A 56,946-nucleotide genomic window follows, 5' to 3' on the forward strand; every position below is an offset into this window, starting at 1 on the left:
ATGTGTATAAGAGACAGGACCCGGTGATGCTGGACCTGCTGCGCTGGCACGGCGCCGAAGAGGTCGAGCACAAGGCCGTCGCGTTCGACACCATGAAGCACCTGCGCGCCGGGTACTGGCGCCAGGTGCGCACCCAGTTGCTGATCACGCCGGCGCTGCTGTGGCTGTTCGTCCGCGGCGTGCGGTTCATGTACTCGGTCGACCCGTATCTGCCGCCGGGCACCAAACCGCGCTGGCGCGACTACTTCAGCGCGGCGCGGCGGGGCCTGGTGCCCGGGCCCTTCCAGTTCCTGCGGGTCATCGGCGCCTACTACACGCCGAGTTTCCACCCGTCCAAACTGGGTGGGGTGGGGCGCGCGGTCGACTACCTGGCCCGATCACCGGCAGCCCGCGCCGCGCACTGAGCATCGGAGAGTACGCACGAATGACCCAGTCCACCAACGTAATCGCCTCCGACGGCGTGTCCTTGGCCGTCCACGCCCACTCGGAGCTCGATCGGGGGCGCCCGACGATCCTGGCGATCCACGGCTACCCGGATAACCACCACGTGTGGGACGGCGTTGCCGACGCGCTCGGCGACCGCTACAACTTCGTGGCCGTCGACGTGCGGGGCGCCGGTGAATCGTCGCGGCCGAGGCGCCGCGCGGGATACCGCCTGCCGCAACTGGTTTCGGATATCGGCGCGGTGATCGACAGCCTCGGGGTGGACCAGGTTCACCTGATAGCGCACGACTGGGGGTCGATCCAGGCCTGGGCGGCGGTCACCGATGACGCGGTGATGGGCAGGGTCGCCTCGTTCACGTCGATCTCGGGGCCGCACCTGAACTATGCGGGCAAGTTCCTGCGGTCCGCCCGCACGCCCCGCGGCGTGTTCGACGTGCTCAAGCAGGCGTTGGCGTCGTCGTACATCTGGTTCTTCCTGTGCCCGGGGGTGCCCGAGGTGGCGATCTGGACCCGGGCCAGCGTCACGGTTTTCGCCGGGGTCGAACTCATCGGCCGGCCACGTCGGACCGACCGACGGCGCGCGGCGACCACCCGGTCGACCCGCGACTACGTCAACGGGCTGAACCTGTACCGCGCCAACATGCCAGGGCCGTTCCTGGCGCCCGGGAAGCAGCTGCCGCAGACCAAGGTCCCCGTGCAGGTGTTGGTGGCGCGCATGGACTATTTCGTCTCGCCGCCCCTGCAGCGGTTCACCGGCTCGATACCGCCCCACGGTCGGGTCGTCGACATCGAGGGTGGCCACTGGGTGGTGTCCTCGCACCCCGACGTCATCGCCGGGCTCACGGCCGAGTGGGTCGACCAGAACACCGTTGGCGTAGGACAGTAGCCGTGGCACAGGCGATTTGGAACAGCCGACCCGCCGACCTGTACGGTCGGCCCAGGCGCGATCGCCTCTACACTGCGCTGTGGGGGGTGGGCACCCTCTTCGGCGGCTTGGCCTCGGCCTCGCGGTGGAGCCCGTCGCGGGTGCTGCCGGTGCGGCGGACCACCACCGCGGTGGTCACCAAGCGTGAAGTCCTCACGCCCGACGTGGTCGCCCTGACGCTCGCCGACCCGCAAGGCGGGTTGCTGCCGTCCTGGACCCCGGGCGCGCACATCGACGTCCGGCTGGCTTCGGGCCGCCGCCGCCAGTACTCACTGTGCGGTTCGCCGGGACGGCGCACCGACTACCGCATCGCGGTGCGCCGGATCGCCGACGGCGGTGGCGGCTCGATCGAAATGCACGACACCTTCGCCGTCGGCGACGCGATCGAGTTCGAGGGCCCCCGCAACGCGTTCTATCTCGTCACCGACGAGCGCGAGGTGCTGTTCGTGATCGGCGGCATCGGTGTGACACCGATCCTGCCCATGATTCGACTCGCCCAGCAGCACGGAATCGATTGGCGCGCCGTGTATGCCGGGCGGAGCCGGGAGTACATGCCGCTGCTCGACGAGCTGCTGGCGGTGGCGCCCGAGCGGGTCACGGTGTGGGCCGACGATGAGCGCGGCCGCATCCCCGCCGCGTCGGAACTGCTCGCCGGCGCGGGTCCGACGACGGCCGTCTACGTGTGCGGCCCGACCGCCATGCTCGAGTCGGTGCGCGTGCTGCGCGACCAACACGCCGACGCGCCACTGCATTACGAACGGTTCGGGCCGCCGCCCGTCGTCGACGGTGTCCCGTTCGAGCTCGAACTCGCCCGTTCGCGGCGGGTGCTCGCCGTCCCGGCGAACCGGTCGGCGCTGGACGTGATGCGCGACGGCGACCCGACGACGGCGTACTCGTGCCAGCAAGGATTCTGCGGCACCTGCAAGGTGAAAGTGCTTGCCGGGGAGGTGGATCGGCGTGGCCGCGCCACGGAGGGCGACGGCGAGATGCTGGTCTGCGTGTCGCGGGCCAAGGGCGATCGCCTGGTGATCGACGCCTGATCAAGCCGGGTAGGCGTGCACGAGCGCGCTGTTGAGTTTTGGCACGGCGTGGGTTAGCTCGTGTTCGGCGTCGTGAGCGATGCGGTGGGCATCCTCGAGGCTGGTGCGGGGATCGATGTCGAGTTCCACGTCGGCGTGCAGCTGGTGACCTATCCAGCGCATCCGGACGCTTCGCACACTGCGGACACCGGGCCGAGCGGCAAGGCACGCTTCGGCGATATCGACGAGCGCGGGGTCCACCGCGTCCATGAGCCGGCGGAAGATGTCGCGCACCGCGCGGTACAGCACCGCCACGATCGCCACCGTGATGATCATGCCGACGACCGGGTCCGCGATCGGGTAGCCGAGAGCAACACCGATCGCCCCGAAAAGCACTGCCAACGAGGTGAATCCGTCGGTTCGCGCGTGGAGGCCGTCGGCGACGAGGGCGGCCGAGCCGATGCGGCGGCCGATCCGAATCCGGTAGCTGGCCACGCCCTCGTTACCCAGGAAGCCGATCACGCCGGCCGCGGCAACCCAGCCGACGTGCTCGACGGCAACGGGGTGCATGAGCCGCAGGACCGCTTCGTAGCCGGCCACGATCGCCGACAGGGCGATCATGGTGATGACGAACAGGCCGGCGATGTCCTCGGCGCGCCCGTAGCCGTAGGTGTAGCGGCGGGTCGGCGCGCGTCGGCCCAGCGAGAACGCGATCGAGAGCGGCACCGCGGTCAGCGCGTCCGAGAAATTGTGAATGGTGTCGGCGGCCAGGGCGATGGATCCGGAAAGGATGGCGATCACCACTTGCATGGCGGCGGTCGCGCCCAGGCCAGCGAGCCCGATCTTGACGGCCCGGATGCCGGCGGCGCTGGATTTCAGCGCAGTGTCGACGCTGTCGGCGGCGTCGTGGCTGTGCGGGACGAGGGCGTGCGTGAGGATGCCGCGAAGTCCGTGGGCATGCCCGTGACCGTGGTCGCCGTCCGCGCTCATCCGCGTGTTGCCCGCTTATCTGCATGCATACGCAGATAATAAGCCACCTGGGCGGCTCAGGACCAGGGACCGGGGAAGCGGCCGTCCTGGTCCTGCACCATCACGATGTCCTTGCAGTCGCCGTTCAGGGCGGCGGCGTTCTCGCCCCGGCACACCAGCGTCCAGCCCGATATCCGCGCGAAGGGCCGGACGGACCAGGTGGTCGCGATCGGCTCGGTGGCGGGCAGGGCGAGGACCGCAAACGTGTTGCCGGCGTTGGTGATGTACAGGTGGTCTTCGAAGAACGCGATCTTGGCCACCGACATCTTCTTCGCCTCATCGTGTGTCTTCAAAAAGTCCCACTGCTGGCTGCGCAGGTTCCACACCCCGAAGCCGAATGAGGTGCCCTCCGAATCGTGGCCGTCGACAAACAATTTCCCGCCGGACAACGTCGCGGACAGCCCGCCGCCGGGAATGCGGTCGGAGTCGCCGACTTTGATGACGGCCTTGGCGTTCAGGTCGTAGAACATGGTCGAGAGCGCCGCGGGGTTGGCGGGATCCGAATGGGTGATCTTCACGAGTTTGTCGGGCCCATCGGACAATTCGGCGTCCACGCTGCGAATGTCGTTGTCCTGGAGGATCGGCTCCCCGCTGGGCCGGCGCAGTTCGGCGCCCGACGTCTTGGCCGGATCGGAGTTGCGTTGGAACGCCAGGACGTCCTGCCAGGCGCGCCCGGATTGGGGGTCGTTCCAGGGCATCGACAGGTCGGTGGGGGACAGGATCACCGTCCGCGGCGGCGACGTGGGGGCGCGGCCGTCGGTGAAGGCGTTGATCCACGCGACGCCCGCCGCGGTCGAGGACAGGCCCCAGTCCTTGGCCGCGCTGAGCTTCAGGTCGGGGGTGGGCGGCTGCAGTTCCTTGGTCGCCAGCGGTTGGCCGGCCTTGAAGTCGTAGGCATATGCGGTCGCCTTGGTGACTTCGGGTTGTTGCGCCTGCGCGGGTTTGACGGTCGTGACGAGGTAGACGACCTTCATGTCGTCGGCCGTGCCGGTCAGCGCGCAGATGGCGCCGGTGAGATTTTCGCCGGCGGGAACGGCCGGGACCGGCGGCGCGACGTATTGCCCGGTCTTGGTGTCGAAGATCTTGGGGCGGATGTCGTCGAGCGCGGATTTGCCGCCCGAATACTTGTCGGGGCAGCCGAAGTAGGCCGTGCCGCCATAGGTCTTCCAGTCCTTTTCCAGCGGACCCGTGATCGGCGCCGGCGACGGAACGGCGGTCGGCTTCGGCTTGGCCGACGAGGTGGTGGGGGTCGCCGCGGGCGGGGCCGCGGTCGCCGAGCAGGACGCGATGGCCAGGCAGGCGGCCGGCGCCACGAGGGCAAGCCCGTATTTGGGCATGGTTCGCCCAGTTGACGCCCGCATCGAAAACCCCCGTTAAGTTCGTGTAACCAAGGAGCGTAAAGCCGCCTCCGCACGCCCGCGACTTAAGGCGGCCTGCGTCACATGGGCGCCGGCTAGCGGTCGAATTCGATGGGCAGGCTCGTCGGGCCGCTCAGGCTCACCATCGGCTTCCACGGCACCGGTCCGGCCGTGCGCGGGTTGAGCAGGCGGCCGGCGATGACGTTCAGCGCCTCGGCGATCTCGCGGCGGGCCAGGTTGGCGCCCAGGCAGTAGTGCACCCCGCCGCCGAAGGTCAGGATGGGCGGCGCCCCCTCGCGGGTGATGTCGACGCGGTCGGGGTCGTCGTAGACCGCCGGGTCGCGGTTGGCCGCGGCGGTGTTGACCAGGACCATCGTTCCGGCCGGGAACAGGTAGCCGTCCAGCTCGGCGTCCCGCACCACCAGGCGAATGGTGCCGCACGCGATCGGGGAGTGCCGCATGGTCTCCTCGACCGCCCGCATCGCCAGCTCGGGGTGCTCCTTGAGCAGGCCCCATTGCTCGTGGTGCTCGCAGAGGACGTGCACCGACGCGGCCACCTGGTTGCGGGTGGTGTCGGTACCCGCCAGCAGGAGGCCGCCCGCGAGCATCCGCAATTCGGCGGTGTTCAGGCGGTCGCCGTCATCCTCCGCGCGAATCAGGTCGGAGAGCAGGTCGTCGGTCAGGCTGTGCCGCCGCCGCGCGACCATGTCGTCGACGTAGTCGTCGAGCTCGCCCCACGCGCGCATTACGACCGGCTCGACCTCGCGGATGTCGACGCTGAAGCTGAAGGCCTTGAAGACGTCGTCCGCCCACAGCGAGAACTGCCGCCAGTCCTCGCGCGGGGCGCCGAGCAGCGCGCAGATGATCGGGACGGGATAGGGCCGGGCGAGGTCGGTGACGACGTCGCAGCGGCCCGCGTCGATGACCGTGTCGATCAGCCCGTTCATCACCTCGACCATGGTGTCGTGCAGGCGCAGGGTCGCGCGGGGCGTGAACGCCTTGGACGTCAGGCTACGCAGGCGATGGTGCTCGTCGCCCTCCAGGCACAGCAGGCTGTTGATCACCTTGTCCCACAGCGGGCCCGACGTGACGCCCTGGGCGAGCAGATTGATCCCGGGCGGGATCTGGAAGCGAGCGTCGCGCAGCACCGAGCGGACCAGGTGATAGGAGAGGACTTCCGGGCCGTGCGGTCCGATGGCGACCGGCGCCTGCCGCTGCGCCGCCTGCAGGCGCGGATAGACCTCGGCGGGCGATTCCTCGGCACCGTACGCCAACGTGGGCAGGTCGGCATCGAAAACACTGGTAGGAGCGGTACCGACGGTCATGGCGGTCTCCTAGCGACAACTTTCACACAATGTATGGCCGCCCTGGGGGAGTGTCAACGACATTGGGGTTCAAACCCGCCAGCCGCCATACGAAAAGGACGCTATGTGTGGCCAGCGTGGCGGCGGCTAGCCGCGTCGCCTGCCGCGGACCAGCTGGCCGCCGATCAGGGCGACCGCGAACGCGCCGCCGGTCACTCCCGAAATGAGCAGGGGCAGTTGGCCGTTCGAACCCCACAGGAAGCCCGCCCACAACCCGGCCGCCAGCACGGCCAGCCCGACGCCGCCCTGGAACACCCCCTGCGCGCTGGCCTGATGATCCTCGTCGACCAGCCCCGAGATCCAGGCCTTCCCGACGCCGTCGGTGCAGCCGGTGAACATTCCGTAGGCGCCGATCAGCAGCCACGCCGTCACCGCGTCGGTGGTCAGCCCCAGCCCCACGTAGCCGATCGCGAAGAAGGTCAGCCCGACGCCGAACAACGCCGGCCTGCCGATGCGGTCGGCCAGCGAGCCGGCCGGGTAACTGGCCAACGCGTACACCGCGTTGTATCCGACGTAGGCCAGGATCACCCCCACCACCGAGAAGCCGATCTCGTTGAGCCGCAACAACAACAGGGCGTCAGGAAAGTTCACCACGCTGAAGGCGACCAGCAGCGCCGTCACCCGCCAGTACGGTCGCGGCAGCGAGCGCACCCCGGCCCACATGGACTCGCGCTTTTCTCGCGGGGCGCGCCGGCCGCGCTCGCGCACGAGGAAGACCAACGCCACGGACAGGACGGCGGGCACGATGGCGACATACAGCAACGGCGGGATCCGGTGGTCCAGCAGCTCGTAGCCCGCCAACCCGAGCAGCGGGCCCACCACCGCGCCGAAGGTGTCCATCGCGCGGTGGAAGCCGAACACCCGGCCGCGCAGGGCGTCGGGCACGTCGGCGACCAGCAGCGCGTCGCGTGGGGCACCGCGCACGCCCTTGCCGAGCCGATCGACGACGCGGCCCGCCAGCACGCCCGGCCACGCCCCGGCGACGGCGACGATGACCTTGCCGAGCGCCGCCATCCCGTAACCGGCGGCGATCAGCGGGCGCCGCGCGAACCGGTCCCCGAGCGGGCCCGCCGCCAGTTTCGTCAGTGACGCCGCGCCCTCGGCCGCGCCCTCGACGGCTCCCACCACGGACGGTGGCGCGCCCAGCACAGCCGTCAGGTAGATCGGCAGCAGCGGGTACAGCAGCTCGCTGGCGGCGTCCTGCAGGAACGAGACCCCGGAGAGCACCGCGACGTTGCGGGTGAGCCAGCGGGGCCTCGCGTCGGTTTCACCCTTGCGCACGAAGCCGCACCATCCGCGTCGTCGACGTCTCGTCCAGCTCGACGACATCGGACCGCGACCGCAGGAAATCACTGAACGAGCGGAACCCCAAAGACCTTTCGCTGAACGACGGGTCCATCCGCTTCATCTGTGCCTTCACCGCGGAGTTGTGCAGCCAATCGACGTCGTCCTTGTCCAGGCCGATCTGCAGCGCGCGGGTCAGCAGCGCCGTGGCGGCGGCCTGCGGATCGGGCGGCTCCGGTTCCTCCGGCTGCGCCGCCTTGGCCTTTCCGGTCCGCCGTTTCGCCGGCTTCGCCTCGGCTTCCGCGGGCTCGGGTTCCAAGGCAGGAACCCCGGGCAGCGAGTCGTAGATGACGAACTCGTCGCAGGCGGCCGCGAGCGCCCGGCTGGACGCGCCGGCCACCCCGATGCCCACCACGTACCGCCCGAGGCGCTTGCAGCGCTGCGCCAGCGGGATGTAGTCGGAGTCGCCGGCCACGATCACCACGTGGGTCAGGTCGGGCAGCCGGAACATGTCCTCGACCGCGTCCACCGCCAGCCGGATATCCGCACCGTTCTTGCCGTAGGCCGCCGCGGGGAACAGCTGCACCAGGTCGACCGCGCGGGCCACCAGCTGCCCGCGATACCCGGCGTTGATGTCCGCCGACCAGTCCGCGTAGGCCCGGGTGAGCACCAGCGTCCCGAACGACGACGCGAAGTCGAGGATCGCCGCGACGTCGACCGTGGCCCGGTCCAGTCGCTCGGCGTACTGCTCGAGCCCCTTGGCCTTATCGCGCTGGAACGAGTTGCGGCCGTGCACCTGGTCATATCGCGAGATCACGATGTTGTCGAAGTCGAGGTAGACGGCCACGCGGGCCGCAACCGGTTCGGTCATGGGCTAAATCATCGCTGAGGCGTCCGGCACTGCGGCGCCCGGAAGCGGTTTCCGTCACGATTCGGCCGTAATCGGTGCCGGAGTGGGTATCCCCGGGGCCATGAACGAGTTGAAGTATCTGGAGCTGCACGGCGATCGCGTCGCGTACCGCGACGAGGGCGACGGCGAGGCGCTCCTGCTCATCCACGGCATGGCCGGTAGCTCGGAGACCTGGCGGTCGGTGATTCCGCCGCTGTCGAAGAAGTTCCGCGTGATCGCGCCCGACCTGCTCGGGCACGGCGAGTCGGCGAAACCCCGCACGGACTATTCGCTGGGGGCATTCGCGGTCTGGCTTCGCGACCTGCTCGACGAGCTCGGCGTGAGCCAGGCCACCCTGGTGGGCCAATCGCTGGGCGGCGGGGTCGCGATGCAGTTCGTCTATCAGCACCCCGACTACGCCAAGCGGTTGATCCTGATCAGCAGCGGCGGCCTGGGTCCCGACGTGGGATGGGTGCTGCGGCTGCTTTCGGCGCCCGGCGCCGAGCTGGTGTTGCCGATCATCGCGCCGAAGCCCGTGCTGTCCATCGGCAACCGGCTGCGGTCCTGGATGAAGAGCGCCGGCATCCAGTCGCCGCGCGGGGCCGAGCTGTGGAGCGCCTACTCGTCGCTGTCCGACGGCGACACCCGGCAGTCGTTCCTGCGGACGCTGCGGTCGGTGGTCGACTACCGCGGCCAGGCGGTCAGCGCGCTCAGCCGGCTGCGGCTGCGGGAGAACCTGCCGGTCATGGCGATCTGGGGCGAGCGCGACGGCATCATCCCCGTCGATCACGCGTACGCCGCGCACGAGGCCCGCACCGACGCCAGGCTCGAAATCCTGCCCGACGTCGGGCATTTCGCGCAGGTCGAGGCGCCGACCCAGGTCGTGGAGCTGATCGAGGACTTCATCGCGAACGGTGAGCGCCACGAGAGCGACAGCGAGCGGCTACCGCTGTGACCTACGCGCCGCGGTAATCCACCTGCCAGTGCTTGATGCCGTTGATGAACGACGACCGCAACCGCTCCGGCTGTGCGAGCGGGGTCAGGTCGGGTACGAGATCGGCGAGCGCGTTGAACATCAGATCGATCGTCATGCGCGCCAGGTTGGCGCCGATGCAGTAGTGCGCCCCGGTGCCGCCGAAGCCGACGTGGGGGTTCGGGCTGCGCAGGACGTTGAACGAGTACGGGTCGTCGAAGACCTCTTCGTCGAAGTTGGCCGAGCGGTAGAACAGCACCACCCGCTGGCCCTTCGCGATCCGGACGCCGCCGAGCTCGGTGTCCCGGCGCGCGGTGCGCTGAAAGGCCGTGATCGGTGTCGCCCAAAGGATGATCTCGTCCGCCGCGGTCTTGGGCCGCTGAGCCCTGAAAAACTCCCACTGCGCCGGGTAGTCGGTGAAGGCCATCATGCCCTGGGTGATCGAGTTGCGGGTCGTCTCGTTTCCGGCGACGGCCAGCGTGACCACGAACATGCCGAACTCCGCCTCCGACAGGTGCTGGCCCTCGGCGTCGGCCCGAACCAGCGTGGTGACGATGTCGTCGCCGGGGTTCTCCCGCTTGCGGGCCGCCAACTGCATTGCGTACCACATCAATTCGCCGGCGGAGGTCAGCGCGTCGTTTCCGGCGAACTCCGGGTCGTCGCTGCCGATCATGTTGTTGGTCCAGTCGAACAGCTTGTCGTAATCCTCCTGCGGCACCCCCAGCAGCCCGCAGATCGCCTGCAGCGGTAGCTCGCAGGCCACCTGGCGGACGAAGTCCCCCGAGCCCGCCGCCGCGGCCTCGGTCACGATGCGGCGCGCCCGCTCGGAAAGCCCGGCCCGCAGCCGCTCGACCGCGCGGGGCGTGAAGGCCCGCGAGACGATCTTGCGCAACCGGCTGTGTTCGGGGTCGTCCATCATGATCATCGACGCCCGCCCCGCCTCGATCTGCCCGTCCGCCAGGTCTTCTCGGTACCGCGGGACGATCGACTTGGTGGCCGAGGAGAAGACGTCGCTGCGCAGCGAGACATCGCGGACGTCGCGGTGCTTGGTCACCACCCAGTAGCCGCCGTCGCCGAACCCGCCCGCGCCGGGCGCCTGCTCGTTCCACCAGATCGGTTCCGTCGCGCGCAGTTCGGCGAACTCCCGCACCGGGAGGCGGTGGGCATAGATGTCGGGGTCGGTGAAGTCGAAGCCGGGCGGGAGGTTCGGCGTGGCCATCGGCTTCCTCCTCGGACGCGCTTGGGATCGGTAGCAAACCCGACGTGGCTTACTGCCAGCACCATAAAGCCGAGCAATGAAGAAAAGAAGGCTCCATGAAAATCACGGCGATAGTGGCGGCGGGCCTCGCGGCCGGCGCGCTGGCAACGGCCGCTTGCGCGCAGGCCGAGATCGCGGCGGCGCCCGTCGCGACCCACTCCTATCCGTTGGCCCCGCCGGCCGACCCGGAAGCGGAAGTCGCGGAGCTGCAGCAGCAGGTGTCCGACCTGCACGACAACTGGGACAACCTCACCCCGGCGCAACGCCAGCAGCGGCTGACGCAGCTGCAGCAGCAGGCCACCAGGGTGTCCAATGACACGCAGAACCTGCCGCCGGAGCAGCGGCCCGGCGTGGAAATGCGGCTGCTGCAGACCATGTTCGAGCTGTTCGACCTGGTGCGAAAGGCCCAGGGGCCAAACCAACCTTGCTACTTCCCGGCCTGCCTGCCCGGTCTTTAGCCCGTCTCGATTCGGCTGGGCGGCGCCGCGGTTTCGCGCCCACCGAGGTTGGTGGCCGCGGTCACCACCGCCCGCTCGATCTGGCGTAGCGCATGCACAGCGGTGAGCAACCGCCGGGTATCGGGCCCCTCGCGCTGCCGCGCCAGGGTCTCGGCGGCGTCGAGGTCGTCGGCCGCGGACACGATGGTCGGTGCGCGGCCGGTGCCGATGGCGGCGGCCAGCGCGTCGATGTTGCGCCGAGTCTGTGCCGCCGCGGCCGTGAACGCCTGAGCAACGGGTTCCGAGGCCACCGGACCCCGGTACTGCTCGCTGCTGCGCGCCAGGCTGCGGCCGTAGCGGTCGCATGCGGCGAAGATGCGCAGCGCCCGGCGAATGCTGCGCCGGCCCGCGAGGCCGGCGACCCCGGCCAGCAACGGTTTGGCGGTGACCCGGAACTGCTGCAGGTCCCGGTCCAGCTGGCGCGCCCGCTCCGACGGGCTGACGCCCTCGTCGTCGCCGAACATCGTCGCGGCGGAGGCGTCGATCAGCGCCGACAGGCTGGCCAGGAACGTGCGGGTGTCGTCGCGGATCGCGGCGCGGGTGTGCGTCGGCAGCACGACGATGGCCACGGTGGCCCCGATGACCGCACCGAGCGCGGTCTCTTCGATCCGCAACATCAATACGCCGAACGAGAATTGGCCGAGCAGGCCGTACAGCAACGCCAGCATGGTGGTGATCCAGAAGGTCATCAGGCTGTAGGTGACCGTCATGAAATAGAACGCGCAGAACAGGCAGACGAAGATCCCGGCCAGCGCGGCCGTCTTGTCGCCGGCCAGCAGCGAGGCCACCAGCACGCCGCAGGGCACGCCCAGCAACGTGCCGAGCAGGCGTTGCCAGCCCTTGGTCAGGGTCTCGCCCCACGAGTTGGTGCCGGCGAAGATGACGAACGCGGCGATCACCGCCCAATACCAGCGGGCCGGCGACACCAGCTCGCCGGCGACGATGGCCAGCGACGCGGCGACGGCGACCTGGATGGCCTGCCGGGTGGTCGGCCGCAGGCCCTCGGGCGGCGCCTCCTCGGCGGGCCCGTCGGTCGCGTCCGTGCCGTCGGACGCCGGCGGCCGCTCGCTTTCCGTGCCGTCCGGGGTGCCGGTGGCGGCGTGGTCGACGATGGCCCGGACGTCGGCGGTCGCGGTGGCGGCGTTGATTATCGCCAGGGCGAGGCGGCGCACCGCGGCGCCGCCGGAATCGTCGTCGTTCTGCGCGTCCAGCAGCCGCCGCGCCTGGTCGGCGGCGCGCCGAAGGCCGTCGGGTTCGGGCAGGCGGATCGCCCGCGCCAGCCCTGACAGCGCGCCGACGAGCGCGGCCCGGGTCGGGGCGGGGATGGCGGTCGGGGTCTGTGCGGCGAGGGCCGCGGCGCGCCGGCCGGCCGTGGCCACCCACTCGATGGCCAGCTCCGCGTCGAGCAGCCAGGGGGCCAACTGTTCGGCCGTGACGCCCGGCCACAGCATGGCCGGGTCGGCCTTGTCCTCGATCTGGCTCTGCACCATCAGCGCGGTCTCGTTGAGCCGCAGCGTGCGGGCCCGCATGCGGCGCCGGCGCCGTTCATCGAGGCGGCCCGTGCGCACGGCCTCGGCGGTGGTGTCGACGACGATCGCCATCCGCGCCCGTAATGCCCGGATGGTCGCCCGCAGCACGCGCTCGGGCCGGTCGGGCATGACGTAGGTGGTCATCACGAACGTGCACACCGTGCCCACCGCGACCGCCCCGATCATCCACGGCAGCTCCGAGACGCTCGCCCGCAGGTACAGCGTGAAGAAGTAGGACATGAACGCGACCATGCCCAGTGCGCGGCCGCGCGCGCCGAAGCGGCGAATGTAGGCGGCGGTGAAGACGACGACCACGAACACCGCGTCACTGATCACCGGGTGGGGCGCGAGCGCCGCGGCGGCGGTGATGGACACGGCGGCGGGCACGGGCAGCAGCGCCATGGTGATCCGCTGCTGGCGCGGGTCCGGTTCGTTGACCGATCGCGACGCGACCATGGTGATGACGACGCCGAGCAGGGCGACCGTCAGTGGCTGTCCCGTCGCCCGGGTCAGGAGGTAGAGGGCCAGCAGCGAGCAGCCGAGCGCGGCCGTCGTTCGCGTCGCCATGCGCAGCCGCAGCAGACCGGGATCGGAGCCGATCAGCCAGTTGCGGGCTTGCTCGTAGAGCACGGGCCTCCCTTCCCAACCTGCCGAACGCGTCATGGTTACCCGAAGTTCGACACCGGCTAGTCTTCGACATCGTGACAGCGCCGACGCGGGCCAAGCTGGCCGACGGCCGTGACCTGCTGTTCTTCGCGCTGCCCGGGCACCGCCCGACGCCCGTCGAAGATCGCAGGCCCCTGCCCGCGCGCGACGGGCAGCGTACCGAGTTGCGGTTCGACCGAACGACGGGGCAGTGGGTGATCGTCGCCGCGCTGCGGCAGGACCGCACCTACAAGCCGCCCCCGGACCAGTGCCCGCTGTGCCCGGGACCGACGGGATTGACCAGCGAGGTGCCCGCCCCGGACTACGACGTCGTCGTGTTCGAGAACCGGTTCCCCAGCCTGTCCGGCACCGGCGCGGCGCTCGCGCCCCCCGGTGACGGTTTCGTGTCCGTCCCGGGTCAGGGCCGCAGCGAGGTGATCTGCTTCTCCAGCGACCACACCGGATCCTTCGCCGGGCTGGCACCGGCGCATGGCCGGCTGGTCGTCGAGGCGTGGCGGCACCGCACCGGCGAGCTGATGACCACGCCGGGCGTCGAGCAGGTGTTCTGCTTCGAGAACCGCGGCGAGGAGATCGGCGTCACGCTGACCCATCCGCACGGCCAGATCTACGGCTACCCCTATCTGACCCCGCGCACCGCCGCCATGCTCGGGCAGGCCCGCGAACACCGAAACCGCCACGGCACCAACCTTTTCGGCGACCTGCTGGCCGGCGAAGTCGCCGACGGCGGCCGCATCGTCGCGCGCGACGACCTGTTCACCGCGTTCGTGCCGTTCGCCGCGCGCTGGCCCGTCGAGGTGCACATCTACCCGAACAGGTTCGTGCGCAACGTCACCGAACTCGACGGCGACGAGCTGGACGCCTTCGCGCGCGTCTACCTCGACGTGCTGCGGCGATTCGACCGGATGTATTCGGCACCGCTGCCCTACATTTCGGCGTTGCACCAGTACGCCGACACCGACGCCCAGGCCGACGGCTACTTCCACGTCGAGCTGATGTCGATCCGGCGCAGTGCCACCAAGCTCAAGTACCTGGCGGCCTCCGAGTCCGCCATGGACGCGTTCATCAGCGACGTCACGCCCGAAAGCGTGGCCGGGCGACTGCGGGAACTGGGTTGACCGTCTCCTACGCCGCGCCAGGGCGGATCAACCTGATCGGCGAGCACACCGACTACAACCTGGGCTTCGCGCTGCCGATCGCCCTGCCGCAGCGCACGGTGGTGTCGTTCACCCCCGGCGGCGGCGACGCGATCAGCGTGGCCAGCGACCGCGCCGAGGGCCCGGTGCGCATTCCGCTGGACACCGCCCCCGGCGGCGTGACCGGCTGGGCCGCCTACGTGGCCGGGGTGATCTGGGCGCTGCGCGGGGCGGGCCACCCGGTGCCCGGCGGCGCGATGCGGATCACCAGCGACGTGGCCATGGGGTCGGGTTTGTCGTCGTCGGCCGCGCTGGAGTGCGCGGCGCTGGGCGCGCTCGCGGCGGCCGCCGGCGTGCGCATCGAGGCCAAAGACCAGGCGCGCCTGGCCCAGCGCGCCGAGAACGACTACGTCGGCGCCCCCACAGGCCTGCTCGACCAGTTGGCCTCGCTCTTCGCCCGGCCGGCCACCGCGCTGCTGATCGACTTCCGTGACCTCACGGTCGCGCCGGTGGCCTTCGACCCCGACGCCGCGGGCGTCGCGCTCCTGCTGATCGACTCCCGCGCCCGCCACAGCCACGCGGGCGGCGAGTACGCCGCGCGCCGCGCGTCCTGCGAGCGGGCGGCCGCCGATCTCGGGGCGGCCTCGCTGCGGGATGTGCAGGACCGCGGGCCGTCCGCCGTCACCGCGGTGCACGACCCCCTGGACGCCCGCCGCGCCCGCCACGTGCTGAGCGAGAATCAGCGGGTTCTCGATTATGTTGGCGCGCTTCGTGATTCGGACTTCGTCACGGCGGGGCGGATCTTCACCGCCTCGCACGCGTCCATGCGTGACGACTTCGGCATCACCACCGAACACATCGACCTGATCGCGGACACCGCCGTGCGGGCGGGCGCGCTGGGCGCGCGGATGACCGGCGGGGGGTTTGGTGGCTGCGTGATCGCGCTGGTGCCGGCCGAGCGCACCGGCGCGGTCGACGAGGCGGTGCGGCGGGCGGTGGCCGAAGCCGGCCTCGAACAGCCGGTCATCACCCGAACCCGCGCCGCCGCCGGCGCCGGTCCGGCCTGAGGCGCAAATTCCCGCCATAGCTGTAACGCGCTACGCGATAGCTGTAACGTAACGGCTATGCGGGGGATTACGTGCGCAGTGTGTGGCGCGGGCTTCTCGGCCCGGTCCGACGCGGTGTATTGCTCGTCGGCGTGCCGGCAGAAGGCGCATCGCGGTCGATCGGCGCGCCGGACCGCGGCGCTGCGGGAGACCGTTCGGCGAGACGCCGCGAGCCGTCGGGGCCAGACATCCGAGGTCGCCAGGTCGCTGCAACGTTCCGCCGCCAGTTCCATGCAACATGCGCGACAGCAGGTCGACCGGTCCGTCGAACTGTGTCGCACCTCGGAGCTTCGGCTGCAGGAAAGCGACGCCATCCGGCGAGCGGTCCTTCAGATGTCGCCGTCCAACTCGTCCGCGGAGCGTGCGTTGTGGCCTGGCAACTAGACGGACAGACGCCGGTGGTCGAGCGGGCCCTCGCGGGCGGAACCCCGCAGCGCGCCGGCTGGTTTCGCTTTCACTTCGAAGATCAGCGCTGGGAATGGTCCGAACAAGTGCAGCGGATGCACGGGTACGAACCCGGAACGGTGACGCCGACGACCGAGTTGGTCATCGGCCACAAGCACCCGGACGATCGCAACCAGGTGGCCGCAACCATCAACGACATGATCGAACGACGGGGGCCGTTCAGCACCAGGCATCGCATCGTCGACACCCGCGGCGACACGCACGAAGTGGTCGTGGTGGGTGATCAATTCTGCGACGCCAGCGGCGACGTCATCGGCACCCACGGCTTCTACGTCGACGTCACCCCGTCCGCCGACCGTGAGCGCGAGGAAAACATCAGCGCGCAGGTGGCCGAAATCACCGAGCGCCGCGGCGCCATCGACCGGACCAAAGGGATGCTGATGCTCGTCTACGGCGTCGACGAGGATGCGGCGTTCAACCTGCTCAGATCGCTTTCCCAGGTACGCAACATGAAGCTGGGAGCGCTCGCCGAACAAATCGCGCAGGACTTCTCCGAGCTGGCCAAGGAGGCCATCGCGTCGCGCTCACGGTTCGACCAGCGCCTGCTCACCGCGCACGAACGGGTGTCCGAGGCGTAGTCATTCGGCCGGCGTCAGCCGCACCGCTCCCAGGTGCATCCGGTCGACCGCCTCGGCGAACTCGTCGCGCGTCGGTATGCGTTGATCGCGAAACTTCAGCCCGATCATGCGTTGCGCGCGCTGGACACCGTAGGACTGCGCGCAGCGCAGGTAGAGATCCGAGACGATCTCGCGGTCGCGGATCAGCTCGCCCCGCATCGCGGTCGTCTTGCCGTCGAAGACGACCTGAGCCGGCGCGCCGCCGCGGAAGTTCTGCTTCCAGGGCGCGCCGGTCAGCGCGTAGAGGTCACCGTCGATCACGTGGGCGCTCACCGGGAGTGAGAACGGCCGGCCGGTCTTGCGCCCGGTGAAGCTCAGCACCATCAGCTGTTTGCGGGCTGGCCCGGCGAGCGGAGTGCGCAGCAGGAAACCCAACATCGGGTTGACGATGCGGAGCACGGCCGAGGGCGGGTGCCCGGCGTCTATCGCATACGACTGCTCTGTCATGCGCTTACCGTACGGCCAATCGCGTTCCTCGGGTGTGATGTCGCCGCGGAGCGGGGCCCCGCGGCGCCGTCACGTTCCTCAGGTGGTGATGGTGGTCTGGTCGTCGATGATGTTGGTGGCGTCCATCAACGGTCCCTGATCGGCCTGCGGGCCCTCGGCGTTGAGCTGGAGCACGTAGACCGCGCCCTGGCTGGGGATCACCACGGTTTTCTGCGCGATGACCCGGGTCGCGCCGCCCTTCTGATACGTGCCGGACAGCTGCCAGGCCTGGAAACCGCCGAGCGTGGACGCGACGCCGTCTCCGGAGCCCTGGTAGCCGGGCAGGTTCTGCACCTCTCCCGGGGCGTACTGGATGATCTTCGCCGGGTCGACGTTGCCGGAAAGCCTGGAGAACAGCGCCGAGATGGTCGGCGGGTCGGAGGGGTTGGTGGGCTGGGTCAGCACGATGCCGCCATACGACGTGCCGGCGTTCTGGTTGATCTGCCAACCGTTGGGCACCGGCAGGTCGACGTTCGGCCCGGGATCGCCGTGGTGCACGGGCGTCTCGGCGATGTTGTTGTCCTTGACGTAGTCCGCGATCGTGTACTTGGCTTTCGCGGCCGGTGCCGCGCTGGTCGCCGACGACGTCGCGGATGTCGACGTGGACGTGCTGGTCGAGGTCGACGATTGGCTGCCGGACTTGTGGTCGTTGCCGCAACCGACGAGCGCCAAACTCAGCGCCACGGAAATGGTTGCTGCCGTCAAATGTTTCATCAATCCAATCTCCCGAAAATTGGGGCCGGTACCAGCGCCGGCCACGCCGAAATGACAGTAGCCCAAATGGCGTGCGACTTTGCCGATATTTTTTTGAACTTCTGGGGTGGCCGCCCGGCAAATCGTTATCCAATTCGGCCGGAAAACGCCCACCCAATACCGAGTTGTCCAGTAAGAGACAGGTATGCGGTCACGAAGGGCCCTCGTCGCGCTGCTGGCGGCGTCGGTCGTCTTCATCGCGTTCGTCGCCGCGGCGCCGCCCATCGCGTACGACGGTGACCCCGCATTCGTGACCAATCCGGTCGACCACGTCGCCACGCTCATCGGCACCGGGACGGGCGGCGAGACGGTGGGGGAGATCAACAACTTCCCAGGAGCCACCGTGCCGTTCGGGATGGTGCAGTACTCACCGGACACGGTAGGCAACTACGCCGGCTACAACTACGACAACCCCCGCGCCACCGGCTTCAGCATGACCCATGCGTCGGTGGGTTGCGCCGCGTTCGGCGACATCTCAATGTTGCCGACCACCAACGGAATTGGCGTACAGCCCTGGAAGGGCTGGGAACGGATCGCCCACGACGACACCGAACAGGGCGTGCCGGGCTACTACACGGTGCGGTTCCCGCAGACCGGGGTCAAGGCGGAACTCACCGCCACCACCCGCACGGGCGTCGGGCGTTTCAGTTACCCGCGCAACGGCCGCCCCGCGCTGTTGGCGGTGCGCTCCGGCGCGTCGCTGGCGGGCAACTCCCGCGCCACCATCCAAATCGGGGAGGACAACACCACGATCACCGGCTGGGCCACCAGCGGCGGCTTCTGCGGCAAGAACAACACCTACACGGTCTATTTCGCCATGAAGTTCAGCCAGCCCTTCACCAGTTACGGGACGTGGGACGGTTTTTCGGTCTACCCCGGCGCCCGCGGCGCGAATTCCCCATACAGCGGCGGATACGTGCAATTCCCGGCCGGGACGGTGCTCGAGGTGCGGACGGCGATCTCCTACGTCGGGATCGAGGGGGCGCGGGCCAACCTGGCCGCCGAGGGCGCGGGGAGCTTCGACGACGTGCGCGCCGCGGCGTCGCGCGACTGGAACGCCAGCCTGTCGCGCATCTCCGTCGCCGGTCGCAACGCCGACAACCTCAACACCTTCTACACCGCCCTGTACCGATCGCTCCTGCACCCCAACACCTTCAACGACGCGGACGGGCGTTACATCGGATTCGACGGTGCGATTCACACCGTGGCCACGGGTCGCACGCAGTACGCCAACTTCTCCGACTGGGACACCTACCGGTGCCTGGCCGCCCTGCAGGCGCTGCTGTTCCCGGACCGCGCCGCCGACATGGCCCAATCGCTGGTCAACGACGCCGAGCAAAGTGGCGCCCTGCCGCGTTGGGCGTTCGCCAACGCCGCGACCGGCGAGATGAGCGGGGACAACGTGGTACCGCTCATCGTCAACCTGCACGCCTTCGGCGCCACCGACTTCGACACCAAGACGGCGCTGCGCTACATGGTCGACGCGGCCACGAAAGGCGGTGTGGGACTTAACGGTTACGTCGAACGGCCGGGGATCGACACGTACCTGCAATTCGGCTACGCGCCGTATTCGTATCAATTCCGCACCGACGGCTGGATCGCCGCCGCGTCGGTCACCCTCGAATGGTCGGTCGACGACTTCGCCATCGCGCGGTTCGCCGATTCGCTCGGTGACACGGCGACGGCCGCGGAATTCCAGGACCGGTCACAGTATTGGCAGAACCTGTTCAACCCGACCACCCGCTACATCTCGCCCCGCAACTGGACCAGCTTCTTCCGCGCCGGCCCGGCGTTCGTGGTGTCGCCCTCGGATTTCGGACAGGTCGGATTCGACGAGGGCAACGCCGCGCAATACGTCTGGTGGGTGCCGCACAACGTCGCGAGCCTGGTGACCGCCCTCGGCGGCCGCGACGCCGTCGCCGCCCGGCTCGACAACTTCACCAAGAAGCTCAACGTCGGCCCCAACGAGCCCTACCTGTGGGCCGGTAACGAGCCCGGGTTCGGCGTGCCGTGGTTGTACAACTACATCGGTCAGCCGTGGAAGACCCAGCGCACGGTCGACCGGGTGCGGGGCTTGTTCGGCCCGACGCCCGACGGCGAGCCGGGCAACGACGACCTGGGGGCGATGGCCAGCTGGTACGTCTGGGCCGCGCTCGGGCTGTACCCCAGCACTCCCGGAACGTCGATCCTCACCCTGAGCGCGCCGCTGTTCGATCGGGTGGTGATCTCGCTTCCCGGCGGCAAGACCATTCGGATGTCGGCGCCCGGGGCGTCCGGCCCGCACCCCCTCAAATACATCAGCGGCCTGCGCGTCGACGGCGTGGCCTCCGACCAGACGTCGCTGCCCGAGTCGTTCGTCCGCACCGGCGGCGATCTGGCGTTCTCGCTCGCGGCCTATCCCGACAAGGATTGGGGCACAGGCGAATCGTCCGCACCGCCGTCGTTCGGCGCGGGCGGTTCGGCGGTGACCGTCAACGTGCCCAGCCCCATCGTGACGATCGCCCCGGGAAGCACGGGCACGGTGAAACTCGACGCCCAACGGATGATCGCCGCCGCCGGCGGCTACACCATCACCGGGTCGGGCTCGGACCCCGGGATCACCGTGGCGCCGGTGGCGGGCCAGTTCTCGGCCGGCGGGTCGGCATCCATCGACGTACCCATCACGGTCGCGCGGTCGGTGCCCGAGGAGTACTACCTGGTGACGCTGACCACGAAGGTCGGCGAAAGCGCGCGCACGTCAACCATTCTCGTCGTGGTGCAAGCGGGAAGCGAGTAATCGCGCGGGCGGTCAGACCATCTCGTTCTTGGTCAACCACCGCATCACCGGCCAGCCGACGAACACCGGCAACCAGCAGGTGAGCACCCGATACAGCAGAACGGACGGCACGCCCACGGCGGCCGGCACGCCGAAGGCGGCCAACCCACCGATCAGCGCCGCCTCGACGGCCCCGACGCCGCCGGGTGTCGGCGCGGCGGAGGCCAGCGTCCCGCCGACCATCGTGACCACGGTCGCGGTCACGAACGTCGTGCCGCCGCCGAAGGCTTCGACGCTGGCCCACAGCGCCAGCGCCGCGCCGAGAGTCGTTCCCGCACAACCGAGCAGGATCAGCGCCAGCCGCCGCGGCTCGCGGGCCAGCTTGACCAGGTCGGTGGTCACCTCGTTGAGCTTCGGGCGCACCTCGGTGGCCAGCCATTTGCGTGACTTCGGCACGAACAGCAAGGTGCCGATGATGCCCAGCGCCACGCCCCCGATCAGGTACAGCATCGTGGCGCTCGGCACGAAATGCGACAGGTGCATCGAGGCGCCCGCGACCACGCTGAACAGGATCAGCAGCAACAGGTGCACGATCACCTGCACGGCCTGCTGCAGGGCGACCGCCGCCGTGGCTCGCATCGCCGACAGGCCGCTCTTCTGCAGATACCGGGTGGACAGCGCGAGCCCGCCGACGCCGGCGGGCGTGGTGGTCGCGGCAAAGGTGTTGGCCACCTGGACGAATGACAGCCGCCAATAATTCACCGACCCGTCGGTGCACGCCCACAGCGCCGCCGCGGCGCCCAGGTAGGTCAGCGCCGACACCGCCAGCCCGAGCAGCGCGTACCACCAGTTCGCGGTCCGCAGTTGGGAGAAGAAGGTGGGGGCGGTGCTGACGAAGGGGTAGGCGACGTAGACGAGCGCGCCGAAGAGCACCAGCTGGATGATCTGGCCGCGGGTGAACCGGGTGATGGTTTCGGTCTTGATCTGGTCGGCCCCGGTCTGGCGCTTCACCTCCGCGCGGGCGGCCGACAAAACGGCGCCCGGATCCGGGACCGACTTCCGAACGTGGCGCGGCACAGCGACTTTCGTCAACCGGCGCGACGCGCTCAGGATGGTGTCCCGGTCGAACGCGTCGATCGCCGCGGCGACGGCCGATTTGGGGTCGTACAGGGCCGTGGTCGTCACCAGCAGCTGGGCGATGTCGGATTGCAGCTGCGCCTCGGTGGCGCCGTATTCGGCGTTGTGGAAGCCGCCGAAGAGCACGGCGCCATCGTCGACGGTGATCTCGTTGCCGCGCAGATCACCGTGCGCGATCTGCTGGTCGTTGAGGGCCCGCAGCGATTGCCACACCCGGTCCACCGGTATGGATTGCGCGCATCGGTCCAGCGGCGAGCCGTCGGGTGGCTTGTGCGAGTAGAGAATCCATCCACGGTCGAGGGTGGCGACCGCGATTGTGGAGGTGTTGGCCAGGCCCACCTCCCCGACGGCGATCGTCATCAACGCGCGATGCTCCACGGCGCGGCGCATGGACGTCACCAGCGGAGCGGTCTCGGTATCGCGCAGCCGCAGCTTAATCCAGAGTTGGCGCAGCGTGCCGCCGCTGCGCTGATGGGGGCCGTACAACTCGATCACCGCCGCGCGGTCGGACTGCTCGCATCCGGCCGCCAGGACGAGCGGGCCGCGACCGGCCGGCCGGATGACGGTGAGCCTCGAGACGGCGAACCCCCGCCGGGCCATCGCGCGCACGGCCGCCTCCAAGGGCACCTCCAGCGCCGGGGTGCCGACCACGAGTACCACCACCGAGCCGACGAGCCAGCCGACCGCCAGGCCCAGCAGGGCGCGGGCCGGCACGATCGCGCTGACCACGAGGTGGATCGGCACGAAGGCCAGCAGCAGCGCCCACCACCAGTGCCGCCACCGCGCGGGCAGCCACGGGCCCGAGACGGTCAGCACCGCCGCCAGCATGGCGATCCAGCGCGGATCGTCGAGGAACTGGCCCAACACGGTCTGCAGGCGTTCGGAGAGGTCGAAGTGCCAGCGCGGCGCCGAGAACCCGTTACCGCCAACCGACAGCGGTAGCGCCGCGAGCAACGCGGCGGCCGCGTAGGCGCCGAGCAGTTTCCATTGCCGCCCGACGATCAGGCCGATCAAGATCATGAACGGCAGGGCCAGGATGGCCACGCCGTACCCGAGGTAGACCAGATCGGACTGTCGGGGGGAGAGCACCCCGACGATCTGGGAGATGGACTTTTCCAGCGCCTCCCATTGCGGCCGGGTGATCAGCGAGCTGGTGATCACCGCCGCGAGGAAGATCACGCTCGCCGCCAGGCGCAGGATGTCGTTGGTGCGCCGGGTCAGCGGCTGCAGCAAGCTGCCGGAAACGCTGATCTCGCGCCCGTCGACTCGCATGTGGTAATGATCCTTCGGATCCGTTCGGCGCCGCTGGCTGACCCCGCTCGCCGGCTCGCCGACAACTTAACGCCGATGCCCGGTTCCGCGACAGCGGCCACCCGCCCGGCGCGCGTAGGGTCGGGTAGGTAGGCGAGCTAGCGAATCGGAGGGCATGAGCGTGGGCAGAACCGATAACGACAGCTGGGAGATCACCGAGAGCGTGGGGGCGACGGCGCTGGGGGTGGCTTCGGCCCGGGCGGCCGAGACGCGAAGCGAGAACCCCTTGATCACCGATCCGTTCGCACAGGTCTTCCTCGACGCCGCCGGCGACGGGGTGTGGAACTGGCACTCGGCCCCGCAGCTGCCGGACGAGCTCGTCGAGGCCGAACCCCAGTTGCCGCTGCAGATGCAGGCGATGGTCGGCTACATGGCTTCGCGCACAGCCTTTTTCGACGAGTTCTTCCTCGCCGCGACGCGGGCGGGCATCCGTCAGGCGGTGATCCTGGCCGCCGGCCTGGACGCGCGGGCGTGGCGGTTGCAGTGGCCGGACGGCACAGCCGTCTACGAGCTGGATCAGCCCCGGGTCTTGGACTTCAAGTTGTCCACGCTGGCCGACCACGGGGCGCAGCCCGCGTGCAACCGGATCGCGGTCCCGGTGGATCTGCGCCACGATTGGCCGACGGCGTTGCGGCAGGCCGGGTTTGAGCCGTCGGCGCCCAGCGTGTGGTCGGCCGAGGGCCTGATGCCATACCTGCCGGCCGCGGCCCAGGAGTTGTTGTTCGACCGCGTGCACGCGCTCACCGCCCCCGGTAGCCGGGTGGCCGTGGAGGCGCTGGGGCCGAAGTTCCTCGACCCGGAGTTCCGCGCCAGGCGCCGCGAGCGGATGGACCGGGTGCGGGCGCTGATGGCGCGGGTGGACCCGGACCGGGAGGTGCCGAGGACCGACGAGCTGTGGTACTTCGAGGAGCGCGAGGACGTCGGCGACTGGTTCCGTCGTCACGGCTGGCGCGTCACGGTCACCCCGTCCGACGAGCTGATGGCCGGCTACGGCCGCGCGGCAGCCGACGAGGTCAAGGACGCGGTGCCGGGGAACCTGTTCGTGGCGGCCGAGCGGCCGGGCGGCTAGCGGGGATCCGCTTCCTCGCGGTGGCCGGCGCGCCAGTGCCGGTATCCGCGCCGCGCCGCGAACGCGCCGACGATGGCGGTGACGCACCAGACGGCGATGGCCGCGTACGCCAACGCCGACGAGCGGTTGCCGATCGAGGCGCCCAGCGCGGTGTAGACGAACGCTCGCGGAACCGACCCGACGAAGGCGCCAACGGCCATCTGCCACAACGGAACTCCGAACGCCCCGAACGCGTACGAGGCGAGCGCGTCGGAGATGCCCGGGACGAAGCGCTGACCGACGACGGCCCACAGCCCGCGACGCTCGATCAGCGCGTCGATGCGGTCGCTCCGGTTGGGCCCCAACAGCGCCCGCGCGCTGTCCCGGCCCGCCCGGCGGCCGATGAGGCTCGCGACGACCGCGGTCCCCACCGTCGCGCCCAGGGTGACGAAGACGCCGAGCAGCGGACCGAACAGCAGGCCGCTGGCCGCGGCCAGCACCGCGCCCGGCACGAACAGGGCGCCCAAGACGGCCGACACCACGACGTAGGTGACCGGCGCCGCCGGGCCCGTCGCCGACACCACGTGCCGCACCTCGTCGACGTTGATCACCCGCGCGACGGCCACCAGATAGAACAGCACGAGCAGGAACACGACGAACACGCCCAACCGCACGACGTGCGTGCGCCGCGACGCCGTGGGCTCCGGTGGGGAATCGTCGCCGTCGTCCATGCTGCAGGCGATTCTCCCGCACCCGCCAAACGCCTGACCGCTCGGGCGCGCTCGCCGTAGAGTTCTTCGGGTGCCGGCCCCGGGAAGGAGCAAACGCCATGGCGCTCAAATCGCTGACCGAGCTCGATCAATTCAAGGCCGCGCCGTTTCCGCCCGGCTATCCCGACACCACCCGAACGTTCTACAGCCCGGTAGACCGGGTGCATGACGCGCTCAAGGCGCTGTTGTCGTCGGCCGCCAAGACCATCGTGGTGGCGATGTACGGTTACGACGACGCGGAACTCAACTCTGTGCTGCAGTCGGCGCTGAACGACGAAAACATCTATGTGCAAATGAGTCTCGACTCCACTCAGGCCGCGGGTAAGTCCGAGCGCGCCCTGCTGGCCCCGTGGCTCAACGACAAGATCGGCAACAGCATCGCCATCGGCCACAGCGAGAAGTCGGCGATCATGCACCTGAAGATGGTGATCATCGACGGCGTCGACGTCATCACCGGTTCGACCAACTGGTCCACCGGCGGGGAATCCAAGCAGGACAACCAACTCACCGTGATCCGCGACCCGTACGTGTGCGCGGAAGCGAGGTCGAGAATCGACATCATCCACGACGCGATGCTCAAGCAGATGGCCGCGAAGGCGCACTAGGTGTAACCCGCGACTAGCCGGACGACTGCAACCGCTGCGCCAGCCCGGTCGCCCGCACCGCCCGGCGCTCGATGGCCGCGCGCACCGAAGCCTCGGAACCGGCCACCCGCACCTTGGCCTTCGCGCGGGTCACCGCCGTGTAGAACAACTCGCGCGTGAGCAGCCGCGAATCCTCCGGCGGCATCAGCACCGTCACCTCGTCGGCCTGGCTGCCCTGGCTCTTGTGGATCGTCATGGCGTGCATGGTTTCGATGTCGGTGAGCCGGCTGGTGGCGAAGCCCATCGTCCCGGTGGCGCCGGCGATGACCGCCCGCAGCCCGTCGTCGCCCATCACCACCACCCCGGTGTCGCCGTTGTAGACCTTGAGCCCATAGTCGTTGGCGGTCACCAACACTGGGCGCCCGGCGTACCAGCCCGACCAGCCCGGCTGCCCGGTCTCCTCGGTGAGCCAGCGCTCGACCTGCCGGTTCCAGTGCGACACCCCGTACGGCCCACGCCGGTGCGCGCACAACAGCCGGTGCTCGTCGAGTGCGGCCAGCGCCTCATCGGTGGCGCCGAGCAGCGCGGCCTGGCGCACCCGCAGCGCGTGCGGAACCAGCACCGCGCGCAGCCGGTCGGCCGGGGCGTCGGTGTCCAGCCACTCGATGTGCTCGCCGCCGGCCCTCAGCAGCCCCAGCACGCGGTCCGCGTCACCGGTGCGGATCGCCTCGGCCAGCGCGCCGATCGACTCGCCGAACCGGTGCGGGGTGCGCAGCGCGGCCACCCGCACGTCGTCGCGGGTGGAGAGCCCGTCCACCAGATCGGCCAGCACCGCGCCGGCTTCCACCGAGGCCAGCTGGTCGGGATCGCCCACCAGGATCAGCCGGGTATCGGGGCGCACCGCCTCCAGCAGGCGGGCCATCATCGTCAGCGACACCATCGACGTCTCGTCCACCACGATGACGTCGTGCGGCAGCCGGTTGCCGCGATTGTGCTTGAACCGCACCGACGTATCCGGCCGGGAACCCAGCAGCCGGTGCAGCGTCGTGGCCGGCAGGCCGGCCAGCCGCGCCCGGTCCGCCGCGTCCAGCCTGCGCACCTCGGCGGCCACCGCCTCGGCGAGCCGCGCGGCCGCCTTGCCGGTCGGTGCGGCCAGCGCGATCCGGGGCCGCGGCCGGCCGCCGAGCTCGGCCTGCCCGGCCAGCAAGGCCAGCAGGCGCGCCACCGTGGTGGTCTTACCGGTTCCGGGTCCGCCGGTCAGCACTGTAACCGCCTGCGACACAGCGATTTCGGCGGCTTCGCGCTGTTCGCCGTAGCCGGGCGGGAACAGTCGCTCGAAGGCGGGCAGCTCGCCACCCGCCCGCGGAACGGACAGCGCGAGCAGGTCGTTGCACACCTGCTCTTCCTCGAGCCAATACCGGTCCAGGTACAACAGCTCGCCGAACAGCCGCAGCACCGGTGGCGAACCGAGCAACGGACTGGCCCGCACGGCGGCCATCCATTCGTCGGTGCCCGGCCACGGCAGGTCCGCGGCGTCCACCTGCTCCTGCACGGTCCGCAGATCCACGCACACCGAACCGCCCCGCAGCGCGCGCACCAGCAGGGCGACCGCCAGCGCCACCCGCTCGTCGGATTCGCCGGCGAGCGCGGTAAGCCGCTGCGCCACATGGACATCGGCGGCCTCGAAGACTCCGGCATCGGTGTACGTGCGCAGCAAGCCCTCGGCGGTGATCGCCTCGAGCGTCACGCGGCCGCCCTCCCGTCCAGCAGGTCCGACAGCCCTTCGATCAACGGCGGGGGCGGGCGCCAGCTGAACACCCCCGAGGGGTGGCCGTCGACGGCCGGTGTGGCCGCGCCGCACATCCCGCGCAGGAACAGGTAGAGGACACCACCAAGATGGCGGTCCGGGTCGTAGTCGCGCAGCCGCCACCGCAGGAACCGGTGCAGCACAACGCTGTACAGCAGCGCCTGCAGCGGATAATCCGAGTGCAGCATCGCCTCAACCAGCCGCGGCCGGTCGTAATCGGCGGACGTCAACGGGCGGTCTGGGTCGCCGAGCCAGTTGGTCTTGTAATCGACCACCAGATAGCGCTGCCCGGCGCCGTCGGGCACCCGCAACACGGCGTCGACCGATCCGGTGAGGTAGCCGCGCAGCGGCTGGTCGCCGAGCGGGCGACCGATCAACCTCTCGGCGTAGGGCGCCAGCGCGTCATCACCGGGCAGCCGCGCGCGCAGCATGGCCCCCACGTCGGCCAGCCGGATGTCGGGTGCGGCCGTGCGCAGGTCCCCACCGGCCAGCGGGAACTCGAAGTCCAACTCGCGCAGCCGATCGCCGAGCCCGATCCGGCGCAGCGTCAGCCCGGCCGCCAACGGGCCCAGGGGCGTGTCGTGCATCGGCACCATGGCCGCGGCGAGCGCGTCGGGGGCCACGTCGACCGGCCACCACACCGAGTGGCTGCGGATGTGCGCCTCAAGCTCGGCGGCCAGATCGGGGGCCAGCGGGTCGGCGGTCTCCAGCACGGCGTGCACCAGCGTGCCGAACTTCGCGCCCACCGGCAGGTCCGCCATCGGCGACGGCACGTCCGGCCCGGACGCCTTCTGGGACAAGGGCACATCGCCGGACTCGTCGTCCAGCTCGCTGACCTCCGGCTCGCTGCTCACGCCGGTGGACCCGAAGGTTTCCGTCACCCGGATCAGGCCGGAGTAGGAGGTGCGCCGCCACCCCGTGTCGATGGCGCGGTGGAAGTGGCGGCTGTCGAGGTTGGACGGCACCGGCTCGGACGGGACGGCCGGCGCCGCGGCCACGATCGACGGTTCGATCACCGGACCGCCCGCGGCCTCCCATTCACGCAATCGGGCCAGGGCGTCGTCGTCGGAGATCTTCGCGGGCTCACAGCGGTCGGGCACAACGGGCTCTCCCGGCCGGCGGCCACGCAGCAGCCGCGACAGCCCGCCGTTGGGCTCGTCGAACGCCGGTGACCACCACGCGACCACCTGCGACTGGGCGCGCGTCAGCGCGACGTAGGTGAGCCGGCTGTCGTCGCTGGCGTCCTCCTTGCGGCCCAATTGCTCGACGGCGTGGAAGTCCGGGGTGTCCTTGCCGCCGATGTGCAGGCAGCGCACGCCGGCGTCGTGGAACAACACCACGTCGCGGTCCTGGGTGTTGCGGTTGAACGCGAACGGCAGGTACACGATCGGGTATTGCAGGCCCTTGCTCACGAACACCGTCATGATCTGCACGGCCGCCGCGTCGCTGTCCAGGCGCCGGTTGCGTTCGGGCGCGCCGGCGCGCTCCTCGCGCTGGCGGCGCAGCCAGTCGCGCAACGCGGGCAGGCTGGAACGGTCCCGGTGCGCCACCTCCTGCAGCAACTGCGCGATGTGCGCCAGGTCGGTCATCTGGCGTTCGCCGCCGTGCGCGGACAGCACGCGATCCGCCATGCCCGAAAGCTGTGCGGCCTCGAAGATGGCGGCGACGCCGCGTTCGCGGGCGTGGCCGGCCCACTCCCGCAACGTTTCCGCGACCCGATCGGTCAGCGCGTCGCCGCCGGCCGCCAGCGATTCGGCGGTCTCGCCGAAGAACATGGTGGCCGCCGCGGCGCGCACCACACCGGGCCGGTGCGGTTGGTCGAACGCCTCCAGCAGGCAGAGCCAGTCTTCGGCGGCGTCCGAGGCGAACACGTCGGTGTCACCGGTGTAGACCGCGGGCACGCCCGCGTCGCACAGCGCCCTGAAGCAGGCGGCGGCGTCCTTGTGCTTCTCCACGATCACGGCGATGTCACGGGCCTGCACCGGCCGGCCGGCGAACGTGGCGCCGCCGGCGAGCAGGGCGCGGATGTCGGCGGCGAGGTCGGCGCCGATGTGGGCCCGCAGATCGTCGATCGGCATGTTCTGGATCCCGCTGCGCCCCAGCGTCTCTCGCCGCACCACCCGCAGCCGGAACGGATCATTGTGCGGGGCGCCGGCGAGCCGGTGCCCGCGGTGGTAGGCCTCGACGTCGTCCACCACAATCTCGGGGTCGCCGAGCTGGGCGCCGCGCAGCACCACCTGCAGGCGCTCGATGAGCGCCGCATCGCTGCGCCAATTGGTGGCCAGCGTCTTGCGCTCGCCGGCCGTCTCTGCCGCTCGCAGGTACGTCACGATGTCGCCGCCGCGGAACGCGTAGATGGCCTGCTTGGGGTCCCCGATCAGGATCAGGGTGGAGCGCCCGCTGAAGGCGCGGTCGATCACCTGCCATTGCACCGGATCGGTGTCCTGGAACTCGTCGACCATGACGATCGGCCAGCGGTGGTGCATGCGCACCCGCGCCGGGGAGTCCTCGGTGGCCAATGCATCGGCCAGCCGGCTCAGCAGGTCGTCGTAGTCGAGGACGCCCATTCGCCGCTTGCGGGTATCCAGTTCCGCCAGAACGTCTTTCGCGAAAGCGACGCAGACGGCGGCACGCGAACCCGGTTCGGGGTGAAGTGGGCGCAGCTCGGTCGACGGGTTCCTGACGACCTCGCGCGCCAGGCGCAGCGCCTCGCGGTAGGCCAGCGCCGGGTCGTTGCGCTCGCGCCCGAAGTGGGCGAGGTACTCATCGTCGACGATCTCGACGATCAGCTCGTCGAGGCTCTCGAGCAACGTCACGTTCGCGGCGGTGTCGCCGGCCACGCCCAGCGATTTCAGCACCAGCTGGCAGAACTGGTGCGTGGTGGCGATAGTCGCCGCATCGAAGCCGGCCAGCGCGTCGCGCAGGCGCTGCCTGCGCAGCGCGCGCTCGTCGTCGCCGCCGGCCAGCAGGTAGGCGACCAACTCGTTGTCGCCGCACGCCGACGGATCGTCGAAAGCCATTACAGCTTCCACCATTTGGCCGCGCACGCGCTCGCGCAGCTCCTGGCTGGCGGCCCGGCCGAACGTGATGAGCAGCATCTGGTCCAGCGTCGCCGCGCCCTCGGCGATATAGCGGGTCACCAGGCCGGCCAGCGCGAACGTCTTGCCGGTGCCCGCACTGGCCTGCAACACCGTGGTGGACCGATCGGCGGGCAGCGGGCCGAGCAGATCGAAGCGCGCGATCACCTGGGTCACGGCCTGCCCTCCGCGCGCAGCATCGGCAGCCAGACCCGCGCGGCGTACGCGCCCAGCCGATTGTCTTCGCCGTCGCATTCCTCGCCCGGCCGCACGGGCCGCATCAGGTCGGCCAACCGGGTGTTCTTGCCCCAGGCCCGCAGGTGGGCGGGCTCCTCGCGCTCCCACTTCCACCGATGCTCCGCCTCGCGCAGCGGATCGTCACCGCAGTGCCGCGCGGCCGCCCACGCGTAGGACGTCTTGACGGGCAACGGAATCGGCTCCCGACGCCCGGCGTCGTAGATGGCCACCAGCTCGCGCAGCGCCGCCGCGGCGTCGTCGTGCGGCCGTCCCAGCGCCTCCACCCGCGGGGCGGTGCCCCGCTTGCGGCGGCCGATGCACACCGCCGACCAGTCGCGGCCGGGGTCGTGAGCGGTCAACGCCAGCAACGGAATCCACGACTCGAGCAGGTGCCTGCCGTCCAGCCGGGAGTAGGTCACCGACACCAGCCGCTCCCCGTACACCGGGGACACGGTGCCCGTGAGCCGCCGCCCCCCGCCGAGATCGATGTCGACGTCGTACGCGCGCGCATCGGCCCGGCGGTGCTCCCGCGCGGCGGCCGCCAACAGGGCGGCCTGATCGCGGATCTCGGTCGCCGCGCGCCATCCCAGTTGGCCCGGCGGCAGCGTGCCCCGCCGCCACTCGGCCTGCCGGGCGTCGTCCGGGGCCCAGCCCCGCAGCATGTCGCCCAGCATCCGGTCGCCGACCGTCCACTCCTCGAGCCCGTCGAGGTCGACCGGCATGGCGTCCTGCACGCCGTCTACATCCCGCGGCAGCGTGAACTCCAGGGCGCGAAAGAAACCCTTGACCGGGTCCTTGAAGAAGGCGACGAGGTCGGCGACGATGACGTCGTCCGCGGGTGGGGGCGGCAGCGGCCCGGAAATGAACTTGGGCGCATTCCGACGCTCGCCCGAGGCCACGCGCGCCGCCCGCAGCACCGTCGGGTCGAAGCTGAACGGGACCTCTGGCACCAGCCTGCCCGGGATGACGTTGCGAACGTCGAACGGCTGCAACGGATGCGCGACGACCACGCGGTCGCGCACCTTGCCCATCGTGGTGATGTCCAGGGTGTCCAGCAGCTCGGCCAGCGGCACCGCCGGTGGGCGCGCCTGGCCCGAGTACTCGTTGGCGCCGGTATAGGTGACCACCAGCTTCTCGGTGGCCGCGCCGATGGCGTCGAGCAGCAATTGCCGGTCCTCGGAACGGATGTCGCGATCGCCGGTCATCGGGTCACGGGCCAGCGCGTCGTCGCCGTCGACGACGCCGAGCCGAGGGAACACCCCGTCGTCGAGGCCCACCAGGCACACCACCCGGTGTGGCACCGAGCGCATCGGGACCATGGTGCACACCGTCAGGGTGCCCGTGCGGAAGTTGGCCCGCGTCGGACGCCCGGCGAGGCGGCCGTCCAGGAGGGCCCGGATGTCGGGCAGCCGCAACACCGTATCGGCCCGCGCCCCCGCGTCGGCCAGGGTGGCAGCGAATTCCCGTTGCAGCTGGCCGGCCTGCCACGAATCGGCGTCGTCGACTTGCGTCAACAGGTCGATGCCGCCGGCCAGCGCGGCCAGCCAGTCGCGCAACGGCCGCGCGCCCGTCAGTGAGTCGACCACCCGCTGCAGCCGGGCCACGAATTCGGCGAACTTGCCGGCCAATTGGACGCGGTTGCTGCTGACGTCGTCGAGGGGCAGCGTCGCGTCGATCCAGGCGTGCGAGTCGTCGGACATCGCGACGCCGGCCAGCACCCGGTCGATGCCGAAACGCCAAGTGTTGTGCACGAAGTCGACGTGGTAGGGCCGCCGGTGCTCCTGATCGAATCCCCACCGGATGTTGGCCTGCCGGACCCAGCGGGTGATGGCCTCCAGGTCGTCGTCGGTGAAACCGAACCGGGCGCGCACCGGCGCCGCCTCGGCGAAGTCGAGCACCTCGCTGGCGGTCGCCCGGCTGCCCGCCAGCGCCAGCAACTGCGAGGCGATCCCGAGCAGCGGATTGGTTTGCAGCGGAGAGCGATCCGCGAGCCGCACGCGCAACCGGTGCGCGGGATGCGCGCCGTGCACGACGTCGCCGAGCCCGAAGTCGGCGACGATCAGCGGCGCGTACGTCTCGATGTCCGGACACATCACCAGGATGTCGCGCGGCTCGAGGGTCGGGTCGTCCTGCAGCAGGCCGAGCAGCACCTCGCGCAGCACGTCGACCTGGCGCGCCGGCCCGTGGCAGTTGTGCACCTGCACGGAGCGGTCGGTGGCGGCGAGGTTACGGCCTTGGGGCCGAACGGCATTGGCGGCGATGTCGGACTGGAGCCAGCCGAGCAGCGTGTCGGGGCGGTCCGGGCCGGGCAGGTATTCGTCGGTCTGCGGGTCGGCGGGCAGGCCGCGTTGCAGTTCGCGCAGGTCGCGTCCGAGCGTCGCCAGCAGCGGATGACCCACGCCGCGGTGGCTGGTGTCGAGTCGGCGGGGGATCGCGCCGCGGGTGTCGGCCAACGCGCGCCACAGCTGGTCGCTGGGATGCGGCAGCCACAGGTGCAGGTCGTGCCGGGCGGACACCGCGTCCAGCAGCTCAATGTCGGTGCGCGCCAACCGGGTGTGTCCGAACAGCGACACCCGCTCGGGAAGGCCGGTGCGGCCCTCGCGCAGCCGGGCCACGGCCGCCTGATGCCGGATGTGCGGGGGATCGGCGGGCACGGCGGCCACCAGGGCCCGCCAGAGCTCCGGCTGCCAGGCCAGGTCGGGGTCGAGGTCACCGGTGTCGCCGGCGAGCCAGTCGGCGAGGAGCCGCGGACGCTGCCTGGCGTACGAGGCGAACAGGCCGGCCAGCCGGCGCGCCACCGCGTAGCGGCGTCCGAGGCGCAGCTCGGCCTCCGTCTCCGTCGGCGCGAAGTGGCCCAAATGTGTTGCCAGGGTGCGACACCACGGCTCGTCCAGCGAGCAGTCGATGGCCCGCAGCAGCGGCCAGGCCATCGCGTCTGCCGACCATGGGTCCTCGTCGGCCGTGCCGGTGAGCTCCGCGATCAGGGAGCCGGGGCTGCGGAACGCCACCCCGGCGCACACCCCGTCGCCGCCGCGGCCGCGGCCGAGCACGTGCGACAACCGCTGACTGAGCCAGCGCTCCACGCCGCGCGCCGGCACCAGCACCAGCTCCTCCGCGAACGGGTCGGTCGGCGGGTTGGCCAGCAGGGCGCCCAGGCCGTCGGCAAGGAGGTCGGTGCGCTCGGCACGGTGGAGATGAAGCGACATCGCGGTGCCACGATAGCCCCGGCCACCGACAGGAGTGGCTGGTTGGGCCTACTTGGCCAGCGTGAACTGGTTGACGTCGATGTAGCCGTCGCGGAAGGCGTTGGCGCAACCCGTCAGGTACCGCATGTAGCGCTGGTAGACCTCTTCGGACTGGATCGCGACCGCCTCGCTGTGGTGCGCCTCCAACGCCGCGGCCCAGAGGTCGAGCGTGCGAGCGTAGTGCAGCTGCAGCGACTGCCTGCGGGCCAGGTTGAAACCCATCTTCGACGCGTGGAACTCGACCATCTCGATCGGTGGCAGCTGGCCACCCGGGAAGATTTCGGAGGCGATGAATTCGTTGAAGCTGGTCTGCTCTTCGGTCATCGGCAGGCCCCGTTCGACGATCTGCTCCGGGGGCAGCATGGTGATCGTGTGCAGCAGCATCACCCCGTCGTCGGGCAGGAGGCTGTAGGCCCGCTGGAAGAAATCGTCGTAGCGGTCATAGCCGAAGTGCTCGAACGCGCCGATGGAGACGATCCGGTCGACGGGCTCGTCGAACTGTTCCCAGCCCTGCAGCAGGACCCGCCTGCGGTGCGTGGTGTTCATCGCGTCGAACATCTTCTGCACGTGCGCGGCCTGATGCTGGGACAGCGTCAACCCGACCACGTCCACGTCGAATTTCTCGATCGCGCGCCGCATCGTGCCGCCCCAGCCGCAGCCGACATCCAGCAACGTCATGCCGGGCCGCAGGCCCAGTTTTCCGAGCGACAGGTCCATCTTGCGCAGCTGCGCCTCTTCGAGGGGGATGTCGCGCATCCGGTCGAAGTAGGCGCAGCTGTAGGTCATCGTGGGGTCGAGGAACAGCCGAAAGAAATCGTCGGACAGGTCGTAGTGCGCCTGGACATCCTCGAAATGCGGCGTCAGGTTTTCGGTCATGCCGGCAATGCGCCTTCCTGAATCGGGGCCATTCAGCTGGTACACGAGTGGGCGGCGCAGCTGGTTCACCATGGCTTCCCGCAACTGCCGGAATGAAAACTCGAGCGGGCACATCCGGGGAATTCGGACGACCATACCCCCGTTGACAGCGAAATTGGCCGAAAAGCTACAGGAGGACGCGCGCATGGAGGCTTGGGACGCGATCCGCGCCCGCCGCAACGTCCGGCAGTACACGCCGGATCCGGTTTCCGAGGACGACCTGAACCGCATCGCCGAGGCCGGCTGGCGCGCGCCGTCGGCGAAGAACCGGCAACCCTGGGACTTCGTGATCGTCACCGACCGCGGCCGGCTGCGGGAGCTGTCGACGGTCTGGCAGGGCGCCGGGCACATCGCCGGCGCGGCGGCCGCGATCGCGATCGTCGTGCCCGTCCCGCCCGACGAGCGCCGGGTGATCACCGACAACTACGACGTTGGGCAAGCCACGATGGCGATGATGATCGCGGCGACGGACCTCGGCATCGGCACCGGGCATTCGTCGGTGGGCGACCAGGCACGGGCGCGGGCCATCCTGGGCGTCCCGGAGGACCGGCTGGTCGCCTTCCTGCTCGGCCTCGGGTACCCGGCCGACCGCCCCCTCGCTCCGATCCGCAAGCCGAACCGGCGGCCCTTCTCCGAGGTCGTGCACCACGGTCGGTGGTGACCGCAGCCGTCGTAAGCTCGTTGCCGTGCACGACCACCGCGGTGACTACGGAATAGACGGGTCGTTTCACACCATTTCGGCGCGCGGGCAGGTGATGGGCATCGCCGTCCAAACCGCCGCCCTGGCCGGGTGGTCCGCGATCAGCTGGGCGCGCGGCAAGCGGGTGACCGCGGCCCTCGCGGCGAGTTCGGCCCTCGGAATCGCTTCGAGCGCAGCCCTTTACGCGTACGCGACGCGGGCGGGCAAGTTTGTGGTCTGGGACCGGATACTCGACGATCTCGGGTTTACCGGCGCCGAAACGGTGCTCGACCTCGGCTGCGGCCGCGGCGCGGTGCTGATCGCGGCGGCCAAGCGGTTGCCGGCGGGCCGCGCGATCGGCGTCGACCTGTGGCGCGCCGACCAGACGGACAACTCCCCGGACGCCACGATGGCCAATGCGGCGCTGGAGAACGTCGCCGACCGCATCGAGGTGCGCACCGGCGACATGACCGCCCTGCCGTTCGCCGACGACAGTGTCGACGTGATCGTCAGCAACCTGGCCATCCACAACATTCCGACGCGCGCGGGCCGGCGCAAGGCTCTCGACGAAGCGGTGCGGGTGCTGCGCCCGGGCGGCCGGCTGGCCGTCGCGGACCTGTGGGAGACCCGCCGGCACGCCGCGCACCTGCGGGCGCTGGGTTGGCGAAACGTGCGGCGGCGCAACCTTGGGTGGCGGATGTACTACGGCGGTCCGTGGTTTTCCACGCGCCTGGTCACCGCGACGAAGCCCCGGTGAGGCCGCGCGTGCATGCTGGGGTCCATGAACAGACATGAGATCACCGAGCAGATCGTGCTGGCCCGGCTTCGGCTCGGCCTGACCTGGCAGCAGCTGGCGGACGCGATCGGCCGGCCGGTGTTGTGGACCACCTCGGCGCTGCTGGGACAGCACCCCATCCCGCCTGAGCTGGCAACGATTCTCGTCGAGAAGCTGGGGCTGGACGACTCGGTGGTCGGTGTGCTGGCCGCGCCGCCCCTGCGCGGCGGTTTGCCCACCGCCGTGCCGACGGACCCCACCATCTACCGGTTCTACGAGGCGCTGCAGGTCTACGGCGGCGCCATCAAGGAGCTGATTCACGAGCAGTTCGGCGACGGCATCATGAGCGCCATCAACTTCAGCGTCGACCTGCAGAAGAAATCGCATCCGTCGGGCGATCGCGTGGTGGTGACCCTGGACGGGAAATTCCTTCCCTACCAATGGGTGTCGGCGGAATAGCCGGCGCCCGCCAGCCCAGCTGACCGGTGCAAGGGGTTCCGGGGAGCGGGGTGAAGTGACGGCACGCCGCGCGCGTGTCACACTGGCGACGAGGAGGCGAAGGGAACGCGGTGGCTGCTAGCGGCGGCCACCGCGTTCGCCGTTCTAGTCCACCAATACCTGCGGTGAGAGCTCCCTACAGCCCGAATTCGGCCTCGATGCCGTCGATCCCGGCGCGAATGGCCTTCAGCGCGTCGGCGCGGGCGCGCAATTTCGTTGCGGCGTGGGCATGTTGGTGCAGACCAGCGAATTCGCGCGCGGCCTCCTCGGCGCGGCTCACCACCATCTCCGGCAGCACGATCTCGTCGACGAAGCCGGCGGCCAGCGCGGTCTCACCGAAGAACGTCTTCGCGAGTCCGGCGGCCTGCTGGTACGCCGACTGCGTCAGCCGCAGCTTCATGATCTCCAGCGCCGCGTACGGGATGACCATGCCGATCGCCACCTCGTTGGCCTGAATGTTGTAGGCGTGCGCGGCCACCCGGTGGTCGCCGGACGACAGCAGGAACGCCCCCATCGCGATGGCGTGGCCGGTGCAGGCCATCACCACCGGCTTGGGGTGGGACAACAGCCGGTACGACAGCTCGAAGCCGCCCCGCAGCATGTCGATCGCCGGCTGCGCCTCGCCGGAGGTGAGGATCTTCAGGTCGAACCCGCCGCTGAACACCCGCTCGTTCCCGGTGATCACCAGCGCCCCGGCGTTGTCCGCCTCGGCCCGGTCGATCGCCTCGCCCAGGGCCTGCTGCATCGTGGGTCCCAGGGCGTTGACCTTGCCGTCGTCCATCCGGATGACCGCGATGGAATCCTTGAGGCTGTAGTGGACCGGGCCGCTCATCGGTTGCTGGCTCCTTGCCGTCACGCGTGCTGATTGTGGTGTTTGCCGAGGTCGTCCTCGGCCTCACTCCAGCGCAGGCTGACATCGGTGGGGTCGTCGAGCTGGCGGGTGCGCCACCGGTCCTGCGTTTCCCGCACGGCACCGTTGATCCGTTCGATCTCGCTGCGGAACACCTCGGGACGGGTTTCCTTGCTCGCGTAGTGGAAGTAGGTGAGCAGGCCGCGCAGCAGCTCCAGCTTCTGCTTCTCCCGCTTCGCCAGGTCGTGGGTGGTCAGCAGCTCGATGCGCTGGACGGGGGGCAGCGAGTCCCAGTCCAGCACCACCTCGGTTTCCAGCGGGAGGCGTTCGCGCTCCCAGAACCGCCGACCGCGCTTGGGCTCCGGGGTGTCGAAGTAGCGGATGGTGCCGGTGAAGCGGGACTCGATCCCGCTGCCGATCTCGGCGCGGTCGAGCGCCGAATCCCACACCATGCGCCACTCCTGGCCCGGGGCCAGCACCGGCAACGCGCGGGGTAGCCGCAGCTCGACGACGTCGGCGTAGCCGTCGGTGGCGTTCTCGTATTCGGCGACCGTCGGCGGGTTCATGAAGGAGAACGTGATGTCGTAGGCCGCCCTCTGGCCGAAGTTCCTGACCACCAACTCGATCACGTGCCAGTCGGCGGGATGCGGTTCCATGAACATCGCGACCTGCGGCCGGGTCTGCTCCGCGGCGAGCCGACGATTGCGGGTGATCTGCCGGTTGGTGAAGATCAAGGTGATGGCCGCGAGCGCGATCGCCGCCCACGCCGCCCACGCGATCCAGGTGCTGGACCCGACGTTGGTGATTCCGTGCCAGCTGTCCTGGATCCACCCCATGGAATCCACCCTCCGCTTATATCACAGGCCGGTTGCCGCTTCGATTCGGTCGGCGGCCTCAGCCGCCCATCAACATTCGCCATTGGGCGAGGTCACGGGCCCGATAGACGTAGTTGGAACGCTTGACTTCCGACAGCGCCGCGCTGGGCTCCGCCGAGTACCAGTGCCCGGGGAACACGGTCGGGTCGCCGGGCAATGTCGCGAGTTGCTGCAGGCTACGGTACATCTCGTCGGAGTCGCCGCCGGGAAAGTCGGTGCGGCCGCAGCCCTCCAGGAACAACGTGTCGCCGGCGACGAGGCGGCCGTCGAGCAGGAAGCACTGGCTGCCGGGCGTGTGACCCGGGGTGTGCAGCAGCTCGATCTCGATGTCGCCGATGCTGACCTTGTCGTGGTTCTCGTGGGCCGTGAGGTCCCCGAGGCCGATCCCGGTGACGCGCGAGACCCATTGCGCCTCAAGGGCATTGACGTGCACCGGCACAGCTTTGCGCTCCAGTAGATCGGCCAGGCCCTGCAGCGAGAAGCCCATCATCGATCCGCCCACGTGGTCTGGGTGGTGGTGAGTCACCAGCACGCCGGACAGGTGCATGCCGTCGGCCTCGAGCGCGTCGAGGAGATCACCGGCCGCGTACGCGGGGTCGACCACCACGCAGTCGCCCGTTTGGCGGTCCCCGATCAGGTAGGCGAAGTTGCGCATCTGGGTCGCGAACATGTCGCCGGCGGCGAAGTCGCGCCCGGAGAGCAGTTGCCGAAAGTACAGCCGGTCTGTTGACACGTGATCAGCCTAGGACCCGCCCTTCGACGGCCCGCAGCGCCGCCGCGAAGTTTGCCGCACACCCCCCCGCGAGCAGCGATTGGCCGCCGGTGGCATGGGTATTGTTGGCGCATGAGGAAGAAGGTCGAAATCGAGATCGACGTCGATCTCATTGACGAGGCGATCCGCCGCTTCCATCTGGCCGACGCCCGCGAGGCCGTCAACCTCGGGTTGCGCACGCTGCTCGCCGAAGCCGATGCCGATGAATCGAACGAGGTGTACGACGAATTCAGCGACCTCAGCGCCTGGCAGCTGCGTCGCGGCGGCGGCGGCGACGCTCCCTAAAGCCCGTTTGGTCCGGTTGTGGGCCAGGTTGTACCCTCTTTTAGGCCCGCGGCACTGCCGATTCGGGTGAACGGCCCCCTTAGCTCAGTCGGTAGAGCGTTTCCATGGTAAGGAAAAGGTCAACGGTTCGATTCCGTTAGGGGGCTCGGCGGACGCCGAGCAGGCGTGGCGGCCCCGACCCCTGGGGTGGTCAGAGGCGATGTAGCTCAGTCGGTTAGAGCGAACGACTCATAATCGTTAGGTCGCCGGTTCGAGTCCGGCCATCGCTACAACACAACAACGCGCGGCGAGAGCCCCGCGAGAAGGAACCGAGAGAGAACCGTCATGGCTTCCAGTACCGATGTACGGCCGAAGATCACCTTGGCCTGTGAGGTGTGCAAGCACCGCAACTACATCACCAAGAAGAACCGCCGGAACGACCCGGACCGCATGGAGCTGAAGAAGTTCTGCCCGAACTGCGGCAAGCACCAGGCGCATCGAGAGACGCGCTAGCGGGAACCTGCGACCGATTATTCGTCACTGACTAGGTAGATTTTAGAGCCGTGCCGTTAAGCGAGAGCATCGTCGGGATGCACTACCGCTATCCCGACCACTACGTCGTGGAGCGGGAGAAGATCCGCGAGTACGCGGTCGCCGTGCAGAACGACGACGCCTTTTATCTCGAGGAGAAGGCGGCGGCCGACCTGGGCTACGGGAGCCTGCTCGCGCCGCTGACGTTCATCTGCGTGTTCGGCTACCAGGCGCAGACGGCGTTCTTCGCGCACGCGAACGTCGCCGTCCAGGACGCGAAGATCGTGCAGGTCGACCAGGTGCTGAAGTTCATGGCGCCGATCGTGGCGGGCGACAGGCTGTACTGCGACGTCTACGTCGACTCGATGCGGGTTTCGCACGGCACCCAGATCATCGTGACCAAGAACATCGTCACCAACCAAGCCGGTGACGTCGTGCAGGAGACCTACACGACCCTGGCGGGCCGTGCCGGTGAGGATGGAGAAGAGGGATTTTCTGATGCCACTGCGTGAGTTCAGCTCGGTGAAGGTGGGCGACCAGCTTCCCGAGAAGACCTACCCGCTGACCCGGCAGGACCTGGTGAATTATGCGGGTGTCTCGGGTGACCTGAACCCGATTCACTGGGATGACGAGATGGCCAAGGTCGTCGGGCTGGACACCGCGATCGCGCACGGCATGCTGACCATGGGCATCGGCGGCGGGTACGTCACCTCGTGGATCGGTGACCCCGGCGCGGTCACCGAGTACAACGTGCGGTTCACCGCGGTGGTCCCGGTCCCCAACGACGGCAAGGGCGCCGAGCTGGTCTTCAGCGGCCGGGTGAAATCCGTCGACCCGGAAACCAAGTCCGTGACCATTGCGCTCACGGCGACCACCGGCGGCAAGAAAATCTTCGGCAGGGCCATCGCGTCCGCGATTCTCGCGTAGCCCATGGCGCTCAAGACCGACATCCGGGGAATGATCTGGCGGTACCCGGACTACTTCGTGGTGGGGCGTGAGCAGCTTCGGCAGTTCGCGCAGGCCATCAAGAACCGCCACCCCGCCCATTTCGACGAAGACGCGGCCGCCGAACTGGGTCACGACGCGATCGTGGCGCCGCTGACCTATGCGACCATCTTCGCCAAGCTGGTCCAGCTGGATTTCTTCCGGCACGTCGACATCGGCATGGAAACCCTGGTGATCGTCCAGGTCGACCAGCGGTTCGTGTTCTCCAAGCCGATCAAGGCCGGCGACAAGCTCTGGGCGCGGATGGACATCCACTCGGTGGACGAGCGCTTCGGCGCCGACATCGTCGTCACCAAGAACACCTGCACGAACGAGCGGGGCGAGGTGGTCTTGCAGTCCTACACCACGCTGATGAGCCAGTACGCCGACCAGTCGGCGAACCTCAAATGGGACCCGGAGTCCGGCCAGGTCATGAGAACGGCGTAATTAGTATCTGACTCGCGCGTCGATGTACACTCGGACCTCGGGGTTTTCCCAGCATTAGCGCGCTTTCCGGGATTCGAGCAATCGGGGAGCGCGCGTGTCATGTAAGCCCCGGTAGGTAAGCGCAGGTTGGCCTGCCAACCGCGAAGGGGCGTAGCTCAACTGGCAGAGCAGCGGTCTCCAAAACCGCAGGTTGCAGGTTCAAGTCCTGTCGCCCCTGCTGACTTGAAAGTCGTGCCATGGTGGACACTGGAATAGTGGCCTTCACCACCGGGACGGCCCGCGGGACACGAGCAAACTTAAGGAGCATGCGGTGAGCGACGAAGGCGAAGCTGCCAACGACGCCACAAGCGACGGCGCTGACAGGGAGGACGACCGCGCGAGTGGCGGCCGGACTGCTGTGGTGACGCGGCCGCAGCGCCCCAGCGGCAAACGATCCCGGCAGCGGGCGGCCGATGCCGGCGACGACGCCGACGTAGAATCGGCGGGCGAGGTCGAGGCCGCCAAGGAGGACAAGACCGCCAAGGGCGGCAAAGCCAAGAAGGCCAAAAAGCCCAAGAAGCCCGGGGACCGTTCGGCCAACCCGTTCGTGTTCGTCTTCAACTACCTCAAGCAGGTGGTTGCGGAGATGCGGAAGGTCATCTGGCCCAACCGCAAGCAGATGCTCACGTACACGTCGGTGGTGCTGGCGTTCCTGGCCTTCATGGTGGCGCTGGTCGGCCTCGCGGATTTCGGCCTCACCAAGCTTGTGCTGCTGGTGTTCGGCTGAGCGAGAAGATAGAGAGGACTAAACCGTGACTACCTTCGACGGTGACACGTCCGCGGGTGAAGCGGTCGACGTAGAAGAGCGCGCCGAGGACACCGAGGCCCAGGAGACGACCGAAGAAGCCACTTCGGCCGAGGCGCCCGAGGAGTCGGCCGAAGAGGTCGACCCGGCGGCCGCGCTCAAGGCGGAGCTGCGCAGCAAGCCCGGTGACTGGTACGTCATCCACTCCTACGCGGGCTACGAGAACAAGGTGAAAGCCAACCTCGAGACGCGCGTGCAGAACCTGGACGTCGGCGACTACATCTTCCAGGTCGAGGTGCCCACCGAAGAGGTCACCGAGATCAAGAACGGTCAGCGCAAGCAGGTCAACCGCAAGGTGCTGCCCGGCTACATCCTGGTGCGCATGGACCTGACCGACGACTCGTGGGCCGCGGTGCGCAACACGCCGGGCGTCACCGGGTTCGTCGGGGCGACATCGCGACCGTCGGCGCTGACGCTGGACGACGTGGTCAAGTTCCTGCTGCCGCGGGGCGCGGCCAAGAAGGCCGCCAAGGGCGCCGCCACCACCGCGGCCGCCGCCGAGGCCGGCGGGCTGGAGCGCCCGACCGTCGAGGTCGACTACGAGGTCGGCGAATCGGTGACGGTCATGGACGGGCCGTTCGCCACGCTGCCGGCGACCATCAGCGAGGTCAACGGCGAACAGCAGAAGCTCAAGGTGCTGGTGTCGATCTTCGGCCGGGAGACGCCGGTGGAGTTGACGTTCAGCCAAGTCTCCAAGATCTAACCGGGCGATCAAGCCCAGTCACGGAAGGAATACCGAACACTCATGGCCCCGAAGAAGAAAGTCGTTGGGCTGATCAAGCTGCAGATCCAGGCCGGCCAGGCCAACCCCGCGCCGCCGGTCGGACCCGCGCTCGGCCAGCACGGCGTCAACATCATGGAGTTCTGCAAGGCCTACAACGCGGCCACGGAGAACCAGCGCGGTCAGGTCATCCCGGTGGAGATCACGGTCTACGAGGACCGCAGCTTCACCTTCACGCTCAAGACGCCGCCCGCGGCGAAGCTGCTGCTGAAGGCGGCCGGCGTGGGCAAGGGCTCGGCCGAGCCGCACAAGACCAAGGTCGCCAAGGTCACCTGGGACCAGGTCAAGGAGATCGCCGAAACCAAGAAGACCGATCTCAACGCGAACGACATCGACGCGGCCGCCAAGATCATCGCCGGCACCGCCCGGTCGATGGGGATCACCGTCGAATAGGCGGGCATAGTTCGACCCCGTGGGAGGGCCAGCTTCGGCCCGCCGACCACGACCCAACACCAGATTGGATGAATCAATGAGCAAGAACAGCAAGGCATACCGCGCGGCCGCCGAGAAGGTGGACCGCAACAACCTGTACAGCCCGCTGGAGGCGGCCAAGCTCGCCAAGGAGACCGCGTCGGCCAAGCAGGACGCGACGGTCGAAGTGGCGATCCGGCTCGGCGTCGACCCGCGCAAGGCCGACCAGATGGTGCGCGGCACCGTCAACCTGCCGCACGGCACCGGCAAGACGGCCCGCGTCGCGGTGTTCGCGGTGGGCGACAAGGCCGAGCAGGCGCAGGCCGCCGGCGCCGACATCGTCGGCAGCGACGACCTGATCGAGAAGATCCAGGGCGGCTTCCTGGACTTCGACGCCGCGATCGCGACGCCCGACCAGATGGCCAAGGTCGGCCGCATCGCCCGCGTGCTGGGCCCGCGCGGCCTGATGCCCAACCCCAAGACGGGCACCGTGACCCCGGACGTGGCCAAGGCCGTGGCCGACATCAAGGGCGGCAAGATCAACTTCCGCATCGACAAGCAGGCCAACCTGCACTTCGTGATCGGCAAGGCGTCCTTCGACGAGAAGGCCCTCGCCGAGAACTACGGCGCCGCGCTTGATGAGGTGTTGCGGCTCAAGCCGTCCGCCTCGAAGGGCCGCTACCTGAAGAAGATCACCGTGTCGACGACCACGGGCCCGGGCATCCCGGTGGACCCGTCCGTCACGCGCAACTTCGCGGAGGCCTGAGGCCTGAGGCTAGCCGCCGCACTCGGCGATGCGGCGCCGCAGAAACTCGCGGCCCGGCTCGGAGCCGTTGAGCGCCAACGCCTTTCGATACCAGGAGGCGGCGTCGGCCGGCCTGCCCGCGCGCCGCAGTAGGTCGGCGCGCACGGTCGCGTGCAGGTTCGAGTGGCTCAACCGGGGGTCGTGCGCCACCTCGTCGAGGGCGGCCAGCCCCGCGTCGGGGCCGTCGCGAAGGCCGACGGCCAGCGCGCGGTTGGCGCGCACCACCGGCGAGTCGGTCACCCGCAGCAGCCGGTCGTAGGCCGCGCAGATGGTGGCCCAGTCGGTCTGCTCCCAGGACGGCGCCGTCGCGTGCAGCGCGGCGATCACCGCCTGCGGCAGATAGGGGCCCGTCGACCCCTCGGCCCGGCGGAGCCGATCCAGCCCCCGGGCGATGCGGCCGCGGTCCCACCGGCGGCGGTCCTGTTCCTCCAGCGGCACCAGCATCCCGCTGTCGTCGACGCGGGTGGCCCGCCGCGAATCGTGCAGCATCATCAGGGCGGCCAGCGCGTGCGCCTCGGGCTCCTGCGGCATCAGCGCGCACAGCTCACCGGCCAGCCGGATCCCCTCGTCGCACAGCTCGTCGCGAATCGCCGACGGGCCCGCCGTGGACCAATAGCCCTCGGTGAACACCGAGTAGATGCAGGCCAGCACGTGCGGGGTGCGTTCGGGCAGCAGCTCGGCCGGCGGCACCCGCAGCGGGATGTTGGCGTGCCGAACCTTGTTCTTGGCGCGCGTGATTCGCTGGCCGATCGCCGCCTCGGTCTGCAGCAGCGCGCGGGCGATCTCGGTGACGGTCAGCCCCGACACCAGCCGCAGGGTGAGCGCCAGCTGTGACGGGCGGTCCAGGGCGGGGTGCGCGCAGGTGAACATCATCCGCAGCTCGTCGTCGGGGACGGGGGACGGATCGGTGTGATCGGTGCGGGCCCGAATCTCGTCAACCACGGCCGCCAATTCCTTTCCTGGGCGGGCGGATTCGCGGCGCAGCCGGTCGCGGGCTCGGTTGCGGGCCACGGTCACCAGCCAGCCCCCGGGATTGGCCGGCATGCCGTCGCGGCCCCAGCTGCGCAGCGCCTCGGCGCAGGCCTCCTGGACGGCGTCCTCCGCGATGGTGAGGTCGCCGGACCACCGCGCGAGCGCGGCGACCGCGGGTCCCCACTCCTGCCGAAAGACGCCGTCCAGGTTGGGCATTCGCGACGGTTAGAGCGCGGAGAGGCCGGCCAGTTGACGCACCTGCACGGTCGAAGCTGGGATCATCGACGCCAGCTTGACGGCCTCGTCGCGATCCGCGGCGCCGAGCAGGTAGACGCCGGTGGCGATCTCGGCGCCCTCCACGTAGGGCCCGTCGGTGATCAGGACCTCGCCGTCGCGCACCCGCACCGTCGTCGCGGTGGTCCGGTCGTGCAACGCGGCGCCGCCCAGGATGTGGTCGCCCGCGGCCGCGTGAAGCTCGGCGTGACGGGCCGCCACGGCCTCCCATTCCGGGGTGCCGGGCGTGTGGGCCGACGCGGGGGGTTCCAGCAGCAGCGCCAGCCAGTCGTTTCCGGTGAGCCGGCGGGTCGGCTCGATCGCGTGGACCACCGGCCACAACTCGACGGCCCCGACCTGGGCCAGCGGGACGTCGCGCGCCAGCGCGATCGCCTCGTCCAGGTTGTCGGCCTCGAACACGTAGTAGCCGCAAGCCACCTCGGCGGATTCGGCGAACGGGCCGTCGGTGACCGTCGGCGCGTCCGGGCCGCCGGTGATGACCGCCGCGGCGGCGGCCGGCGCCAGCGCGTCGCCCGCCTTGATCGCCGACCCGGCGTTGGCGTGGAAGTTCTGCCACGCCGCCATCGTGGCGGCCGGGTCGTCGGGCGTGCGGTCTTGCTCCCTGCTGATCAATAAGGCGAAGTACTGCATGGTGTCGTCACCTCCAGGTAGTGAGCGAAGCCCCGTGCTCCACTCTCTACCTATCCGACGAACGACGCAGCCCCAATCCGACAGGCGCGGACTTCTAGGCGGCGGCCCCCGGCTTGAGGTAGGTCACCAGGCTGACGTCAAGCGCCTCGTCGGTGAAGTAGTGCTCGCACCCGCGCAGGTACTTGATATAGCGGTTGTAGACCTCTTCGGAGGTGACCTCGATGGCCTTGTCCTTGTTGGCCTCAAGGTTGTCGCCCCAGATGTGCAGCGTCTTGATGTAATGCGGCCGCAGTGAAAGCGGTTCGGGCACAACGAAACCCGCCTTCTCGCCATGGTCGACCATCATCTGGGTGGACGGCAGCCGGCCGCCCGGGAAGATCTCGGTGATGATGAACTTGATGAACCGGGCCGTCTCGAAGGTCAGCTTCTTGCCGCGGGCGGCCAGGTCATACGGGTGGTAGCTGACGCTGCTCTGCACGGTCATCCGGCCGTCTTCGGGCATGATGTCGAACGTCCGCTTGAAGAAGTCGTCGTAGTTCTCGTGCCCGAAGTGCTCGAAGGCCTCGATCGACACGATCCGGTCGACCGGCTCGTTGAAGTCCTCCCAGTTCTGCAGGCGGACCTCCCGCGAACGGTCGGTGTCGATCGACGCCAGCAGCTGCTCGCAGCGGGCGTGCTGGTTCTTCGACAGGGTCAGGCCGATCACGTTGACGTCGAACCGCTCGACGGCGCGCTTCATGGTGGTGCCCCAGCCGCAGCCGATGTCCAGCAGGGTCATGCCCGGCTTGAGGTCCAGCTTGTCCAGGTTCAGGTCGATCTTGGCGTACTGCGCCTCTTCCAGCGTCATGTCATCGCGCTCGAAGTAGGCGCAGCTGTAGATCCTGGTCGGGTCCTGGAACAAGGCGAAGAAGTCGTCGGAGACGTCGTAGTGCGCCTGAATGTCTTCGGGAGCCGTCCGTATCTTCGTGGGGCTAGCCGGTTGATCAGCCATTTTCGTCTTGTTCTCCTGGATGAAGTTCACTGCTTACTGCCCACGCATGTGCTCGGGGTGTGACGTGCAACGATACCGAAGTCTACGTTTGCAGCGTGAATCGCCTGGCCGTCGGCGCGGGGCGTGGCGAACCCGGGCCGGCGGGGAGCTACTTGGTGAGCGTGTACTGGGCGACGTTCGAGATGCCCTTGCGGAAGAGCTCGGCGCACCCCGTCAGATAACGCATGAAGCGGTTGTAGACCTCTTCGGACTGAATGGCGATCGCGCGTTCCCGATTGGCTTCCAGATTGGCCGCCCACGTGTCCAGGGTCCGCGCGTAATGCGGCCGCAGGTATTCGATTTGCTCGATCGCGAAACCGCTGGCTTGCGCGTAGTCGACGATATCGGTCTCGCCGCACATCTGGCCGCCGGGAAAGATTTCCTTTCCGAGGAAATGGAAGAAACGCAGATCCGACATGGTGATCGGGATGCCGCGCTCTTTCCACTGCGACTGCGGATAGGTGAAGATGCTGTGCATCATCATCCGGCTGTCGTCGGGCAGCGTCTTGTAGGCCCAATCCCAAAACGCGGGCCAGCGTTCCTTTTTGAACGCGTCGAAGGCCTCGAAGCTCATGATCCGGTCGACCTGCTCGTCGAACTCCTCCCAGCCCTGCAGCCGGGCCTCGACGCGGCGCGTCGTTTCGATGGCCTCCAGCCGTGCCTTGGTGCGCGCGTAGTGGTTTCGGCTGAGCGTGATTCCGATGACGTTCACGTCGTACTTCTCGACCGCTCGGACCACGGCCCCGCCCCAGCCGCACCCGACGTCGAGCAACGTCATGCCCGGCTCGAGCTTCAGCTTCTCCAGCCCCAGATCCAGCTTGGCCAGCTGCGCCTCTTCCAGCGTCATGTCGTCGTTCTTGAAATAGGCGCAGGTGTAGACCATGTTGGGGTCGAGGAACAGCGCGAAGAAGTCGTCTGAAATGTCGTAGGTCGCCTGCGACTCTTCGTAATACGGCTTCAGCTTTGCCATCGGGTAGACCCACCTCCTTGGACAACCGTACAACTTGGCGACGCGGACTGAGATGGCAGGGGAAGCGTTTCGTCCGAGTGATTTTGGTTCAGCTCGCGTTGGCGAAGTTGCTCGTCAGCACGCCGATGACCTGATCCCACAACTGCTGGGGCAGATCATGTCCCATCCCGTCGAATAACACCAATCGAGCGCCGTCGATGGCCCTGGCCACCGCGCGGCCGCCGAACGGCCGCATCAGCTTGTCGGCCCGACCGTGGATCACGACGGTCGGGGCGGCGATTCGCCGGTTGTAGCGTTTGAGGCTGCCGCTGCCCAGCACGGCGTCGAAATGCCGGGCGACGCCCCAGGGGTAATAGCTGCGTTCGTAGCTTTCGATGGCCTCGGCGCGCAGCTGCTCCTCGGGCGCCAAATACCGCTGGCTGCCGATGATCTTGCTGACCCGAACCGCGTTGTCGACGATCACGTCCCGCGGCGAGCTCGGCGCCGGCCCCTTGATCAGCGCCAGCAATTGGCGAGGGCCGGGCGGGGGCAGGAACGCCGCATTGTTGCTGGAGAAGATGATTGCCAGGGTTTTCGTCCGCTCGCGGAACCGCGCGGCGAAGATCTGGGCGATCATGCCGCCCATCGACGCGCCCACGATGTGCGCGCGTTCGATGCCCAGGTGATCGAGCACGGCCGCGGCGTCGTCGGCCATGTCCTCGAGCTTGTATCCCGCCTGGCTGGGCAGGCCCACCCAGGAGCGGGCCAACCGCGTCAGCAGCGGCTGGCCCGCGCCGCGATGCCGGGTCTTGGTCGACAGGCCGACGTCGCGGTTGTCGTACCGGATGACGCGCAGCCCGTGGTCGACCAGCCGCTCGCAGAAGCCGGTTCGCCACAGCAGCAGCTGCGCGCCCAGCCCCATGATCAGCAGCACCGGCGGGGCGTCGACGTCGCCCATGTCCTCGTAATACAGCTTCACCTCGCCGCCCGAGGTGGCGTTCCCGGCGCGGATCTCCATCAGACCTCGACGTCCGACTGGTGCTCGCGGCTCACCTCGACCATGAAGTTGGCGAAGTAACCGGTCAGCTGCGGGTCGGACATCATCTGCCATTTGGGCGCGAGCAATTTCATGTACCGCTCGACGTAGAGGAACTGCTTGCCGATCAAGACCAGTTCGCGGGGCAGCTTGACGTCGTAGGCGTCGGCCAGCGTCGACAGCTGGCGCCCGATGTCGGCGTAGGACATGTCGCCCAGCGTCGACATGGTCAGCGGGGTGGCGAACTTCTCGAGGTCCTTGGCCGCCTGGGCCTCGGGCTTCATGGTGCCGACGGCGCCCATCAGCACCACGATCTTGCCGGCCGCGGCGTGGTCCTTCTTGACCAGCAGCGCGTACACCAGCTCGCGCAGCAGCCACCGGGTGCGGGGGTCGATGCGACCCATGATCCCGAAGTCGAAGAACACGATGCGGCCCTGGTCGTCGACGTAGAGGTTGCCCGCGTGCAGGTCGCCGTGGAACAGCCCGTGCCGCAGCCCGCCCTCGAAAAGCGAGAACAGCAGCGCCTTCACCAGCTCGACCCCGTCGAACCCGGCCTTGCGGATGGCGGCCACGTCGTCGATGCGGATGCCGTGCACCCGCTCCATGGTCAGCACCCGCTCGGAGGTGAAGTCCCAGTGCACCTGCGGCACCCGGATGTTGCGGCCCAGCGGCGAGGCGTGCAGGTGCGAGACCCACGCGTCCATCGACTGCGCCTCCAGCCGGAAGTTCAGCTCCTCGGCCAGGTTGTCGGAGAAGTCGGCGACCACGTCCTGCGCCGAAAGCCGGCGACCCAGCTTGGCCAGCTCGACGGCCTGGGCGAAGCGCTTGAGGATCTGCAGGTCGGCCGCGACGCGGCGGCGGATCCCCGGGCGCTGGATCTTGACGACGACCTCTTCGCCGGTGTGCAGGGTCGCGTAGTGCACCTGCGCGATCGACGCCGACGCGAACGGCTCCTCTTCCCACTTGGCGAACAGCTCCGCGGGGTCGCCGCCGAGCTCCTCGGCGAGCAGCTTGTGCACCTCGTCGGTGTCGGCGGGGGGCACCCGGTCGAGCAGGCCGCGGAACTCGCGGGACAGCGATTCGCCGAACGCCCCCGGGCTGGACGCGATGATCTGCCCGAACTTGACGTACGTCGGGCCGAGGTCGGCGAAGGTCTGCGGGAGCTGCTTGATCACCTTCTGCTGCCACGGGCCCTTGCCCGGCAGCTTGCTGACGACGCGGGCGGCGGTGCGAGTGACCTGCCATCCGGTCACGGCCACCCGGGCCGCTTCGACCGGCAGCGGCACCCGGTCGAGCCTGGCCACCTCGCGATGCTTGGTAGAACTCATTCCAGCAGTCTGCCAAATCGGCGGTGTCAAGCTCCAATTCGCTGTGACCGCGCTCACTCCACGCTCGGGCCGCCGAGCGTGCACTCACGGCGACGTTCGGGGCCGAATTCCGCCCTGATTACACGTTCGGTGACGGCCGGGCGCTCACGGCTTCCGCCAGGGCTGCACCCAGCCCTGGATCGCCCAGCCCTCCAGCCCCGCGATCAGCTCGTACATGGTGGCGCCGTCGATGGTTTCGCGGATGATGTCGGCGTGCCCGGCGTGCCGGGCCAGCTCGTTGATCACATGCAGGATCACCCAGCGCACCGACCAGGCCTCCTGATTCTTCGGAAACCAGGGGATGTCCTTGGGAACCGGTACGGCCGCGTCGAGGTCGGCGGTCTCGACCAGCCGCAGCGATTCGGCGTTCTGGGCTTCGAACGCCCGCAGCAGCCCGTCCAGCGTCTCGTCGGGCCGCATCACGTGCTGGTCGGCGAACTCTTGCGAAATCTGCTCGAACGGGCGGGTGTCTTTCGGGGGCGCGTCCGGCGCGGCGGCGACCCGGCTCATCCAGCTGCGCTGCATCCCGGTGGCGTGCTTGATCAGACCGCCGATCGACAGCGCGCTCACCGAGGGCGTGGACCGGGCCTGTTCGTCGGTGAGGCCGTAGCTGACCGCGAAATACGCGCTCTGGTGAAACGCCAGGTATTCGCGCAGGGCGCTGCGTTCGTCGGCCACGGGCGGGGCGAGGGCGGGCATTAGCAGATCGTAGATCGCCGGCGCGCCGTAAAGTGCGGGGATGCAGCTGGTTTCGGCGCGCTCGACCGAGCTTTTCGTCGGGCCGCCGGACGCGCCGTTGCAGCTGGTCCGCGTCACGCTCCGCGGCCCCGCCGCGTCGACGCGGGTCCGCGTGGACGGCGACGGCCTGGCCGGCGAGGCGGTGGCCGCGGGCGAGCTGGTCGAGGTGCCGGTCGCGGTGCGCAACCCCGTGGTCGGCGAGCGGCGGGCGGCACGGGTGCACGCGGGCGAATTCGTCGAGTCCTTCGAATTCGTCGTCGGCGAGCCCGGCTGGACCATGTTCATGGTCAGCCATTTCCACTACGACCCGGTCTGGTGGAACACCCAGGGCGCGTACACGAGCGAGTGGGCCGAGGACCCGCCGGGGCGCGCGCGGCAGACCAATGGCTTCGAGCTGGTGCACGCGCACCTGGAGATGGCCCGACGGGAGCCCGAGTACAAGTTCGTGCTGGCCGAGGTGGACTACCTCAAGCCGTACTGGGACACCCGGCCCGAGGACCGCGCCGACCTGCGCCGGTTCATCGCGCAGGGCCGCGTCGAGGTGATGGGCGGCACGTACAACGAACCCAACACCAACCTCACCGGCCCGGAGACCACGATCCGGAATTTGGTGCACGGCATCGGGTTCCAGCGCGACGTGCTGGGCGCCCACCCGCAGACCGCCTGGCAGCTGGACGTGTTCGGGCACGACCCGCAATTCCCCGGGATGGCCGCCGACGCCGGGCTGACGTCGAGCTCGTGGGCGCGCGGCCCGCACCACCAATGGGGCCCGGCGTTGGGCGGCGGCGACGTGAACCGCATGCAGTTCAGCAGCGAGTTCGAGTGGATTTCGCCGTCTGGGCGCGGACTGCTCACCCACTACATGCCCGCCCATTATTCGGCGGGCTGGTGGATGGACTCGTCGACCTCGCTGGCCGAGGCCGAGGAGGCCACCCTCGAGCAGTTCGAGCTGCTGAAGCAGGTGGCGCTGACGCGCAACGTGTTGCTGCCCGTCGGCACCGACTACACGCCGCCGAACAAATGGGTCACCGCCATCCACCGCGACTGGGCCGAGCGCTACACCTGGCCGCGGTTCGTCTGCGCGCTGCCGCGGGAGTTCTTCGCCGCCGTGCGCGCCGAACTGGCCGAGCGCGGCCGCGCCCCGTCACCGCAGACCCGCGACATGAACCCGATCTACACCGGCAAGGACGTGTCGTACATCGACACCAAACAGGCCAACCGGGCCGCCGAGCACGCCGTGCTGGAGGCCGAGCGCTTCGCGGTGTTCGCCGGGCTGCTGGGTGGCGCCGAGTATCCGCAGGCGGCGCTGGCCAAGGCGTGGGTGCAGCTGGCCTACGGGGCGCACCACGACGCCATCACCGGCTCGGAATCCGACCAGGTCTACCTCGATCTGCTGACCGGCTGGCGAGACGCCTGGGAGCTGGGCCGCGCCGCCCGCGACGCGTCGCTGGCGGTGCTGTCGGAAACCGTCGGCGGTGACGTCGTCGTCTGGAATCCGCTGGCGCAGCCGCGCACCGACGTCGTCACCGCGCGGCTCGACCCGCCGCTGGCCGCGGGGGCCCGGGTGCTGGACATCGACGGCGCCGAGCTGCCCGCGCACGTCGGCCAGGGCGGCCGGTCGGTGACCTGGCTGGCGCGTGACGTGCCGTCGCTTGGGTGGCGGGCCTACCGGCTGGTTCCCGGCGGCGAGCCCACCGGCTGGGAGCCGGTGCCCGGCCCGGTGATCGCCAACGAGCATTTCCGCGTCGCGGTCGATCCGGCGCGCGGCGGGGGAGTCGCGTCGCTGGTTCGCGACGGCCGCGAACTGATCGCCGCCGGCCGGGTGGGCAACGAGCTGGCCGTCTACGAGGAGTACGCGTCGCACCCGACGCAGGGCGAGGGCCCGTGGCACCTGCTGCCCAAGGGGCCGGTGGTGTGCTCGTCGGAGTCGCCGGCCGCCGCGCAGGCCTACCACGGCCCGCTGGGGCAGCGGCTCGTCGTCACCGGGCGGATCGGCGCCCTGCTGCGCTACACCCAGACCCTGACGCTGTGGCGCGGCGTGCCGCGGCTGGACTGCCGCACCACCATCGACGGGTTCACCGGCGCCGACCGCCTGGTGCGGCTGCGCTGGCCCTGCCCGGTGCCGGGCGCCATGCCGGTCAGCGAGGTCGGCGACGCCGTCGTCGGGCGCGGGTTCGCCCTGCTGCACGACGGCCCGCGCTCGGTGGACACCGCGCGGCACCCGTGGACGCTGGACAACCCTGCCCACGGCTGGTTCGGCCTGTCCTCGGCGGCGCGGGTCCGGGTCGGCGACAGCGTGCGGGCGATCTCGGTGGCAGAGGTGGTGACGCCCGACGAGGCGGTGTCGGGACCGCTCGCGCGCGAGCTGATGGTCGCGCTGGTCCGCGCCGGGGTGACGGCCACCTGCAGCGGCGCCGCCAAGCAGCGCTACGGCCACCTCGACGTCGATTCGAACCTGCCCGACGTGCGCATCGCGCTGGGCGGACCGGCCCGCAACGCCTTCGCCGACGCGGCGCTGGGGCCGTACCGCGAGGAGCTCGACCGCCAGCTCGCGGCGACGGGCCGGGCGCGGGTGTGGGTGCCGGCCGCGACGCCGCTCGCGGCGGTGTGGACGCCCGGCGCCGACCTGCGCGCGCCGTCGGCGCTGCCGGTGCTGGTGATCGCCGGCCGCGACGACGACAGCCTGGCCGCCGCGATCGCCGCGTTGGTCGAGGACCTCGCCGACGCGGAAATCTCAGTCAGCCAGCGGGCGCCTGCCGTCGGCGGCGAGTTCGAGGACCGCACCGTCGCCCTGCTCAACCGGGGCGTGCCCAGCTTCGCCGTCGACACCGACGGGACTCTGCACACCGCGCTGATGCGCTCCTGCACCGGCTGGCCCTCGGGCACCTGGATCGACGAACCGCGCCGCACCGCCCCGGACGGCTCGAACTTCCAACTCCAGCACTGGACGCACGATTTCGACTACGCGCTGGTCTGCGGCGACGGCGACTGGCGGCGCGCCCGGGTCCCCGCCCGCAGCGCGGAGTTCTCCCACCCGCTGCTCGCCGTCGCCACCGGCCGGGCGCCGGGCCCGTTGCCCGCGGTCGGCTCCCTGTTGACCGTCGAGCCCGCCGGCGCGGTGCAGCTCGCGGCCCTCAAGGCGGCCGGCAACCCGCTGGCGGCGGGCCGCGCCCGACCGGTCGACCCGCGCGAGGTGGCGCTGCGCCTGGTGGAGACGACGGGGCCGGGGACCGGCGTGACGCTCGGCTCGGACGTCGGCGCCATCGGCGACCCGCGCGGCGCCGACCTCCTCGAAGCCGACCTGGAAGCCCCGGGCGCGGGCCGGCGCCCGCTCGAGCTGCACGGCTGCCAGGTGGCCACCGTGCTGGCCCGATTCGACGCTCCCCACGCCCCCGCGCGATCCCGCGCGCTGGCCCCCGATGCCGAGGCCGCCCAGCCGTTGTACGCGCGCTACTGGCTGCACAACCGGGGCCCGGCGCCGCTCGGCGGGCTGCCGGCGGTCGCTCACCTGCATCCCGCGCGGGTGCAAGCCGAGCCGGGCGACGAGGTCGTGCTGCGCCTCACCGCGGCCAGCGACTGCAGCGACGCCACCGTGACCGGGACGGTCACCCTGGTGTGTCCGGAGGGCTGGTCGGCCAAGCCCGACGAGCTGCCCCTCACCCTGCGCGGCGGCGAGCACCGCGAGGCCGACGTGGCCGTGTCGGTGCCGGCCGGCGTCGACCCGGGGCGCTACCCCGTGCGCGCGCAGCTCCGCCTCGGCGGCGACCAGATCCCGGAGGCGTGGCGCCAGACCGTCGAGGACGTGTGCCTGGTCGAGGTCGGCGCCCGCGACGAGGCCGAGCTGATCTACCTCGCCGAGGGGCCGGCCGGCGTGGAGTTGCCCGCCGGCGGCACGGCGGCGCTGACCGTCACGGTCGGCAGCCGCGCCGGGGCGGACCTGGCGCTCGAGGCCCACCTGATCAGCCCGTGGGGCACCTGGGAGTGGCTGGGCCCCGCCGCGGTGGGCGCGGTGCTGCCCGCCCGCGGCACCGTTGGCCTCCGCTTCTCGGTGACCCCGCCGCCCGGGCTGGAGCCCGGCCGGTGGTGGGCCCTGGTCCGGGTCGGCTGCGCCGGCCGGCTGCTCTACACCCCGGCGGTGGAGGTGCGCGTGACATGAGCGTGGTGGCGACGGTGGCCGGCGCCCCGGTGTTGGTCGACGAGGTCGATGCGGCCGAGGCGCGGTTGCGCGGCGGACCCGGCGCGGCCGCCCTGCCGGCCGGCGGCACCGGGGAGGGGCGGCAACTGCGGCGCTGGCTGACCCAGCTGATCGTGACCGAGCGGGTGGTCGCGGCCGAGGCCGAAGCGCGCGGCCTCAGCGGGCGCGGCGCGCCGAGCGAGGCGCAGCTGTTGCCCGACGCGACGGCCCGGCTGGAAATCGGCAGCGTGGCCGCGGCCGCGCTGGCGGACCCCCGCGCCCGGGCCCTGTTCGCCGATGTCACCGCCGCGGTGCGCGTCACGGATGAGGAGGTGGCCGCGTACCACGCCCGCAACCCGCTGCGGTTCGCCGAGCCGAGCCGCCGGCCGCACGGCTGGCGCTCCCCGTCGCCGGTCTCCCCGCCGCTGGCCGACGTGCGGCCATTGATCGCCGCGCATCTGCTGGGCGCCGCGCGGCGGCGCGCGTTCCGGGTGTGGCTGGACGCGCGACGGGCCGAGCTGGTGCGGCTGTCTCCCGGCTACGAGCATCCCGGCGACCCCCGCCAACCCGACAACGTCCACCGGCACTGATCGCGATGCTCACCCTCTGCCTGGACATCGGCGGCACCAAGATCGCCGCCGGCCTCGCCGACCCCGCGGGCGCGCTGGTGCACACGGTCATCCGGCCCACGCCGGGCGGCGGCGCGGCCGAACAGGTGTGGGCCGCGGTCGACGCGGCGATCGCCGACGCGCTGCGCGCGGCCGACGGCGGCGTGGCCGCGGTGGGCATCGGCTCGGCCGGGCCCATCGACCTGTCCGCCGGCACCGTCAGCCCGGTCAATATCAAAGGGTGGCAACGGTTCCCGCTGCGCGACCGCGTCGCGGCCGCGGTGCCGGGGGTGCCCGTGCGGCTCGGCGGCGACGGGCTGTGCATGGCGCTGGGCGAGCACTGGCGCGGCGCGGGTCGCAGCGCCGGCTTCATGCTGGGCATGGTGGTGTCCACCGGCGTGGGCGGCGGGCTCGTGCTCGGCGGGATCCCGTACACCGGCCGCACCGGCAACGCCGGTCACGTCGGGCACGTGGTGGTGGAGGACGCCGGGCCGCCCTGCGTGTGTGGCGGCCGCGGCTGCGTCGAAGCCATCGCGTCCGGGCCGTCGATGGTGCGCTGGGCGCGGGCCAACGGCTGGTCCGCGCCGCCGACGGCGGGCGCGCGGGAGCTGGCCGCCGCCGCGGCGGCCGGGGACGCGTTGGCGGGCCGGGCGTTTCGCCGGGGCGCCACCGCGTTGGCGGCGATGATCGCCTCGGTCGGCGCCGTCTGCGACCTGGACCTCGTCGTCATCGGGGGCGGGGTCGCCAACTCCGGCGGCCTGCTCTTCGACCCGTTACGGGAGAAGCTGGCCGAATACGCCCGCCTGGACTTCGTGGCCGGGCTGCGAGTGGTGCCCGCCGAACTCGGCGGCCAGGCCGGCCTGGTCGGCGCGGCCCGGCTGGCCGGTCTGGGCTGAGCGGCCGCCGAACGCCGCCGTTTTGGCTGACGGGGGACGGCCAGGCTATCCTGGT

General features: G+C 69.9%; 51 protein-coding genes and 4 tRNA genes. 29 read left to right on the forward strand and 26 right to left on the reverse strand.

Annotation, left to right across the window (positions count from 1 at the left end; all coding sequences use genetic code 11):
• The 3 genes from WU80_RS00725 to WU80_RS00735 form a co-directional block, all read left to right on the forward strand.
• A partial coding sequence (locus WU80_RS00725; RefSeq protein WP_197285981.1) for a metal-dependent hydrolase occupies positions 1–404 on the forward strand: 404 nt, incomplete at its 5' end.
• Positions 405–424: 20 nt separating this feature from the next.
• A complete protein-coding gene (locus WU80_RS00730) occupies positions 425–1,330 on the forward strand; it encodes an alpha/beta fold hydrolase (protein ID WP_055404241.1) in 906 nt (301 codons plus the stop codon).
• 2 nt (positions 1,331–1,332) lie between these two features.
• Positions 1,333–2,409, forward strand: coding sequence for a PDR/VanB family oxidoreductase (locus WU80_RS00735; protein WP_055404243.1), 1,077 nt, complete (start codon positions 1,333–1,335; stop codon positions 2,407–2,409).
• On the opposite strand, the gene WU80_RS00740 is transcribed toward WU80_RS00735, so the two are convergent.
• From WU80_RS00740 to WU80_RS00760, 5 genes are all read right to left on the reverse strand, one after another.
• Complete coding sequence (locus tag WU80_RS00740; protein WP_055404245.1) at positions 2,410–3,378, reverse strand: cation diffusion facilitator family transporter; 969 nt, start codon at positions 3,376–3,378, stop codon at positions 2,410–2,412.
• A gap of 56 nt (positions 3,379–3,434) precedes the next feature.
• On the reverse strand, positions 3,435–4,754 hold the full coding sequence (locus WU80_RS00745; protein ID WP_156349633.1) for a hypothetical protein: 1,320 nt from the start codon (positions 4,752–4,754) through the stop codon (positions 3,435–3,437).
• A gap of 116 nt (positions 4,755–4,870) precedes the next feature.
• Entirely contained in the window at positions 4,871–6,100 is a 1,230-nt protein-coding gene (locus WU80_RS00750; RefSeq protein WP_055404248.1) for a cytochrome P450, read from the reverse strand.
• Between the two features lie 126 nt (positions 6,101–6,226).
• Positions 6,227–7,420 carry an MFS transporter gene (locus WU80_RS00755; RefSeq protein WP_055404250.1) on the reverse strand — a complete coding sequence of 398 codons (1,194 nt, stop codon included), beginning with the start codon at positions 7,418–7,420 and terminating at the stop codon, positions 6,227–6,229.
• Positions 7,407–8,294 carry an NYN domain-containing protein gene (locus tag WU80_RS00760; protein WP_055404252.1) on the reverse strand — a complete coding sequence of 296 codons (888 nt, stop codon included), beginning with the start codon at positions 8,292–8,294 and terminating at the stop codon, positions 7,407–7,409. Before WU80_RS00760 ends, WU80_RS00755 begins: the two co-directional genes overlap by 14 nt.
• Positions 8,295–8,394: 100 nt before the next feature.
• Between WU80_RS00760 and WU80_RS00765 the strand changes: the two genes are divergently transcribed.
• Complete coding sequence (locus WU80_RS00765; protein WP_055404255.1) at positions 8,395–9,267, forward strand: alpha/beta fold hydrolase; 873 nt, start codon at positions 8,395–8,397, stop codon at positions 9,265–9,267.
• A gap of 1 nt (position 9,268) precedes the next feature.
• Here WU80_RS00765 and WU80_RS00770 read toward each other — a convergent pair whose 3' ends face one another.
• Positions 9,269–10,504 carry a cytochrome P450 gene (locus tag WU80_RS00770; RefSeq protein WP_055404257.1) on the reverse strand — a complete coding sequence of 412 codons (1,236 nt, stop codon included), beginning with the start codon at positions 10,502–10,504 and terminating at the stop codon, positions 9,269–9,271.
• 95 nt (positions 10,505–10,599) lie between these two features.
• Between WU80_RS00770 and WU80_RS00775 the strand changes: the two genes are divergently transcribed.
• A complete protein-coding gene (locus WU80_RS00775) occupies positions 10,600–11,001 on the forward strand; it encodes a hypothetical protein (protein ID WP_055404259.1) in 402 nt (133 codons plus the stop codon).
• Here WU80_RS00775 and WU80_RS00780 read toward each other — a convergent pair.
• On the reverse strand, positions 10,998–13,172 hold the full coding sequence (locus tag WU80_RS00780) for an FUSC family protein (protein ID WP_055405716.1): 2,175 nt from the start codon (positions 13,170–13,172) through the stop codon (positions 10,998–11,000). The two genes, WU80_RS00775 and WU80_RS00780, sit on opposite strands and share 4 nt — an antisense overlap.
• 98 nt (positions 13,173–13,270) lie before the next feature.
• Here WU80_RS00780 and galT point away from each other — a divergent pair, with 98 nt between their 5' ends.
• The 3 genes from galT to WU80_RS00800 all read left to right on the forward strand — a co-directional run bounded on the left by galT (position 13,271) and on the right by WU80_RS00800 (position 16,517).
• A complete protein-coding gene (gene galT, locus WU80_RS00785; RefSeq protein WP_197281146.1) occupies positions 13,271–14,350 on the forward strand; it encodes a galactose-1-phosphate uridylyltransferase in 1,080 nt (359 codons plus the stop codon).
• Positions 14,347–15,435, forward strand: a complete 1,089-nt coding sequence (locus tag WU80_RS00790) for a galactokinase (protein WP_055401179.1) — start codon at positions 14,347–14,349, stop codon at positions 15,433–15,435. The genes galT and WU80_RS00790 overlap by 4 nt, the downstream gene beginning before the upstream one ends.
• Positions 15,436–15,842: 407 nt before the next feature.
• Positions 15,843–16,517, forward strand: a complete 675-nt coding sequence (locus WU80_RS00800) for a PAS and ANTAR domain-containing protein (RefSeq protein ID WP_055401184.1) — start codon at positions 15,843–15,845, stop codon at positions 16,515–16,517.
• Here WU80_RS00800 and WU80_RS00805 read toward each other — a convergent pair whose 3' ends face one another.
• Together WU80_RS00805 and WU80_RS00810 are read right to left on the reverse strand one after the other, a co-directional pair.
• Entirely contained in the window at positions 16,518–17,003 is a 486-nt protein-coding gene (locus tag WU80_RS00805) for a hypothetical protein (protein WP_055401186.1), read from the reverse strand.
• 78 nt (positions 17,004–17,081) lie between these two features.
• Positions 17,082–17,756, reverse strand: a complete 675-nt coding sequence (locus tag WU80_RS00810; RefSeq protein ID WP_055401188.1) for an LpqN/LpqT family lipoprotein — start codon at positions 17,754–17,756, stop codon at positions 17,082–17,084.
• A 184-nt stretch (positions 17,757–17,940) separates the two neighbouring features.
• Here WU80_RS00810 and WU80_RS00815 point away from each other — a divergent pair, with 184 nt between their 5' ends.
• Entirely contained in the window at positions 17,941–20,571 is a 2,631-nt protein-coding gene (locus WU80_RS00815; protein ID WP_055401190.1) for a GH92 family glycosyl hydrolase, read from the forward strand.
• A 12-nt stretch (positions 20,572–20,583) separates the two neighbouring features.
• Here WU80_RS00815 and WU80_RS00820 read toward each other — a convergent pair whose 3' ends face one another.
• Positions 20,584–22,959 carry a lysylphosphatidylglycerol synthase transmembrane domain-containing protein gene (locus WU80_RS00820; RefSeq protein ID WP_055401192.1) on the reverse strand — a complete coding sequence of 792 codons (2,376 nt, stop codon included), beginning with the start codon at positions 22,957–22,959 and terminating at the stop codon, positions 20,584–20,586.
• 160 nt (positions 22,960–23,119) lie between these two features.
• Here WU80_RS00820 and WU80_RS00825 point away from each other — a divergent pair, with 160 nt between their 5' ends.
• Positions 23,120–24,067 (forward strand): class I SAM-dependent methyltransferase, encoded by a 948-nt coding sequence (locus WU80_RS00825; protein ID WP_055401261.1) that lies wholly within the window; start codon positions 23,120–23,122, stop codon positions 24,065–24,067.
• On the opposite strand, the gene WU80_RS00830 is transcribed toward WU80_RS00825, so the two are convergent.
• Positions 24,064–24,777, reverse strand: coding sequence for a TVP38/TMEM64 family protein (locus tag WU80_RS00830; protein WP_055401194.1), 714 nt, complete (start codon positions 24,775–24,777; stop codon positions 24,064–24,066). The genes WU80_RS00825 and WU80_RS00830 overlap by 4 nt on opposite strands.
• Positions 24,778–24,875: 98 nt before the next feature.
• On the opposite strand from WU80_RS00830, the gene WU80_RS00835 reads away from it, so the two are divergent.
• Entirely contained in the window at positions 24,876–25,421 is a 546-nt protein-coding gene (locus WU80_RS00835) for a phospholipase D-like domain-containing protein (RefSeq protein ID WP_055401196.1), read from the forward strand.
• Between the two features lie 13 nt (positions 25,422–25,434).
• On the opposite strand, the gene recD is transcribed toward WU80_RS00835, so the two are convergent.
• The 4 genes from recD to WU80_RS00855 are packed head-to-tail and all read right to left on the reverse strand — an operon-like array spanning position 25,435 to position 34,642.
• Positions 25,435–27,147, reverse strand: coding sequence for an exodeoxyribonuclease V subunit alpha (gene recD, locus WU80_RS00840; RefSeq protein ID WP_055401198.1), 1,713 nt, complete (start codon positions 27,145–27,147; stop codon positions 25,435–25,437).
• On the reverse strand, positions 27,144–30,449 hold the full coding sequence (gene recB, locus WU80_RS00845) for an exodeoxyribonuclease V subunit beta (RefSeq protein WP_055401262.1): 3,306 nt from the start codon (positions 30,447–30,449) through the stop codon (positions 27,144–27,146). The genes recD and recB overlap by 4 nt, the downstream gene beginning before the upstream one ends.
• Before the next feature lie 8 nt (positions 30,450–30,457).
• Positions 30,458–33,727: an exodeoxyribonuclease V subunit gamma gene (gene recC, locus WU80_RS00850; protein WP_055401200.1), complete on the reverse strand. Its 3,270-nt coding sequence runs from the start codon at positions 33,725–33,727 to the stop codon at positions 30,458–30,460.
• A 48-nt stretch (positions 33,728–33,775) separates the two neighbouring features.
• The gene (locus WU80_RS00855; RefSeq protein ID WP_055401264.1) at positions 33,776–34,642 is read right to left on the reverse strand and encodes a cyclopropane mycolic acid synthase family methyltransferase; all 867 of its coding nucleotides are present in this window, start codon (positions 34,640–34,642) and stop codon (positions 33,776–33,778) included.
• A gap of 184 nt (positions 34,643–34,826) precedes the next feature.
• Between WU80_RS00855 and WU80_RS00860 the strand changes: the two genes are divergently transcribed.
• The 3 genes from WU80_RS00860 to cynS are packed head-to-tail and all read left to right on the forward strand — an operon-like array spanning position 34,827 to position 36,594.
• On the forward strand, positions 34,827–35,342 hold the full coding sequence (locus tag WU80_RS00860) for a nitroreductase family protein (protein ID WP_055401202.1): 516 nt from the start codon (positions 34,827–34,829) through the stop codon (positions 35,340–35,342).
• A 25-nt stretch (positions 35,343–35,367) separates the two neighbouring features.
• The gene (locus WU80_RS00865; RefSeq protein ID WP_055401204.1) at positions 35,368–36,117 is read left to right on the forward strand and encodes a class I SAM-dependent methyltransferase; all 750 of its coding nucleotides are present in this window, start codon (positions 35,368–35,370) and stop codon (positions 36,115–36,117) included.
• Between the two features lie 12 nt (positions 36,118–36,129).
• On the forward strand, positions 36,130–36,594 hold the full coding sequence (cynS, locus tag WU80_RS00870) for a cyanase (protein ID WP_055401206.1): 465 nt from the start codon (positions 36,130–36,132) through the stop codon (positions 36,592–36,594).
• A gap of 175 nt (positions 36,595–36,769) precedes the next feature.
• Here cynS and WU80_RS00875 read toward each other — a convergent pair whose 3' ends face one another.
• The 4 genes from WU80_RS00875 to WU80_RS00885 form a co-directional block, all read right to left on the reverse strand.
• On the reverse strand, positions 36,770–37,465 hold the full coding sequence (locus WU80_RS00875; protein ID WP_055401208.1) for a crotonase/enoyl-CoA hydratase family protein: 696 nt from the start codon (positions 37,463–37,465) through the stop codon (positions 36,770–36,772).
• Between the two features lie 20 nt (positions 37,466–37,485).
• Positions 37,486–37,788, reverse strand: coding sequence for a hypothetical protein (locus tag WU80_RS25740; RefSeq protein WP_156349472.1), 303 nt, complete (start codon positions 37,786–37,788; stop codon positions 37,486–37,488).
• A gap of 77 nt (positions 37,789–37,865) precedes the next feature.
• Positions 37,866–37,966: transfer RNA gene (locus tag WU80_RS25745), tRNA-Glu, on the reverse strand.
• Positions 37,967–38,377: 411 nt separating this feature from the next.
• Entirely contained in the window at positions 38,378–39,091 is a 714-nt protein-coding gene (locus WU80_RS00885; protein ID WP_055401210.1) for an MBL fold metallo-hydrolase, read from the reverse strand.
• 111 nt (positions 39,092–39,202) lie between these two features.
• On the opposite strand from WU80_RS00885, the gene WU80_RS00890 reads away from it, so the two are divergent.
• The 12 genes from WU80_RS00890 to rplA all read left to right on the forward strand — a co-directional run bounded on the left by WU80_RS00890 (position 39,203) and on the right by rplA (position 44,158).
• Positions 39,203–39,415, forward strand: coding sequence for a type II toxin-antitoxin system VapB family antitoxin (locus WU80_RS00890; RefSeq protein ID WP_055401212.1), 213 nt, complete (start codon positions 39,203–39,205; stop codon positions 39,413–39,415).
• 73 nt (positions 39,416–39,488) lie between these two features.
• Positions 39,489–39,561: transfer RNA gene (locus WU80_RS00895), tRNA-Thr, on the forward strand.
• Positions 39,562–39,610: 49 nt separating this feature from the next.
• Positions 39,611–39,684: transfer RNA gene (locus tag WU80_RS00900), tRNA-Met, on the forward strand.
• Positions 39,685–39,739: 55 nt separating this feature from the next.
• Positions 39,740–39,907, forward strand: coding sequence for a 50S ribosomal protein L33 (rpmG, locus tag WU80_RS00905; protein ID WP_007167776.1), 168 nt, complete (start codon positions 39,740–39,742; stop codon positions 39,905–39,907).
• A 50-nt stretch (positions 39,908–39,957) separates the two neighbouring features.
• Entirely contained in the window at positions 39,958–40,437 is a 480-nt protein-coding gene (gene hadA / locus WU80_RS00910; RefSeq protein WP_055401214.1) for a (3R)-hydroxyacyl-ACP dehydratase subunit HadA, read from the forward strand.
• Positions 40,424–40,852 (forward strand): (3R)-hydroxyacyl-ACP dehydratase subunit HadB, encoded by a 429-nt coding sequence (gene hadB, locus WU80_RS00915; RefSeq protein ID WP_055401216.1) that lies wholly within the window; start codon positions 40,424–40,426, stop codon positions 40,850–40,852. The genes hadA and hadB overlap by 14 nt, the downstream gene beginning before the upstream one ends.
• A 3-nt stretch (positions 40,853–40,855) precedes the next feature.
• On the forward strand, positions 40,856–41,356 hold the full coding sequence (gene hadC, locus WU80_RS00920; RefSeq protein ID WP_055401218.1) for a (3R)-hydroxyacyl-ACP dehydratase subunit HadC: 501 nt from the start codon (positions 40,856–40,858) through the stop codon (positions 41,354–41,356).
• Between the two features lie 144 nt (positions 41,357–41,500).
• Positions 41,501–41,573, forward strand: a tRNA-Trp gene (locus tag WU80_RS00925).
• 93 nt (positions 41,574–41,666) lie between these two features.
• A complete protein-coding gene (gene secE, locus WU80_RS00930) occupies positions 41,667–42,122 on the forward strand; it encodes a preprotein translocase subunit SecE (protein ID WP_055401220.1) in 456 nt (151 codons plus the stop codon).
• Between the two features lie 25 nt (positions 42,123–42,147).
• A complete protein-coding gene (gene nusG, locus WU80_RS00935) occupies positions 42,148–42,903 on the forward strand; it encodes a transcription termination/antitermination protein NusG (RefSeq protein WP_055401222.1) in 756 nt (251 codons plus the stop codon).
• Positions 42,904–42,945: 42 nt separating this feature from the next.
• The gene (rplK, locus tag WU80_RS00940) at positions 42,946–43,374 is read left to right on the forward strand and encodes a 50S ribosomal protein L11 (RefSeq protein WP_055401224.1); all 429 of its coding nucleotides are present in this window, start codon (positions 42,946–42,948) and stop codon (positions 43,372–43,374) included.
• Between the two features lie 76 nt (positions 43,375–43,450).
• Positions 43,451–44,158, forward strand: coding sequence for a 50S ribosomal protein L1 (gene rplA / locus WU80_RS00945; protein WP_007167783.1), 708 nt, complete (start codon positions 43,451–43,453; stop codon positions 44,156–44,158).
• 9 nt (positions 44,159–44,167) lie between these two features.
• On the opposite strand, the gene WU80_RS00950 is transcribed toward rplA, so the two are convergent.
• The 7 genes from WU80_RS00950 to WU80_RS00980 all read right to left on the reverse strand — a co-directional run bounded on the left by WU80_RS00950 (position 44,168) and on the right by WU80_RS00980 (position 51,153).
• Positions 44,168–45,385 (reverse strand): RNA polymerase sigma factor, encoded by a 1,218-nt coding sequence (locus WU80_RS00950; RefSeq protein ID WP_055401226.1) that lies wholly within the window; start codon positions 45,383–45,385, stop codon positions 44,168–44,170.
• A gap of 9 nt (positions 45,386–45,394) precedes the next feature.
• Positions 45,395–46,093, reverse strand: a complete 699-nt coding sequence (locus tag WU80_RS00955) for a YciI family protein (protein ID WP_055401228.1) — start codon at positions 46,091–46,093, stop codon at positions 45,395–45,397.
• Positions 46,094–46,187: 94 nt separating this feature from the next.
• Positions 46,188–47,084 (reverse strand): hydroxymycolate synthase MmaA4, encoded by an 897-nt coding sequence (gene mmaA4, locus WU80_RS00960; protein ID WP_055401268.1) that lies wholly within the window; start codon positions 47,082–47,084, stop codon positions 46,188–46,190.
• Between the two features lie 148 nt (positions 47,085–47,232).
• A complete protein-coding gene (locus tag WU80_RS00965) occupies positions 47,233–48,093 on the reverse strand; it encodes a cyclopropane mycolic acid synthase family methyltransferase (protein WP_055401230.1) in 861 nt (286 codons plus the stop codon).
• A gap of 88 nt (positions 48,094–48,181) precedes the next feature.
• Entirely contained in the window at positions 48,182–49,090 is a 909-nt protein-coding gene (locus WU80_RS00970) for an alpha/beta fold hydrolase (RefSeq protein WP_055401232.1), read from the reverse strand.
• Positions 49,090–50,436 carry an AarF/ABC1/UbiB kinase family protein gene (locus tag WU80_RS00975; RefSeq protein WP_055401234.1) on the reverse strand — a complete coding sequence of 449 codons (1,347 nt, stop codon included), beginning with the start codon at positions 50,434–50,436 and terminating at the stop codon, positions 49,090–49,092. Before WU80_RS00975 ends, WU80_RS00970 begins: the two co-directional genes overlap by 1 nt.
• A gap of 144 nt (positions 50,437–50,580) precedes the next feature.
• Positions 50,581–51,153 carry a DinB family protein gene (locus WU80_RS00980; protein ID WP_055401270.1) on the reverse strand — a complete coding sequence of 191 codons (573 nt, stop codon included), beginning with the start codon at positions 51,151–51,153 and terminating at the stop codon, positions 50,581–50,583.
• Positions 51,154–51,214: 61 nt separating this feature from the next.
• On the opposite strand from WU80_RS00980, the gene WU80_RS00985 reads away from it, so the two are divergent.
• From WU80_RS00985 to WU80_RS00995, 3 genes are read left to right on the forward strand one after another with little or no spacing between them, the layout of a single operon-like run.
• Positions 51,215–55,369 carry an NEW3 domain-containing protein gene (locus WU80_RS00985; RefSeq protein ID WP_055401236.1) on the forward strand — a complete coding sequence of 1,385 codons (4,155 nt, stop codon included), beginning with the start codon at positions 51,215–51,217 and terminating at the stop codon, positions 55,367–55,369.
• The gene (locus WU80_RS00990) at positions 55,366–55,977 is read left to right on the forward strand and encodes a hypothetical protein (RefSeq protein ID WP_055401238.1); all 612 of its coding nucleotides are present in this window, start codon (positions 55,366–55,368) and stop codon (positions 55,975–55,977) included. The genes WU80_RS00985 and WU80_RS00990 overlap by 4 nt, the downstream gene beginning before the upstream one ends.
• A gap of 5 nt (positions 55,978–55,982) precedes the next feature.
• The gene (locus tag WU80_RS00995) at positions 55,983–56,891 is read left to right on the forward strand and encodes an ROK family protein (protein ID WP_055401240.1); all 909 of its coding nucleotides are present in this window, start codon (positions 55,983–55,985) and stop codon (positions 56,889–56,891) included.
• Positions 56,892–56,946 lie beyond the last annotated feature (55 nt).

This window comes from Mycobacterium sp. UM_11, from assembly GCF_001414075.1.
Lineage (GTDB): Bacteria > Actinomycetota > Actinomycetes > Mycobacteriales > Mycobacteriaceae > Mycobacterium.

Coding starts and splice junctions, on each gene's coding strand:
- WU80_RS00730 (WP_055404241.1), top strand. CDS start 425: ATGACCCAGTCCACCAACGTAATCGCCTCCGACGGCGTGTCCTTGGCC.
- WU80_RS00740 (WP_055404245.1), bottom strand. CDS start 3,378: ATGAGCGCGGACGGCGACCACGGTCACGGGCATGCCCACGGACTTCGC.
- WU80_RS00745 (WP_156349633.1), bottom strand. CDS start 4,754: ATGCCCAAATACGGGCTTGCCCTCGTGGCGCCGGCCGCCTGCCTGGCC.
- WU80_RS00750 (WP_055404248.1), bottom strand. CDS start 6,100: ATGACCGTCGGTACCGCTCCTACCAGTGTTTTCGATGCCGACCTGCCC.
- WU80_RS00760 (WP_055404252.1), bottom strand. CDS start 8,294: ATGACCGAACCGGTTGCGGCCCGCGTGGCCGTCTACCTCGACTTCGAC.
- WU80_RS00765 (WP_055404255.1), top strand. CDS start 8,395: ATGAACGAGTTGAAGTATCTGGAGCTGCACGGCGATCGCGTCGCGTAC.
- WU80_RS00770 (WP_055404257.1), bottom strand. CDS start 10,504: ATGGCCACGCCGAACCTCCCGCCCGGCTTCGACTTCACCGACCCCGAC.
- WU80_RS00775 (WP_055404259.1), top strand. CDS start 10,600: ATGAAAATCACGGCGATAGTGGCGGCGGGCCTCGCGGCCGGCGCGCTG.
- WU80_RS00805 (WP_055401186.1), bottom strand. CDS start 17,003: ATGACAGAGCAGTCGTATGCGATAGACGCCGGGCACCCGCCCTCGGCC.
- WU80_RS00810 (WP_055401188.1), bottom strand. CDS start 17,756: ATGAAACATTTGACGGCAGCAACCATTTCCGTGGCGCTGAGTTTGGCG.
- WU80_RS00815 (WP_055401190.1), top strand. CDS start 17,941: ATGCGGTCACGAAGGGCCCTCGTCGCGCTGCTGGCGGCGTCGGTCGTC.
- WU80_RS00820 (WP_055401192.1), bottom strand. CDS start 22,959: ATGCGAGTCGACGGGCGCGAGATCAGCGTTTCCGGCAGCTTGCTGCAG.
- WU80_RS00830 (WP_055401194.1), bottom strand. CDS start 24,777: ATGGACGACGGCGACGATTCCCCACCGGAGCCCACGGCGTCGCGGCGC.
- WU80_RS00835 (WP_055401196.1), top strand. CDS start 24,876: ATGGCGCTCAAATCGCTGACCGAGCTCGATCAATTCAAGGCCGCGCCG.
- recC (WP_055401200.1), bottom strand. CDS start 33,727: ATGTCGCTTCATCTCCACCGTGCCGAGCGCACCGACCTCCTTGCCGAC.
- WU80_RS00855 (WP_055401264.1), bottom strand. CDS start 34,642: ATGACCGAAAACCTGACGCCGCATTTCGAGGATGTCCAGGCGCACTAC.
- WU80_RS00860 (WP_055401202.1), top strand. CDS start 34,827: ATGGAGGCTTGGGACGCGATCCGCGCCCGCCGCAACGTCCGGCAGTAC.
- cynS (WP_055401206.1), top strand. CDS start 36,130: ATGCTGGGGTCCATGAACAGACATGAGATCACCGAGCAGATCGTGCTG.
- WU80_RS00875 (WP_055401208.1), bottom strand. CDS start 37,465: ATGAGCGGCCCGGTCCACTACAGCCTCAAGGATTCCATCGCGGTCATC.
- WU80_RS00890 (WP_055401212.1), top strand. CDS start 39,203: ATGAGGAAGAAGGTCGAAATCGAGATCGACGTCGATCTCATTGACGAG.
- rpmG (WP_007167776.1), top strand. CDS start 39,740: ATGGCTTCCAGTACCGATGTACGGCCGAAGATCACCTTGGCCTGTGAG.
- hadB (WP_055401216.1), top strand. CDS start 40,424: ATGCCACTGCGTGAGTTCAGCTCGGTGAAGGTGGGCGACCAGCTTCCC.
- hadC (WP_055401218.1), top strand. CDS start 40,856: ATGGCGCTCAAGACCGACATCCGGGGAATGATCTGGCGGTACCCGGAC.
- rplK (WP_055401224.1), top strand. CDS start 42,946: ATGGCCCCGAAGAAGAAAGTCGTTGGGCTGATCAAGCTGCAGATCCAG.
- rplA (WP_007167783.1), top strand. CDS start 43,451: ATGAGCAAGAACAGCAAGGCATACCGCGCGGCCGCCGAGAAGGTGGAC.
- WU80_RS00950 (WP_055401226.1), bottom strand. CDS start 45,385: ATGCCCAACCTGGACGGCGTCTTTCGGCAGGAGTGGGGACCCGCGGTC.
- WU80_RS00955 (WP_055401228.1), bottom strand. CDS start 46,093: ATGCAGTACTTCGCCTTATTGATCAGCAGGGAGCAAGACCGCACGCCC.
- mmaA4 (WP_055401268.1), bottom strand. CDS start 47,084: ATGGCTGATCAACCGGCTAGCCCCACGAAGATACGGACGGCTCCCGAA.
- WU80_RS00965 (WP_055401230.1), bottom strand. CDS start 48,093: ATGGCAAAGCTGAAGCCGTATTACGAAGAGTCGCAGGCGACCTACGAC.
- WU80_RS00970 (WP_055401232.1), bottom strand. CDS start 49,090: ATGGAGATCCGCGCCGGGAACGCCACCTCGGGCGGCGAGGTGAAGCTG.
- WU80_RS00975 (WP_055401234.1), bottom strand. CDS start 50,436: ATGAGTTCTACCAAGCATCGCGAGGTGGCCAGGCTCGACCGGGTGCCG.
- WU80_RS00985 (WP_055401236.1), top strand. CDS start 51,215: ATGCAGCTGGTTTCGGCGCGCTCGACCGAGCTTTTCGTCGGGCCGCCG.
- WU80_RS00990 (WP_055401238.1), top strand. CDS start 55,366: ATGAGCGTGGTGGCGACGGTGGCCGGCGCCCCGGTGTTGGTCGACGAG.
- WU80_RS00995 (WP_055401240.1), top strand. CDS start 55,983: ATGCTCACCCTCTGCCTGGACATCGGCGGCACCAAGATCGCCGCCGGC.